57 protein-coding genes and 2 pseudogenes (2 of these 59 only partly in view) are annotated in these 55,995 nt (G+C 74.3%); 28 read left to right on the top strand and 31 right to left on the bottom strand.

All coding sequences use genetic code 11. The annotated features are described in order from the left end of the window. The 8 genes from ACU616_RS12970 to ACU616_RS12935 form a co-directional block, all read left to right on the top strand. Positions 1-276: the end of a hypothetical protein gene (locus ACU616_RS12970; protein WP_446758873.1), read on the top strand. Its footprint begins 645 nt before the window's first position; only the last 276 of its 921 coding nucleotides appear in the window; its start codon lies off the left edge, out of view; it ends in the stop codon at positions 274-276. Then, positions 273-1,298 carry a class I SAM-dependent methyltransferase gene (locus ACU616_RS12965; protein ID WP_446758872.1) on the top strand — a complete coding sequence of 342 codons (1,026 nt, stop codon included), beginning with the start codon at positions 273-275 and terminating at the stop codon, positions 1,296-1,298. The genes ACU616_RS12970 and ACU616_RS12965 overlap by 4 nt, the downstream gene beginning before the upstream one ends. Before the next feature lie 100 nt (positions 1,299-1,398). After that, a complete protein-coding gene (locus ACU616_RS12960; RefSeq protein ID WP_446758871.1) occupies positions 1,399-2,385 on the top strand; it encodes a Gfo/Idh/MocA family protein in 987 nt (328 codons plus the stop codon). After that, complete coding sequence (locus tag ACU616_RS12955) at positions 2,382-3,356, top strand: MBL fold metallo-hydrolase (protein WP_446758870.1); 975 nt, start codon at positions 2,382-2,384, stop codon at positions 3,354-3,356. The genes ACU616_RS12960 and ACU616_RS12955 overlap by 4 nt, the downstream gene beginning before the upstream one ends. Next, the gene (locus tag ACU616_RS12950) at positions 3,353-4,816 is read left to right on the top strand and encodes a YcaO-like family protein (protein ID WP_446758869.1); all 1,464 of its coding nucleotides are present in this window, start codon (positions 3,353-3,355) and stop codon (positions 4,814-4,816) included. Before ACU616_RS12955 ends, ACU616_RS12950 begins: the two co-directional genes overlap by 4 nt. Continuing rightward, complete coding sequence (locus tag ACU616_RS12945) at positions 4,813-5,679, top strand: sugar phosphate isomerase/epimerase family protein (protein WP_446758868.1); 867 nt, start codon at positions 4,813-4,815, stop codon at positions 5,677-5,679. The genes ACU616_RS12950 and ACU616_RS12945 overlap by 4 nt, the downstream gene beginning before the upstream one ends. Further along, positions 5,676-6,884, top strand: a complete 1,209-nt coding sequence (locus tag ACU616_RS12940; protein ID WP_446758867.1) for a glycosyltransferase family 4 protein — start codon at positions 5,676-5,678, stop codon at positions 6,882-6,884. Before ACU616_RS12945 ends, ACU616_RS12940 begins: the two co-directional genes overlap by 4 nt. Next, positions 6,884-7,606, top strand: a complete 723-nt coding sequence (locus tag ACU616_RS12935; RefSeq protein WP_446758866.1) for a PIG-L deacetylase family protein — start codon at positions 6,884-6,886, stop codon at positions 7,604-7,606. The genes ACU616_RS12940 and ACU616_RS12935 overlap by 1 nt, the downstream gene beginning before the upstream one ends. A 112-nt stretch (positions 7,607-7,718) precedes the next feature. On the opposite strand, the gene galE is transcribed toward ACU616_RS12935, so the two are convergent. Then, a complete protein-coding gene (galE, locus tag ACU616_RS12930) occupies positions 7,719-8,687 on the bottom strand; it encodes a UDP-glucose 4-epimerase GalE (protein ID WP_446758865.1) in 969 nt (322 codons plus the stop codon). Between the two features lie 92 nt (positions 8,688-8,779). Between galE and ACU616_RS12925 the strand changes: the two genes are divergently transcribed. After that, positions 8,780-9,025, top strand: coding sequence for a glutaredoxin family protein (locus ACU616_RS12925; RefSeq protein WP_446758864.1), 246 nt, complete (start codon positions 8,780-8,782; stop codon positions 9,023-9,025). Between the two features lie 3 nt (positions 9,026-9,028). Here ACU616_RS12925 and ACU616_RS12920 read toward each other — a convergent pair whose 3' ends face one another. Together ACU616_RS12920 and ACU616_RS12915 are read right to left on the bottom strand one after the other, a co-directional pair. Beyond that, a complete protein-coding gene (locus ACU616_RS12920; protein ID WP_446758863.1) occupies positions 9,029-9,670 on the bottom strand; it encodes a maleylpyruvate isomerase family mycothiol-dependent enzyme in 642 nt (213 codons plus the stop codon). Between the two features lie 62 nt (positions 9,671-9,732). Further along, on the bottom strand, positions 9,733-10,059 hold the full coding sequence (locus ACU616_RS12915) for a hypothetical protein (protein WP_446758862.1): 327 nt from the start codon (positions 10,057-10,059) through the stop codon (positions 9,733-9,735). A gap of 200 nt (positions 10,060-10,259) precedes the next feature. On the opposite strand from ACU616_RS12915, the gene ACU616_RS12910 reads away from it, so the two are divergent. Then, positions 10,260-11,648, top strand: coding sequence for a PRC-barrel domain-containing protein (locus ACU616_RS12910; RefSeq protein ID WP_446758861.1), 1,389 nt, complete (start codon positions 10,260-10,262; stop codon positions 11,646-11,648). A 66-nt stretch (positions 11,649-11,714) separates the two neighbouring features. On the opposite strand, the gene ACU616_RS12905 is transcribed toward ACU616_RS12910, so the two are convergent. Next, positions 11,715-12,773, bottom strand: coding sequence for an aldo/keto reductase (locus ACU616_RS12905; RefSeq protein WP_446758860.1), 1,059 nt, complete (start codon positions 12,771-12,773; stop codon positions 11,715-11,717). 195 nt (positions 12,774-12,968) lie between these two features. Between ACU616_RS12905 and ACU616_RS12900 the strand changes: the two genes are divergently transcribed. Beyond that, the gene (locus ACU616_RS12900) at positions 12,969-13,457 is read left to right on the top strand and encodes a hypothetical protein (RefSeq protein WP_446758859.1); all 489 of its coding nucleotides are present in this window, start codon (positions 12,969-12,971) and stop codon (positions 13,455-13,457) included. Positions 13,458-13,520: 63 nt separating this feature from the next. Here the strand turns inward: ACU616_RS12900 and ACU616_RS12895 are convergent, their stop codons facing one another. Then, positions 13,521-14,345, bottom strand: a complete 825-nt coding sequence (locus ACU616_RS12895) for an SRPBCC family protein (protein ID WP_446758858.1) — start codon at positions 14,343-14,345, stop codon at positions 13,521-13,523. Positions 14,346-14,496: 151 nt separating this feature from the next. Here ACU616_RS12895 and ACU616_RS12890 point away from each other — a divergent pair, with 151 nt between their 5' ends. Beyond that, entirely contained in the window at positions 14,497-15,963 is a 1,467-nt protein-coding gene (locus ACU616_RS12890) for a protein adenylyltransferase SelO (RefSeq protein WP_446758857.1), read from the top strand. Here ACU616_RS12890 and ACU616_RS12885 read toward each other — a convergent pair whose 3' ends face one another. Beyond that, entirely contained in the window at positions 15,964-16,128 is a 165-nt protein-coding gene (locus ACU616_RS12885; RefSeq protein WP_446758856.1) for a hypothetical protein, read from the bottom strand. A gap of 107 nt (positions 16,129-16,235) precedes the next feature. After that, positions 16,236-17,282 carry a nitronate monooxygenase gene (locus tag ACU616_RS12880; protein WP_446758855.1) on the bottom strand — a complete coding sequence of 349 codons (1,047 nt, stop codon included), beginning with the start codon at positions 17,280-17,282 and terminating at the stop codon, positions 16,236-16,238. Positions 17,283-17,513: 231 nt separating this feature from the next. Here ACU616_RS12880 and ACU616_RS12875 point away from each other — a divergent pair, with 231 nt between their 5' ends. The 3 genes from ACU616_RS12875 (at position 17,514) to ACU616_RS12865 (ending at position 18,980) form a co-directional block, all read left to right on the top strand. Further along, positions 17,514-18,014, top strand: coding sequence for an inorganic diphosphatase (locus ACU616_RS12875; RefSeq protein ID WP_446758854.1), 501 nt, complete (start codon positions 17,514-17,516; stop codon positions 18,012-18,014). Positions 18,015-18,024: 10 nt separating this feature from the next. Beyond that, positions 18,025-18,378, top strand: a complete 354-nt coding sequence (locus tag ACU616_RS12870) for a hypothetical protein (RefSeq protein WP_446758853.1) — start codon at positions 18,025-18,027, stop codon at positions 18,376-18,378. 158 nt (positions 18,379-18,536) lie between these two features. Further along, positions 18,537-18,980, top strand: a complete 444-nt coding sequence (locus tag ACU616_RS12865) for a hypothetical protein (protein ID WP_446758852.1) — start codon at positions 18,537-18,539, stop codon at positions 18,978-18,980. Between the two features lie 394 nt (positions 18,981-19,374). Here the strand turns inward: ACU616_RS12865 and ACU616_RS12860 are convergent, their stop codons facing one another. The 5 genes from ACU616_RS12860 to glnT are packed head-to-tail and all read right to left on the bottom strand — an operon-like array spanning position 19,375 to position 24,789. Beyond that, entirely contained in the window at positions 19,375-20,475 is a 1,101-nt protein-coding gene (locus ACU616_RS12860) for an FAD-dependent oxidoreductase (protein ID WP_446758851.1), read from the bottom strand. Beyond that, a complete protein-coding gene (locus ACU616_RS12855; protein ID WP_446758850.1) occupies positions 20,472-21,776 on the bottom strand; it encodes an FMN-binding glutamate synthase family protein in 1,305 nt (434 codons plus the stop codon). The genes ACU616_RS12860 and ACU616_RS12855 overlap by 4 nt, the downstream gene beginning before the upstream one ends. A 10-nt stretch (positions 21,777-21,786) precedes the next feature. Then, entirely contained in the window at positions 21,787-22,518 is a 732-nt protein-coding gene (locus ACU616_RS12850; protein ID WP_446758849.1) for a GltB/FmdC/FwdC-like GXGXG domain-containing protein, read from the bottom strand. Continuing rightward, positions 22,506-23,399: a hypothetical protein gene (locus ACU616_RS12845; RefSeq protein ID WP_446758848.1), complete on the bottom strand. Its 894-nt coding sequence runs from the start codon at positions 23,397-23,399 to the stop codon at positions 22,506-22,508. The genes ACU616_RS12850 and ACU616_RS12845 overlap by 13 nt, the downstream gene beginning before the upstream one ends. Before the next feature lie 31 nt (positions 23,400-23,430). Continuing rightward, complete coding sequence (gene glnT, locus ACU616_RS12840) at positions 23,431-24,789, bottom strand: type III glutamate--ammonia ligase (RefSeq protein ID WP_446758847.1); 1,359 nt, start codon at positions 24,787-24,789, stop codon at positions 23,431-23,433. A gap of 435 nt (positions 24,790-25,224) precedes the next feature. On the opposite strand from glnT, the gene ACU616_RS12835 reads away from it, so the two are divergent. Continuing rightward, entirely contained in the window at positions 25,225-25,839 is a 615-nt protein-coding gene (locus tag ACU616_RS12835) for a helix-turn-helix domain-containing protein (RefSeq protein WP_446758846.1), read from the top strand. Positions 25,840-25,907: 68 nt separating this feature from the next. On the opposite strand, the gene ACU616_RS12830 is transcribed toward ACU616_RS12835, so the two are convergent. The 4 genes from ACU616_RS12830 to ACU616_RS12815 form a co-directional block, all read right to left on the bottom strand. Then, positions 25,908-27,269 carry an ammonium transporter gene (locus ACU616_RS12830; RefSeq protein WP_446758845.1) on the bottom strand — a complete coding sequence of 454 codons (1,362 nt, stop codon included), beginning with the start codon at positions 27,267-27,269 and terminating at the stop codon, positions 25,908-25,910. Positions 27,270-27,670: 401 nt separating this feature from the next. After that, positions 27,671-28,444 (bottom strand): IS21-like element helper ATPase IstB, encoded by a 774-nt coding sequence (gene istB / locus ACU616_RS12825; RefSeq protein WP_446758844.1) that lies wholly within the window; start codon positions 28,442-28,444, stop codon positions 27,671-27,673. Continuing rightward, positions 28,441-29,682 carry an IS21 family transposase gene (gene istA, locus ACU616_RS12820; protein WP_446758843.1) on the bottom strand — a complete coding sequence of 414 codons (1,242 nt, stop codon included), beginning with the start codon at positions 29,680-29,682 and terminating at the stop codon, positions 28,441-28,443. Before istA ends, istB begins: the two co-directional genes overlap by 4 nt. A 575-nt stretch (positions 29,683-30,257) precedes the next feature. After that, on the bottom strand, positions 30,258-31,175 hold the full coding sequence (locus ACU616_RS12815; RefSeq protein ID WP_446758842.1) for an NADP-dependent oxidoreductase: 918 nt from the start codon (positions 31,173-31,175) through the stop codon (positions 30,258-30,260). A 453-nt stretch (positions 31,176-31,628) separates the two neighbouring features. Here ACU616_RS12815 and ACU616_RS12810 point away from each other — a divergent pair, with 453 nt between their 5' ends. The 3 genes from ACU616_RS12810 (at position 31,629) to ACU616_RS12800 (ending at position 33,612) form a co-directional block, all read left to right on the top strand. Then, on the top strand, positions 31,629-32,516 hold the full coding sequence (locus tag ACU616_RS12810; RefSeq protein ID WP_446758841.1) for an ANTAR domain-containing protein: 888 nt from the start codon (positions 31,629-31,631) through the stop codon (positions 32,514-32,516). 31 nt (positions 32,517-32,547) lie between these two features. Beyond that, positions 32,548-33,027: a helix-turn-helix domain-containing protein gene (locus ACU616_RS12805; protein WP_446758840.1), complete on the top strand. Its 480-nt coding sequence runs from the start codon at positions 32,548-32,550 to the stop codon at positions 33,025-33,027. A 144-nt stretch (positions 33,028-33,171) separates the two neighbouring features. Then, complete coding sequence (locus ACU616_RS12800) at positions 33,172-33,612, top strand: transposase (protein WP_446758839.1); 441 nt, start codon at positions 33,172-33,174, stop codon at positions 33,610-33,612. Between the two features lie 117 nt (positions 33,613-33,729). Here ACU616_RS12800 and ACU616_RS12795 read toward each other — a convergent pair whose 3' ends face one another. After that, the gene (locus ACU616_RS12795) at positions 33,730-34,701 is read right to left on the bottom strand and encodes a ferritin-like domain-containing protein (protein ID WP_446758838.1); all 972 of its coding nucleotides are present in this window, start codon (positions 34,699-34,701) and stop codon (positions 33,730-33,732) included. Positions 34,702-35,055: 354 nt separating this feature from the next. Between ACU616_RS12795 and ACU616_RS12790 the strand changes: the two genes are divergently transcribed. After that, positions 35,056-35,217, top strand: coding sequence for a VOC family protein (locus ACU616_RS12790; protein ID WP_446758837.1), 162 nt, complete (start codon positions 35,056-35,058; stop codon positions 35,215-35,217). Here the strand turns inward: ACU616_RS12790 and ACU616_RS12785 are convergent. After that, a pseudogene (locus ACU616_RS12785) lies at positions 35,205-36,089 on the bottom strand (IS3 family transposase); the annotation flags it as partial. The gene ACU616_RS12790 and the pseudogene ACU616_RS12785 overlap by 13 nt on opposite strands. A 254-nt stretch (positions 36,090-36,343) precedes the next feature. On the opposite strand from ACU616_RS12785, the gene ACU616_RS12780 reads away from it, so the two are divergent. Further along, entirely contained in the window at positions 36,344-37,396 is a 1,053-nt protein-coding gene (locus tag ACU616_RS12780) for an IS110 family transposase (RefSeq protein ID WP_446756511.1), read from the top strand. A 23-nt stretch (positions 37,397-37,419) separates the two neighbouring features. On the opposite strand, the pseudogene ACU616_RS12775 reads toward ACU616_RS12780, so the two are convergent. The 3 genes and pseudogenes from ACU616_RS12775 to ACU616_RS12765 form a co-directional block, all read right to left on the bottom strand. Continuing rightward, a pseudogene (locus ACU616_RS12775) lies at positions 37,420-37,703 on the bottom strand (transposase); the annotation flags it as partial. A 435-nt stretch (positions 37,704-38,138) separates the two neighbouring features. Then, the gene (locus ACU616_RS12770) at positions 38,139-38,759 is read right to left on the bottom strand and encodes a polysaccharide deacetylase family protein (protein ID WP_446758836.1); all 621 of its coding nucleotides are present in this window, start codon (positions 38,757-38,759) and stop codon (positions 38,139-38,141) included. A 626-nt stretch (positions 38,760-39,385) separates the two neighbouring features. Then, positions 39,386-40,195 carry an IS5 family transposase gene (locus ACU616_RS12765; protein ID WP_446758835.1) on the bottom strand — a complete coding sequence of 270 codons (810 nt, stop codon included), beginning with the start codon at positions 40,193-40,195 and terminating at the stop codon, positions 39,386-39,388. A 418-nt stretch (positions 40,196-40,613) separates the two neighbouring features. On the opposite strand from ACU616_RS12765, the gene ACU616_RS12760 reads away from it, so the two are divergent. Further along, positions 40,614-41,516 (top strand): tyrosine-type recombinase/integrase, encoded by a 903-nt coding sequence (locus ACU616_RS12760; RefSeq protein ID WP_446758834.1) that lies wholly within the window; start codon positions 40,614-40,616, stop codon positions 41,514-41,516. A gap of 19 nt (positions 41,517-41,535) precedes the next feature. Here the strand turns inward: ACU616_RS12760 and ychF are convergent, their stop codons facing one another. Beyond that, the gene (gene ychF, locus ACU616_RS12755; protein WP_446758833.1) at positions 41,536-42,609 is read right to left on the bottom strand and encodes a redox-regulated ATPase YchF; all 1,074 of its coding nucleotides are present in this window, start codon (positions 42,607-42,609) and stop codon (positions 41,536-41,538) included. Between the two features lie 62 nt (positions 42,610-42,671). On the opposite strand from ychF, the gene ACU616_RS12750 reads away from it, so the two are divergent. Beyond that, positions 42,672-43,037 carry a cupin domain-containing protein gene (locus ACU616_RS12750; protein WP_446758832.1) on the top strand — a complete coding sequence of 122 codons (366 nt, stop codon included), beginning with the start codon at positions 42,672-42,674 and terminating at the stop codon, positions 43,035-43,037. Positions 43,038-43,040: 3 nt separating this feature from the next. Here the strand turns inward: ACU616_RS12750 and ACU616_RS12745 are convergent, their stop codons facing one another. Beyond that, positions 43,041-44,213: a DUF222 domain-containing protein gene (locus ACU616_RS12745; protein WP_446758831.1), complete on the bottom strand. Its 1,173-nt coding sequence runs from the start codon at positions 44,211-44,213 to the stop codon at positions 43,041-43,043. Positions 44,214-44,262: 49 nt separating this feature from the next. Next, on the bottom strand, positions 44,263-45,468 hold the full coding sequence (locus ACU616_RS12740) for a hypothetical protein (RefSeq protein ID WP_446758830.1): 1,206 nt from the start codon (positions 45,466-45,468) through the stop codon (positions 44,263-44,265). 57 nt (positions 45,469-45,525) lie between these two features. Between ACU616_RS12740 and ACU616_RS12735 the strand changes: the two genes are divergently transcribed. After that, positions 45,526-46,488 carry a helix-turn-helix domain-containing protein gene (locus tag ACU616_RS12735; protein ID WP_446758829.1) on the top strand — a complete coding sequence of 321 codons (963 nt, stop codon included), beginning with the start codon at positions 45,526-45,528 and terminating at the stop codon, positions 46,486-46,488. Between the two features lie 81 nt (positions 46,489-46,569). Then, positions 46,570-47,601, top strand: a complete 1,032-nt coding sequence (locus tag ACU616_RS12730) for an SAM-dependent methyltransferase (protein WP_446758828.1) — start codon at positions 46,570-46,572, stop codon at positions 47,599-47,601. Between the two features lie 6 nt (positions 47,602-47,607). Here the strand turns inward: ACU616_RS12730 and ACU616_RS12725 are convergent, their stop codons facing one another. The 7 genes from ACU616_RS12725 to ACU616_RS12695 all read right to left on the bottom strand — a co-directional run bounded on the left by ACU616_RS12725 (position 47,608) and on the right by ACU616_RS12695 (position 53,530). After that, a complete protein-coding gene (locus ACU616_RS12725; protein ID WP_446758827.1) occupies positions 47,608-48,246 on the bottom strand; it encodes a response regulator in 639 nt (212 codons plus the stop codon). After that, positions 48,243-49,478 (bottom strand): sensor histidine kinase, encoded by a 1,236-nt coding sequence (locus tag ACU616_RS12720; RefSeq protein ID WP_446758826.1) that lies wholly within the window; start codon positions 49,476-49,478, stop codon positions 48,243-48,245. The genes ACU616_RS12725 and ACU616_RS12720 overlap by 4 nt, the downstream gene beginning before the upstream one ends. After that, positions 49,475-50,296: an ABC transporter permease gene (locus ACU616_RS12715; RefSeq protein ID WP_446758825.1), complete on the bottom strand. Its 822-nt coding sequence runs from the start codon at positions 50,294-50,296 to the stop codon at positions 49,475-49,477. Before ACU616_RS12715 ends, ACU616_RS12720 begins: the two co-directional genes overlap by 4 nt. Beyond that, positions 50,293-51,201, bottom strand: a complete 909-nt coding sequence (locus tag ACU616_RS12710; protein ID WP_446758824.1) for an ABC transporter ATP-binding protein — start codon at positions 51,199-51,201, stop codon at positions 50,293-50,295. Before ACU616_RS12710 ends, ACU616_RS12715 begins: the two co-directional genes overlap by 4 nt. A gap of 89 nt (positions 51,202-51,290) precedes the next feature. After that, positions 51,291-51,902 (bottom strand): hypothetical protein, encoded by a 612-nt coding sequence (locus ACU616_RS12705; protein WP_446758823.1) that lies wholly within the window; start codon positions 51,900-51,902, stop codon positions 51,291-51,293. A gap of 39 nt (positions 51,903-51,941) precedes the next feature. Further along, positions 51,942-52,187, bottom strand: a complete 246-nt coding sequence (locus tag ACU616_RS12700) for a hypothetical protein (protein ID WP_446758822.1) — start codon at positions 52,185-52,187, stop codon at positions 51,942-51,944. 68 nt (positions 52,188-52,255) lie between these two features. Then, positions 52,256-53,530 (bottom strand): S8 family serine peptidase, encoded by a 1,275-nt coding sequence (locus ACU616_RS12695; protein ID WP_446758821.1) that lies wholly within the window; start codon positions 53,528-53,530, stop codon positions 52,256-52,258. A 313-nt stretch (positions 53,531-53,843) separates the two neighbouring features. On the opposite strand from ACU616_RS12695, the gene ACU616_RS12690 reads away from it, so the two are divergent. From ACU616_RS12690 to ACU616_RS12680, 3 genes are all read left to right on the top strand, one after another. Beyond that, positions 53,844-55,331 carry an AlkA N-terminal domain-containing protein gene (locus ACU616_RS12690; protein WP_446758820.1) on the top strand — a complete coding sequence of 496 codons (1,488 nt, stop codon included), beginning with the start codon at positions 53,844-53,846 and terminating at the stop codon, positions 55,329-55,331. Then, a complete protein-coding gene (locus tag ACU616_RS12685; RefSeq protein WP_446758819.1) occupies positions 55,328-55,885 on the top strand; it encodes a methylated-DNA--[protein]-cysteine S-methyltransferase in 558 nt (185 codons plus the stop codon). Before ACU616_RS12690 ends, ACU616_RS12685 begins: the two co-directional genes overlap by 4 nt. Positions 55,886-55,984: 99 nt before the next feature. After that, positions 55,985-55,995, top strand: partial view of a DNA recombination protein RmuC gene (locus ACU616_RS12680; protein ID WP_446758818.1) — the beginning only. It continues 1,228 nt past the right edge of the window; 11 of the gene's 1,239 nt are visible here — the first part of the coding sequence; its start codon is at positions 55,985-55,987; the stop codon falls past the right edge of the window.

Raw genomic sequence — 55,995 nt, 5'->3', positions numbered from 1 at the left:
CGGGTGGTGGCCACGCTGGAGGAGCGCGAGCTGGCCGACCTGCCGGGACCGCTCGCCGGGCGGCTGCGCGCGGTGCTGGCGCTGCGGCCGGGCGCCGAGGTGCCGGAGGCGCGGGCCTTCCACGCCGCCGACGTCCTCGACCGGGTGCTGCAGGTGCACCACCACGCGCGGGCGGCGGCGTTCACCGCCGCCCAGGCGCTCGACGACCTCGAGCTGGTGCACGCCGGACCGGTGCAGGGCTACCACCTCGCCGTCCTGGGGGCGGCGGGTCTGTGACCGGCACGCTGCTCGACGCACCGGTCGTCGACGGGATCCCCTACGCCCGGGCCGGCCGCGACGACCTGCGCGACCGGGTCGGCGAGCTGGTCGCCGCCGGGGAGGTCGACCGGGCGCGGGTGCTCCTGCTGGCCGACGCCGACGACTGGTGGACCGAGCCGCCGCCCCCGCCCGAGCAGCTGGCCCGCGTCCCCGCCGCCCGCACGCTGCGCGAGGCGATGACCCTCCTCGGCATGGGCAGGGTGGCCGACTACTTCGCGCACCGCTGGTCGGACCCCACCCACCTGGCCGGCCTGGCGCTGCTGCAGCAGCACTGGCCCGGCAGCAGGCCGGTGGTCGACGTCGCCTGCGGGATCGGCGCGCACCTGCGCGAGCTGTCCCGCCGCGGGTGCGCCGACCTCCTCGGCGTGGACGTCGTGTGGGCCAAGCTGTGGCTGGCGCGGCGGTTCGTCTGCCCGGACGCCCGCTACGTGTGCGCCGACCTCACCGCCTCGCCGGACCTGCAGGTCGGCTCCCCCGCCTACGTCACGTGCCACGACGCCTTCTACTTCCTGCGCGACAAGCCGGCCGCCGCCGCGGCGATGCGCGCGCTGGCCGGGGACGGCGGCACCGTCGTCGTCGGGCACGCGCACGTCGCCGACCCGCACGGGCAGCCGCTGACGCCCGAGGGCTACGCGGAGGTCCTCGGCACCGCGCTGCTCTACGACGACGACGAGCTGACCCGCTCGCTGCTGGCGGGCCGCCCGCCCCGGCCGGCCGACCCGGCCGACCTGCACGCGAGCGAGGCGATCGCCCTGGTGGCCGGCGACCCGCTCGCCCCGGCGCCGGTCGACCTCGGCGAGCCGCTGCCGCCGCTGGCGCCCAACCCGCTCTACCGCGACGGCGTGCTGACCTGGCCGAGCGAGCGCTACGCCGCCGAGTACGGGCCGCGCTCCTCCCACCTGCCGCAGCGCTGGCCCGACCCGCTCCCCGCCGACGCCGCCCGTCGCCGGCTGCTCGTCGACCTCCCGGAGGCCTGGTGAGCACGCCCGTCCTCCGCGCGAGATCTGCACAGTGGTGGCCATCAGGGCCTGATGGCCACCACTGTGCAGATCTCGCGGACGGACGACGGGAGCGGGTCCGGTGAGCGTCGGGTGGGGCGTCGCCGGGTGCGGGTGGGTGGCCCGCGACCACGCGCTGCCCGCGCTGCTCGCCGTCCCCGGCGCCCGGGTGGTCGCGCTGCACGACCTCGACCCCGCCGCGACGGAGCGGATGCCGGTCGAGGGCGCGCGGCGGAGCACCGACCTGGCGGACTTCCTCGCCACCCCGGGCCTGGACGCGGTCTACGTCGCCGTGCCCAACGCCGGGCACCGGGCGCTGGTCGAGGCGGCCGCCGTGGCCGGCAAGGCCGTGCTGTGCGAGAAGCCGCTGGCCGCCGACGCCGGCGACGCGCAGGCGCTGGTCGACGCGTGCGCGCAGGCCGGCGTGCTGCTCGGCACCGCCTACGACCAGCGCTGGCACCCCGCCCACGTGCGACTGCGCGAGCTCGTGCCCGAGCTGGGCACGGTCACCGCGGTGCGGATCGTCTACTGCTGCTGGCTGCCCGGCGACTGGACGCCCGACGGCCGGCCGCACGACAACTGGCGGGTCGACCCCGCCCGCGCTGGCGGCGGCGCCGCCATTGACCTGGCCCCGCACGGGCTGGACCTGGCCGGCACGCTGCTCGGCGAGGACGTCACCACGCTCTCGGCGCTGCTGCAGACCCGGGTGCACGACTACGGCGTCGACGACGGCGCCCTGCTCACCGGCACGACCGACGGCGGGGTGCTGGTCGGCCTGCACGTCGCGTTCAACACCCCCGACGCGCTGCCCCGCCGCCGGCTGGAGGTGGTCGGCACCCGCGGGATGGCCGTCGCCGTCGACACCATGGGCCAGACGGCGGGGGGCTCCCTGACGCTGTACCGCCCCGACCCGGTGGACGTGCCGTTCGCCGGCACCTCGCCGTTCCAGGCGCAGTTCGCCGCCTTCACCGACGCGGTCGCGGGCCGCGCTCGGTGGCCGTACGCCCCGTCCCGCGACCTCGCCCTGCACCGCCTGCTCCTGACCGCTCTGGAGAGAGGGACCCCGTGAGCTCCCCCGACGTGCCCGGCGCCATCGACCGGGCCACCGACCCCGCCGCCGACCTCACTGCTGACGGCACTGGCGCCCGGCACGGCACCAGCCAGGTCGACACCAACCCCTACCGCGGCCTGCTGCCCGACCTGCCCGCCTACGCGTGCACCAACTGCGGGCACTGGCAGCGCTGGCCGGCGCCCGGGCCGGTGGTCTGCCCGGTCTGCGCCGACGTGCGCAACGCGCTGCCCGAGCACGGCTTCGAGTTCGTCACCGACAAGCAGGCCGACGAGCTGGTCACCGGGTCCTGGCGGCCGGCGCCGGTCGACGGCGTCACCGAGTTCGGCACCGAGCCGCGCTTCGGCCTCGACAGCCGCGGCTGGGTGATCGAGACCGACATCGGCCTGGTCGGCTTCGAGTGCGCCCCCTGGTACACCGCCGACATGCTCGCCGAGCTGCGCCGGATGGCGGCCGAGAAGGGCGGCTTCCCGGTGCTGGCGTCGTCGCACGTGCACGGGTACGGCGCGCTGTGGCAACTGCAGCAGGAGCTCGAGCCGCGGGTGGTGTGCGTCAACGTGCACGACCTGGTCTGGACCAAGGCCTTCCGGGTCACCTGGCCGGCCGACGACGTCCTGACCCTCGCCCCCGACCTCACCCTGCACCGCACCGGCGGCCACTTCCCCGGGCACTCGGTGCTGCACGACGCCCGCCGCGGCGTCCTCTTCTGCGGCGACTCGCTCAAGGTCGACCTCTCCCCCGACGGCGAGCCGGTCGCGCTGTCCGCGCACAAGGCGTTCCACGCGCAGATCCCGCTCTCGCACGGGGAGCTGCGGGAGATGCTCGCCGTCGTCGCGGAGCTGGACTTCGAGGTGGTCGCGACGCCGTTCGAGATGGTCCCCGGGGTCACCACCGACCACGTCGTCCACCTGGTGCAGCGGCTGCTGTCCGGGCCGCCGGACGCCGCGCCCGTCCCGCTGGAGGAGCTGTGACGACGACCGAGGTCGCGCCGTCGCAGCGCTACCGCGACAGCTTCCCCACGCCGGTCGAGGACTTCGCCATCGCCGGCATCGACGTCCTCGACGTGCCGCTGCACAGCGCCGTCCTGCCGCCCTCGGAGCTGCACCCGGGCGGCAGCGGGCTGGGCTACGGCGCCACCCGGGAGGAGGCCCGCACCGGCGCGATGGGCGAGATGGCCGAGATGGCGCTGTCGCTGCGCGCGCACCAGGGCGTCGTCCGCGAGCAGGGCTCCTACGCCGAGATGAGCCGTCGGCACGGCCGCGACCGCGTCGCCGACCCGCGCGAGCTGTGCCTGGAGGCGGGCAGCCCGTACGACGACGACCGGCCGCTGCAGTGGCTGCCGATGACCCGGCTGCGCGACGGCGAGCAGGTGCTGGTGCCGGCCGAGCTGGTGGCCTCGGCGCCCGACGACCTGCCCGGCGACCCGCCGCCCGGCGGCTGGCTCACCACGGTCATCACCAACGGCCAGGGCGCGGCGTTCGACGCCGACCGCGCGGTCACCCACGCGCTGCTGGAGGTGCTGCAGCGCGACGGCAACGCGACGGCGTTCCGGGCGATGGACCGCGGCGTCGTCGTCGACCTCGACGGCCTCGCCGACCCCGACGCGCTGGCACTGCTCGACCGGCTCGACGCCGCCGGCATCGACGTCGTGGTCAAGCTGGCCTCGACGGAGTTCGGCGTCGTCGACGTGTACGCGGTGGGCTGCTCGCGGGACGCCTCGGAGCCGGTGCCGGTGATGGCCACCGCCTGCGGCGAGGCGGCCCACCCCGACCGCGACACCGCCGTCCGCAAGGCGCTGCACGAGTTCGCGTCGGCCCGCGCGCGCAAGGCGTTCATGCACGGGCCCTACGACGTCGTCCTGCCGGCCACCCCGCCGGGCTACCTCGACCACTGGCGCACCGGGCACCCTCCGGAGCGGCTGGTCGAGGAGGACCGCGCGCTGCAGGCGATGCTGGCCTGGACGCGGATGGGCACCACCGCCCTGGTCGACCTGCTGCAGGACACGGTGCTGTCCCGCCGGTCGACCGTGGCGCTGGGCGACCTGCCCGTCTGGCGTGGGCACGACCTGCACGCGCAGGTCACCGGCGCGGTGCAGGCGGCCGGCCACGACGTGCTGGTGGAGCTGCAGCCCTCGGTCGGCGAGGCGGTGGCGGCCAAGGTGCTCGTGCCGGGGCTGGAGGTCGAGACGATGTCCTACGGACGGATCGGGGAGCGTGGCGTGCGACGGCTGAGAGAGCACGGTGACCGGCTGGTCGCCGTGGGGACCGACCCGGGCGGCTGGGCCCGGGTGCACCTGTCCGCCGACGCCGAGGAGCGCCTGGGCGGGCCGGCCTGGTTCGACCGGGCGGGCGCCGACCGGCGGGTGGGCGCGCTGTACGCGTTGTACCGCGAACCCGGCCGGCACGTGGTCGCGGAGGTGCTGGGCCGGTGACCGGGCTCGCGAGGTCGCCGCAGGAGCGGAGCACCCGGCTGCGCTACGCGTACAACACCAACGGCCTGGCCCACCACCGCCTCGACGACGCGCTGTCGATGCTGGCCGACTCCGGTTACGCGGGGGTCGCGCTCACGCTGGACGTGGTGCACCTCGACCCGTTCGCCCCCGACGCGTTCGCCCGGGCCGAGCGCGTCCGCACCCGGTGCGACGAGCTCGGGCTCGACGTCGTCGTGGAGACCGGCGCCCGGTTCCTGCTCGACCCGCGGGTCAAGCACGAGCCGACGTTCGTCACCGCGGACGCCGAGGGCCGGGCGCGGCGGCTGGCCTACCTGCGGCTGGCCTGCGACCTGGCCGAGGTGCTGCGCGCCGAGGCGGTGAGCTTCTGGCCCGGCGTCCCGGGTCGGGGGGTGGACCTCGAGCAGGCGTGGCGGTGGGCCACCGACGGCATGCGCGCGCTCGTCGACAGCCACGGCGGCCGGTCCTACGCGCTGGCGGTCGAGCCCGAGCCCGGCATGCTCGTGAACAACTGCGACGACTGGTTGCGCCTGCGCGACGCCGTCCCCGGCCTCACGCTGGCGCTCGACACGGGGCACTGCCTCGTCGACGACGCCTGGGCGCCGGAGAAGGCGGTCGAGGCGTTCGCCCCCGAACTCGGCACCGTCGCGGTGGAGGGCATGCGCCGCGGCGTGCACGACCACCTGCCGCTCGACGAGGGGGACCTGGACCTGCCGGCGGTCCTGCAGGCGCTCGTGGACGTCGACTACCGGAAGCTGGTCACCCTGGAGCTGTCCCGGGACAGCCACCGGGCGCACGAGATGGTGCCGCGGTCGATGGCGACGCTGGTGGCAGCCGGCGGATGAGGATCTGCTTCGTCAGCCGCCGCTACTGGCCGGCGGTCAGCGGGATGAGCGTCTACGCGGAGAACCTGCTGCGCGAGCTGGTGGCCCTCGGCCACGAGGTGGTGCTGGTGAGCCAGTACCGCGACGACGAGGCCGGCACCCGCGTCTACGGCGGCGGCCCGCCTCCGCCCGACCGGGTGCCCGCCGGCGTCGAGGTGCACGCGCTGCCCAGCCGCGGGGAGACCGTCGTCCCCGCCGACTGGGAGGGCGACATCGCCGGGATCGTGCGCACGGTGCTCGACCTGCACGCCGAGCGCCCCTTCGACGTGCTGCACGCGCAGTACGGCTACCCGCCGGGGCTGGCGGTGCTGGCCGCGGCGCGGCAGACCGGGCTGCCCGCCGTGGTGAGCATCCAGGGCGGCGACGGGCACTGGGTGGGCACCTGCTGCACCACCCACGCGCACGCGATGCGCACCGTCGTCGACGCCTCGGACGCCGTCCTCATCGGCAGCGCCAGCTTCCGCGACGAGGTGGTCGGCAACCTGGGCTCGGACCCGGCGCGGTTCACGATCGTCCCCGGCGCCACCGACACCCGCCGGTTCACCCCGGCCGAGCGGCCGCTCGGGTCGCTGCAGGACCCGCCGGTGCTGCTGTTCCACGGCCGGGTCGACCGCCGCAAGGGCGTGCTCGACCTGCTCGAGGCGCTGCCCCAGGGCGTCCGGCTGGTCGTCTCCGGCATCGGCCCCGACCTCGACGAGGCCCGCGCCCGCGCCGACGGGCGGACGGCGTTCCTCGGCTACGTGCCGCCCGACGAGGCGCCGGCGGTCTACCGCTCGGCCGACGTCTTCGTCAGCCCCACCTACAGCGAGGGCTTCTCCAACACGCTGCTGGAGGCCATGGCCAGCGGGCTGCCGACGGTGAGCACCGACAGCGTCGGCGTCGTCGACTGCCTGCGCGACGGCGAGAACGGCCTGCTGCACACCCCGGGTGACGTCGCCGGGCTGCGCGTGGCACTCGACCGGCTGCTGACCGACCGCGCGCTGCGGGAGCGGCTGGCGACGACGGCGCTGGAGGAGGTGCGCCGGCTCTACTCCTGGCCGGTGCTGGCCCGCTCGATCGACGCGGTGTACCGGGACGTGGCCGGGTCGACGCCGTCCGCGGACTGGACGATGCCGCCGGAGGTCGACCTCTCCTGCCGGTTCCGGTCGGCCGCGCACCTGCTCTGATGCAGGTCACCGCGGTCAGCCCGCACCTCGACGACGCCGCGTTCTCCGTCGGGGGCACGCTCGCCGCCCTGGCCGACGCCGGGCTCGAGGTCACCGTGGTCACCTGCTTCACGCGCAGCGTCCCCGGGCCGCGGGGCTTCGCGCTGGCCTGCCAGCTGGACAAGGGCCTGCCGGCCGACGTCGACTACATGGCCCTGCGCCGCGACGAGGACGCCGCCGCCATGGCGGTGCTCGGCGCGACACCGCTGCACCTGGACCTGCCGGAGGCGCCGCACCGCGGATACGAGAGCGCGGCGGAGCTGTTCGCCGGCGCGCACGAGGACGACGGCGCCTGGGCGGACGTCCGCGCGGCGCTGACCGGCCTGCCCGGGGACCTCTGGCTCGCCCCGCAGGCGCTCGGGGCGCACGTCGACCACCTGCAGGTCCTGCGGGCGGTGGCCGGCACCGGCCGGCCGGTGCTGTGGTGGCGGGACTCGCCGTACGTGCTGCGCGACCCGGCGGCCCGGCCGGGTCCGGACCTGCCCGGCGGCCTGGCACCGGTCGAGCTGCCGCAGGACCTGGGCCGGCGGGCCGACGCGTGCGCCTGCTACGGGACCCAGCTCGGCTTCCAGTTCGGCGGCGCCGAGGCCATGCGCGCCGCGCTGGCCGGCCTGCCGGAGGTGCTCCTCGCCGACGCCGCCGCCCGGGAGCTCGCCCAGGCCGTGGTGTCCCGGGCCCCGTAGTGCTCTGCCCACCCCGGTAGGCAGAGCACTACTGGCTCCGGGGCAGGTCCCCCGGCGCCCCTTCGTGCTCTGCCCACTCCCGTGGGCAGAGCACGAGGTCGCGCGGGAGGGGTCAGAGCGGCTGCAGAGCGCGCCAGGCCTCCCAGGCGCTGGTGATCATCTGCCGCAGGTCGCGGGTGGCCCAGAAGCCCAGGTCCCGGCCGATCCGGTCGACGGCGGCGACCACCCGCGCCGGGTCGCCCGGGCGCCGGCCGGTCACCTCCGGGGTGGTGTCCCCGCCGGTGACCTCGCCGACGACGCGCAGCACCTCCAGCACGCTGCTGCCCTCGCCGCGGCCCACGTTGTAGGTGCCGCCCGGCCGGCCCGCGGCGAGCGCGCGGGCGGCGGCCACGTGCGCGTCGGCGACATCGGAGACGTGCACGAAGTCCCGCACGCAGCTGCCGTCGGGCGTCGGGTGGTCGTCGCCGAACAGCAGCGGCGGCCGGCCGGCGTCGAGGGCCTCGAAGACCAGCGGCACCAGGTTCGCCGTCCCCCGGTCGCCGAGCTCGGGGGCGGCGGCGCCGGCGACGTTGAAGTAGCGCAGGCTGGTCGCGGTCAGGCCCCAGACGGCGCAGTCGCGGAGCACGTCCTCCCCGGCGAGCTTGGTGCGGCCGTACGGGGACAGCGGGCAGCAGGCGGTGTCCTCGGCAACCCGGTCGGCGTCGGGCATGCCGTACACCGCGGCGCTGGAGGAGAACACGAAGCGGGTGACGCCCTTGGCCCGGCAGCCCTCGAGCAGCGCGACGAGCCCCTCGACGTTCTCGGCCCAGTAGCGCAGCGGGTCGGCGACCGACTCGGCCACCTGCTTGCGGCCGGCGAGGTGGACGACGCCGGCGACGCCGTTCTCGCGCAGCACCCGGCGGACCATGCCGCGGTCGCGGACCGAGCCGACCTCGAGCCGCACCTGCGGGAGGCCGGCCAGCCGCCCGGCGTCGCCGGTGGACAGGTCGTCGAGGACGACGACGTCCTCCCCGGCCGCCACCATCGCGTGCACGACGTGCGCCCCGACGTACCCGGCTCCCCCGGTGACCAGCCAGCTCACCTGCCCAGCCTGCCTGCTCCCCGCGCGACCCGCTTGCCCACGACCGGCCGTCCTGGGACCGTGCCGACCGCAGGACCCGAGGGAGGACCGCCGTGACCGACCAGGCCGTCACCGTGTACTACAAGCCGGGCTGCCCCTACTCGGCGAAGCTGCGGGCGAAGATGGCGCTGACCCGCTTCCCCCACCGCTCGGTGCGCTTCGCCGACGACCCGGAGGCCGCCGCCGCCGTCCGCGCCCACCACCCGGAGGGCTGGGAGGTCTCCCCCACCGTCGTGGTCGGTGGGCGGTACCTGACCAACCCCTCGCTGCGCGAGGTGCAGGAGGCGGCGCGCGGCTGACGGTCAGCCCGGGGAGCCGGCGGCCAGCCGTCCGGCCGCCGGACCGGTCAGCCGCCCGGCGGGCTGCCGGCGGCCGCAGACCGCGACCAGCAGGTCCTGCGCCCGGCCCTCGACGACCTCTCCGTCGCCGTAGGACCAGTCGGCGTCGGTGGCCCGCAGCCGGACGCCGTCCAGGTCGACGCCGAACAGCCGCAGCTGCTTCGGGCGCAGGCCGGAGAGCACCAGGGCGCACCGCTCCGGAGCGGCGTACCGGTCGTCGAGACCGAGCGCGACCGAGACGTCGAGACCGTGGATGACGTCGTGCGACAGCGCACCGAGCGGGCCGCCGCCTGGCGGGGACCACGCGGTGTCCACGTTGTCGCGCAGCGCGGCGACCAGCCCCTCCGGGCTCGTGCCGGCGGCGTCACGACGGGCGGCGCGGTCGGCGAACCGGTCGAAGCTCCCCCGGGCTCGCACCAGCCCGAGCAGCACCCGGCCGGTCGAGTAGCGGAAGGGCATCGTCGTGTGCGCGAGCACCTCCCGCACCCGCCACCCCGCGCACAGGCTCGGCGCGTCCCACTGCCCGTCGCTCAGCGAGGAGTACATCGCCACCTGCGCGCGCCGCTCGGCCGCCGTCGCCTTGCGGATCCCGTCGTCCGTCGTCACGTCGTCCCTCCCCGTCCTGTCCCGTCGCAGGATGGACCAGGCGCGTGGCCGGGACTCATCGGTCAGGCCGGCGGGGTCCCCTCCTCCAGCGCGCGGAGCCGCCGCTCCAGGGACGCGAGCCGGTCCTCGACGGCGGGTACCGGGTGGACCTCGGCCGGGGCGGGAGCCGGGGGCACGGCCAGGCCGGCCAGGGCCTCCGACAGCCGCCCGACCAGGGAGGCCGCCTCCTCGGGTGTGAGGTGCACGCTGCCCACGCACCGGTCGTCCCGCCAGAGACTGAGGGCGAGCAGGCCGGTCTCGGCGTGCGGCGAGACGCGGACGGCCCGGGTGCGGCCGCGGGCGCTCTCCCAGGTCCACCGGCCCGCGGTCGGCAACGGGACGACGCTCATCGCCGCAGCGTGGTCTCCCCGCACCGGCACGTCAACGCGAGCAGCCGTCCCGCAGGCCCGGAGGACCGCGCCGGTGAGCTGCTGCTTTCCGCCGCCGGGGCCGGGACCGACGTCCGGTTGGGCGGAGGAGACCGGGGTACGGCGGCCTCGAGAGGGGCGGGCCACCAGGGCTCCGCCTGCGCGAACAGGGGAGAACGGCCATGGCACTGCCCGACCGGGACTCGGTCCGGAACTGGGTCGGCATGACGGTGGTCGGCCGCGACGACGCCGAGATCGGCGCGATCACGCACCTGCTGGCCGACGACGAGACCGGCTCGCCGGAGTGGCTCTACGCCACCGTGGACGGCGAGACGGTCGTCGTCCCGCTGCTCGACGCGAGCGAGGTCGACGGCCGGGTGCGCGTGGTGGTCGAGCGCACCGCCGTCGTCGCGGCCCCGCGGTTCGGCGAGAGCCGCGAGCTGACCACCGACCAGGAGGCCCAGCTCTACCTCCACTACGGCATCCAGTACTCGACGGAGGCCTCGGAGAGCGTGCTGCCGGCCGCCGAGGCCGAGCCGGAGGTCGCGCCGCGCGACCCGGAGGCGGTGCCGGACACGCCCCCGCCGCCGGTGGCGCAGCCCGGTGACTCCGACTTCGGACTGGCCGAGCAGCCGCCGACGAGCGCGGCCGCGCGGGCGGCGCAGGTCGGCGGCGCGGTGGCCGCGCTGCTGGGCGTCGGGGCGGTGGTCTTCTCCACGGTCCGCCGCGGCCGGCGACCGGCGCGGCGGGGATCGCGGCCGGCGCGGCGGGCGTCCCGCCGGGCGGGCCGGGGCGCCGCGCGCGCGGCGCAGCAGGCGCGGCGGACCCAGCGGAGGACGGCGCGCCGGGCGGTCGCCGTCCCGGCGGCCGGCCGGGCGCGCCTGCAGCACCTGTCGGCGTCGGTCGCGCCCCTCGCGAGCACGACGGCCGCGCGCGTGGCGACGGCGTCGCGGGCGGGCACGCAGCGGCTCTCGGCGTCGGTCGCGCCCCTCGCGGGCACGACGGCCGGCCGGCTGGGGACGGTGTCGCGGACCGGCGCGGAGCAGGTCGGCCGCGCAACGGTCATCGCCGCGCAGCGGGCCGCCGCCGCCGGTCCGGTCGTGCGAGCACGTGCCGCCGCGGCGGCCGCGGCAGCCGCTCCGCTGCTGACGTCGGCGTCGTCGACCGCCCGCGCCCGGGCGGCGGAGGCCGCCACCGCGGCCGGTCCGCTGCTGGCGACGACGGGGTCGGCCCTGCGACGCGGCGTGGACGCCGGCGCGCAGAGTGCCAACCGGGCGCTGGACGCGGGCTCCGTGCTCGCGGTCACCGCCGCGTCCAAGGCGGCCGAGGCCGCCGCGGAGCTCGGGCAGTCGGGTCTGCGGGCGGCGATGCAGGCCGAGCGCCGGGTCGAGGAGGTCCCCAAGGCGGTGGCCAGGAGCGCGCACCGGGTGGAGAAGCGCGCCAAGCGGGCGGCCCGGCTGACCTCGCTGGGGCTGGGCATGGGCACCGGCTACGTCCTCGGCGCGCAGGCCGGGCGGCCGCGGTACGAGCAGATCGTGCAGGCGGTCGGCCGGGCCACCGGTCGCGCGTAGCGGCACGACGCGCTGCGACACCACGGCGGAGCGGCCGGGTCCCGCCGGGACCCGGCCGCTCCGGCGTCAGGCGCCGGACAGGTCCCGGCTGCGCTGCTCGGTGCCGACGTCGCCGTAGGGGTAGTCGGCGGCACCGGGCTCGCTGACGGCGTCGAGGCGGGCGGTCTCGGCGTCGTCCAGGACGAGGTCGACGGCACCCAGGTTGCCCCGCAGCTGCTCCGTCGTCCGGGCGCCGAGGATCACCGAGGTCACCGCGGGCCGGGCGGCGAGCCAGGCGAGCGCGACCTGCGCCATCGACGCCCCGCGCGCCTCGGCGACGTCCTGCACGGCCTCCAGCACGTCCCACGTGCGCGCCCGCCCGCCGACCCGGTCGTAGGCCTCCATGCCGCGGCCGGGGTCCTCACCGAGCCGGGTGGCGCCCTCGGGCCGCTGGTCGCGGGTGTACTTGCCTGACAGCCAGCCGCCGGCCAGCGGTCCCCAGGGCAGCAGCCCCAGGCCGTTGTGCAGGCAGGCGGGGACGATCTCGAACTCGATCTGCCGCACCAGCAGGCTGTAGGAGGGCTGCAGCGTGACCGGCACGGCCAGGTGCTCGCGCTCGGCGAGGTCGACGGCCTTCTGCACCTGCCAGCCGAGGAAGTTCGACAGGCCCGGGTAGGCGATCTGCCCCGCGTGCACCGCGTCGTCGAGGAAGCGCAGCGTCTCCTCGAGCGGGGTGTGCGGGTCCCAGGCGTGCAGCTGGTAGAGGTCGACGTGCTCGACGCCGAGCCGGCGCAGCGAGTCCTCCAGCGCGCGGCGCAGGTGCCGGCGGGAGTTGCCGACGGCGTTGGGCTCGGCGCCCATCGGCATCCGGCCCTTGGTGGCGAGGACGACGCGGTCGCGGACGTCGGCCGGCCGGGAGGCGAGCCAGCGCCCGACCATCTCCTCCGCGACGCCGGCCGAGTAGACGTCGGCGGTGTCGACCAGCGTGCCGCCGGCCTCGACGAAGACGTCGAGCTGCTCGTGCGCGCCGGCCTCGTCGGTCTCGGCGCCGAAGGTCATGGTGCCCAGGCACAGGGACGAGACCGCGCAGCCGCTGCGGCCGAGCGTGCGGTGCTCCACGACGGTGCTCCTGTCCTCGACGGTCACGTGCGCCACGCTGGCGGGACGGCGGGCGACACGGCCGACGCTGCCCCAGCCGACGGCGGGCCGCCACCGCTGGGACGTCCTCGGGCCGGCGGGACGCCAGAGGCCGTGGGCCCTGTCCTCGGCCGCCCGGTCGGCGCAGGGTCGGGCGCCCGTGTGGTCGGACCCGACCCGCCCGAACCCCTCCAGGAGGCCACCATGACCCCACGACGCACCGCCCGAGTCGCGGTGGTGGGCACCGCCGTCGTCGCCTCGGCCCTGCTGGTGTCCGGAGCCGTGGCCGGCGCCGACCCGGGCGGCGGCGGGGACGGCGACGTCCGCGAGGTGGTCCTCGAGTTCCACGTCGTCACGAGCCCGTTCAGCTATACCGACCTCGGCGAGCCGGGCCCCTCCGCCGCGGACGTCATCGTGTTCTCCGACCGGCTGCAGCGGAACGGCGCCGACGTCGGCCACGAGGTCGGCAGCTGCGTGGTGGTCGACCCCTCCGGGCTCTCGAACTGCACCGCGGTGGCGACGCTGGACGGCGAGGGGACCGTCGCCTACGCGTTCGAGAACGCGCCGCCGCCGGAGAAGACCCTGGCGGTCACCGGTGGGTCCGGCGACTACCGGACGGCCCGGGGCGACGGCGTCTTCCTCGAGCACGGGGACGGGACCGCGACGCTGACCCTCTCCCTCGTGCTCGGCTGAGCTCCCGCTCCCCCGGACGCCGGTCGGTGGAGGAGACGTCGTCTCCCCCACCGACCGCGCGGGTCAGCGGCTGCCGCCGCCGATCATCGGGTCGTCGCCGTCGGGGCGCACCCCCCGCTCGACGCCCTCGGTGGAGCTCGTGGCGGTGTACCCCTCGGGGTCGGACTCCGGGACCAGCACGTCGTCGCGCACCACCGCGTCCGGCGGCGGCTGCTCCACGACCGTCACCTCCTGCGGCTGGACGACACCCTCCGGCTGCTCGACCGGCCGGGTCTCCTGCTCCCTGCTGCCCGACGTGGCCGCGGCCGCGGCCGCCGCGACACCGGCCACGGCCGCGACGCCGGCGGCGACCGCCTTGCCCGAGACGCCGGCCTTGCCCTTGTCGCCGTGCGAGCCGTAGGCGTCACCCGTGGTCGGCGTGCCGACGTCGAGGTGCTCGTTGACCGAGCCGCGCCACGCGCCGCTGGCGTACCCCTGGTCCTCGATGAGCCGCTTGAACCGCTCGAGGTCGGACTCGGCCTGCCGCCCGACGATGCCGAGCTTGTCGCCCACCTGCTCCACGAGGCCCTCGGGCTCGTACTCGAGCTCCAGGTAGACGATCGTCGAGTTCGGCCCGGCGGGCTGGAAGCGGACCGCACCGGCGTTGGTCGCGCCGCTCGTGGCGGCCCAGGCGACCTTCTGGTCGGGCACCTGCTCCAGGACGGCGGCGTCCCACTCCCGCTTGACGCCGCCGATCTCGGCGACCCAGTGCATGCGGTCGTCGCCGAGCTGGCGGACCTCCTTCACCCCGCCCATGAAGTGGGGAAAGTCCTCGAACTGGGTCCACTGGTTGTAGGCCGTGGTCACCGGGACGTCGACCTGGATCGACTTCTCGACCTTGGTGGTCACTGTTCCTCCTCCGTTGCGGGGTGGTGGTCCGTGCTGCGTCCGGCGTTACCCCAGGTCAGGCGGTGCAAGCACGCGGCCGCCGTCGGTCCCTGCCGGGCAGACGTCGAGACCACCGGGGCCGCGGCGGCCCGCCCGTCGTAGCCTGGGAAAGATGAGCGTCGCGCCGCCGTCGACCGTCCGTCTCGAGTCCCGCTTCGCTCGGGACCTGCCGGAGATGGCGGTCCCGTGGCAGGCGGCCGACGCGCCCGACCCGCGGCTGCTCGTGCTCAACGAGCCGCTGGCCGCCGAGCTCGGCCTCGACCCCGCGTGGCTCCGCAGCGCCGAGGGCGTCGGCCTGCTGACCGGCACGGTCGTGCCCGAGGGCGCCGCCCCGGTGGCGCAGGCCTACGCCGGGCACCAGTTCGGCGGCTTCGTGCCGCGGCTCGGCGACGGCCGCGCGCTGCTGCTGGGCGAGCTGACCGACACCGGGGGCCGGCTGCGCGACCTGCACCTGAAGGGGTCCGGGCGGACGCCGTTCGCCCGCGGCGGCGCCGACGGCCTGGCCGCGGTGGGCCCGATGCTGCGCGAGTACGTCGTCAGCGAGGCGATGCACGCCCTCGGCATCCCGACGACGCGGTCGCTGGCCGTCGTCGCGACGGGCCGGCCGATCCGCCGCGAGACGCTGCTGCCGGGCGCCGTCCTGGCGCGGGTGGCGAGCAGCCACCTGCGGGTGGGGAGCTTCCAGTACGCGCGGGCCACGGGCGACGTCGACCTGCTGCGCCGCCTGGCCGACGTCGCGATCGCCCGGCACCACCCGGCCGCGGCCGACGCCGACGAGCGGTACCTCGCGCTGTTCGAGGCGGTGGTCGCGGCGCAGGCGTCGCTGGTGGCGCGGTGGATGCTCGTCGGGTTCGTGCACGGGGTGATGAACACCGACAACACGACGATCTCCGGCGAGACGATCGACTACGGGCCCTGCGCGTTCCTCGACGCGTTCGACCCGGCGACGGTCTACAGCTCCATCGACCACGGCGGGCGCTACGCCTACGGCAACCAGCCGATCGTCATGGAGTGGAACCTCGCCCGGTTCGCCGAGACGCTGCTGCCGCTGCTCGCCGACGAGCAGGAGAAGGCGATCGAACTCGCGGTCGGGGCGCTGGGCGGGTTCCGCCCGGCGTACAACGCGGCCTGGTCGGCCGGCATGCGGCACAAGCTGGGCCTGCCGGAGGGGCTGGAGGAGTCGGTGGCGACGGGCCTGATGAACGACCTGCTGAAGCTGCTGGCCGCCGACCACGTGGACCTCACGTCGTTCCACCGGTCGCTGTCGGGTGCGGCGCGGGGGGCGGCCGAGCCGACGCGGGAGCTGTTCCTGGACCTCGCGGGCATCGACGGCTGGCTGGAGCGGTGGCGGGCGCTGGCGCCCGACGCCGACGCGATGGACCGGGTCAACCCCGTCTACGTCCCCCGCAACCACCTGGTCGAGGAGGCGCTGCAGGCCGCGACCGACGGCGACCTGGCACCGCTGGAGCGGCTGCTCGAGGCGGTGTCGCGGCCCTTCGACGAGCGGCCGGGCCTGGAGCGCCACGCCGCCCCGGCGCCGGAGACCTTCGGCTCCTACACGACCTTCTGCGGCACCTGATCAGCTGACGACGGCGGGCGGCAGGCCACCGATGTCCCCGCCGCGACGCCGTCCGCAGCGCCGACAGACCCGCGCCCGTTCCGGCCCCTGCGGCCGTTCCTCGACCGGGTGGGCCTCCACCCAGGCGTGCAGGCCGAGCCGGCACGTGAACGGCTTCCTGGCCATGATCGGACGCTAGGCGCCGGCCCGTGCGGCCGACAGTGCCGATGGCCTCGGGGGAGCGCCAGTTCCGGGTGGGGCGTGTCCAGCCGCGCCGTCCTCCGGGACCGCGGTCAGGGACCCGTCGGCCAGGTCGCCCGGCTGGCGAGTGCGGCCCGGGCGTCGTCGGCGAGCCGACGGACGAGCTCCCCGGCGGGCAGGGCCTCGACCAGCGGGTGCCCCTGTCCGGCCCACAGGTTGACGCCGTCGGGGTCCCCGGCCTTCCTCGCGGCGGCACGCAGCGGCGTCGTCAGGTGGTGCACCTGCGGATAGGCCGCCGGGGCACCGGCGGTGTGCTCGGCGAGGAAGCGGTTGACCAGCCCGCGGGCGCGCCGGCCGCTGAAGGCCCGGGTCAGCGCCGTCGCCTCGTACGTGGTGAGCGCCTGCCGGTGCGCCGGGCTGGTGCCCGCCTCGGGGCAGCACAGGAACGCCGTGCCCAGCTGGGCCGCCTCCGCGCCGGCCACGAGCACCGCGGCCACCGAGGGGCCGTCCACGAGCCCGCCGGCGGCGACCAGCGGGAGGTCCACGGCCCGGTCGACCAGGCGGAGCAGCGTGAGCAGCCCGTACTCCCCCACCCCGTCGGCGTCGCCGAAGTCGCCGCGGTGCCCGCCGGCCTCGACGCCCTGCACGGTCAGCGCGTCGGCACCCCCGTCGCGGGCGGCCACCGCCTCCTGCGGCGTGGTGACCGTGACCAGCACCGTGGCGCCGGCGTCGTGCAGCGCGGCGACCATGTCGGGCCGGGGCAGGCCGAAGGTGAACGAGACCACCGCCACCCGCTCCTCGACCAGCAGGTCGACCTTCGCCTCCCAGGCGTCGTCGTCGGCGCGGGGCTCCCCCAGCTCCACGCCCCACCGCTCGGCGTCGGCCCGCAGCTCGTGGGCGTACCGGCGGACGGCCTCGTCGTCCCCGGGCGGTCCCGGGACGAAGACGTTGACGCCGAACCGCTCGCCGGTCAGGGCCCGGACGGCGCGCACCTCCTCGGCCACCGCCGACGGGCTCTTGTAGCCGGCCCCGAGGAACCCGAGCCCGCCGGCCTCCGACACCGCCGCGGCCAGCTCCGGCGTCGAGGGACCGCCGGCCATCGGCGCCTGCACGATCGGCCGCCGCAGCTCCAGCACCATGCCTGCCTCCCCGGCTCACGGGCGAACGCCGTCCCCTGCATGGTGCCGCAGCACGGCGTCTGCGCCGTCCCCTCCCGTCCGGGAGGACGCCCCGGGGATTCGGCGGCGGCACGAGTTGACGCGCGGGGGGCACTGGGTCAGGGTCGCCTGGCGGTTCCGGACCCGGTTCCCGACGCCGTCGGCGCCCGACCCGTCCGGGCACCGGGTCCCACGGCCTGAGGAGGAGTGCCCGTGCTGGTCGACGTGGTCGTCGAGGTCCCCAAGGGCTCGCGGAACAGGTACGAGTACGACCACCGGCTCGGCCGGATCCGGCTGGACCGGATGCTGTTCACCGCCACCGGCTACCCCGGCGACTACGGGTTCGTCCCCGACACCCTCGCCGAGGACGGCGACCCGATCGACGCGCTGCTCCTGCTCGCCGAGCCGACCTTCCCGGGCTGCGTGGTGCGCGCGCGGGTCATCGCGGTGTTCTGGGTGGACGACACCCGGGGCCCCGACGCCAAGCTGCTGTGCGTACCGGCGACGGACCCTCGGCAGCTGCACCTGCAGGAGCTCGAGGACGTGCCCATGCACCAGATCGCCGAGATCTGGCACTTCTTCGAGATCTACGAGGCACTGGCGCCGGACAAGTCGGCCGAGACCCGCGGCTGGGAGCGCAAGGCCCAGGCGATCGCGGCCCTGGAGGACGCCCGGCGCCGGTGGGTCGAGCAGTCCGCCGCTTCCGCCGGCTGACCGTCGTCCGGTGGAGATGGAGCTCGAGCTGGTGCCGATCCCGGTCACCGACGTCGACCGCGCGAAGGCCTTCTCCGTCGACCGGCTGGGGTTCGTCGAGGACGTCGACGTCCGGCCCGCCGAGGGCGTGCGGGTGGTGCAGCTGACCCCGCCCGGCTCGGCGTGCTCGATCGGCCTGGGCACCGGCCTGCCGGCGTACGACGACGCGCCGCCGGGGTCGGTCGAGGCGCTGCACCCGGTCGTCGCCGACATCGAGCGGGCCCGCGCCGAGCTGGTGGGCGCGGCGTCGGCGTGGGCGAGCTGGCGGACGTCGGTGGCGGCGTCGAGTACGCCGGGTTCGCCGACCCCGACGGGAACACCCTGACCCTGCAGGAGAGGCCCTGGCGCACCGGGGACGCGTTCTGGAGGACGCTTCCGAGGTCCTTGCCGGCGCACGCGGGTTGGCGCGCCCGCCGCTGGGTAGCGCGGGCGCAGCGGTGCCCGAGGTGGTCGCCGGGACGTGTGGACGACTGGAGGAGAGCCATGGGCAAGGTGACGTTGGGGATCGGCCTGGGGGTCGGGTACGTGCTCGGTGCGCGCGCCGGGCGCGATCGCTACCAGCAGATCGTGCAGGCGGCGCAGAGCTTCCTGCGGCGACCGGAGGTCCAGCAGACCGTGGGGAAGGTCAGGGACGCCGCTCCCGCGCCTCTCCGGGACGGCATCGACCAGCTCACCGGGCAGGGCTCCGGTGGTCAGGGCTCCGGCGGCCGGGGATCGAGCGGTCAGGGCACCAGCGCGGGGACGGCCGGGGCGGGGACGACCGGCGTCGGGATCGGCGGCAGCCCGATCGGCGTCGGGACGGCCGACCCCCAGACGATCGCCGAGACGGTCGTCTCCGACACGCCGGCGTCGGAGGCGGGCAGCGCCGGGCGGGCGACCGGCTCCGTGCCTGACCCGCTGATCCCCCCGACCAGGTCGAACGGGTAGTCGCGGGGCGCACGGCCGACGGGCGTGCCGAGTGCCGGACGAGGACCTCGTCCGGCACTCGGCACGGCGAGGGAGGCTGCCGCCACCGCCTCCCGCGGCGTGACACCCGAGCTGACAGTAGCTTGCTGCGGTGGAGACCCGCGGCTGAGCTGCCCCTTCTTGGTTGACGGTCCACGGCGGAGGACTGGACGAGTCGGGAGTCTCGTTGACTGGGTGGTGACCGACGTCCACGCGCTCGCGCGTGTTTCAGCACCGCGGCGGCACCAGCGGGACCGCCCTCACAGCGGCACTGAGGCCGCTCGTCCGCTTCCCTCCGGTACCGCTCGCGGGCAGTTCTGCCGGATCCTCTGCGCGACGTCGCCGAACGTCCTACGGGTCGACGGGGAGCTCTACGTCAGACCAGAGAGCCCACCCGGCTCAGGGCGAACCTCGGTTCCGCCTCTGCCGCGCCGAGGGCGAGGTCGGCGGCCATCCTGCCGACCAGGGCCGCGAACTTGGCGCCGTGCCCGGAGCACGGAGAGGCGACCACGACGGGGCCGACCCGGTCGAGGACGAAGTCCTCGTCCGGGGTGACGGTGTAGAGGCAGCTGCCCTGGGCGACCGGTTCCGGGTCGAGGCCGGGCAGCCACTCCCGCACGAAGGCGGCCACCCGCTCGCGCGAGGCCGGGTCGATGACGCCGTCGCGGGTGGATGCCGTCGTCGGCCGGCCGCCGTCGTGCTGAGCGACCTTCACCGCCGGGCGCGGTCCGCCGTCGGCGCCGGAGGGCAGGCCGAACAGCTGCAGGTCGCCCTTGTGCACGAAGGTCGGCCAGGCAGCGGCGGGGTCGCGCTGCCGGAAGTGGAAGACCTGCTGCTGCGTCACGGCGAGCGGCGGCAGCGGGAGGCCGAGCCGCAGCTCGGGCAGCCACGGACCGGCCGCGACGACGACGCTGCCCGCCATCAGCTCCGGCCCGTCGGTGACCACCCGTGCGCCGTCCCCGTCCGGTTCGACGGCGAGCACGCGGGTGCGCTCGAGGACGGTGCCGCCGAGCTCGCGCAGCCGCTGCACCCAGGCGGCCACCGCGGCGTCGGCGTCGAGCACCGCACCTTCGGGGTGGAACAGCACCGGTCCCTCGAAACGCATCCCCGGCCACCGAGCCCCGGCCTCGGCCGCGCCGAGCAGCTCGTGCGGCACGCCCTCGGCGGCCATCAGCCGCGCCAGCCCTGCCGGGTCCCTGCGCGGTCCGGTGTCGAGCCCGCCGGTGGTGCGCAGCAGGGCAGTCCCCGTGTCGTCCTCGGCATCGGCCCAGGCGTCGTACGCGCGGCCGGTCAGCCGGACCCAGAACGGGTCGGCGTAGGCCCGGCGCACGATGCGGGAGGTGCCGTGCGAGCTGCCGTGCACGTGACCGGCGTCGAACGCCTCGACCAGCGCCACGGAGACCCCGCGCCGGGCCAGCTGCCACGCCGCCGCCGACCCCATGAGGCCGGCGCCGACGACGGCGACGTCGACCCTCACAGCCCGCCCTGCCCGGGGATCCATGACGTGCCCGCCAGCGGCACCCGAGCCATCGCGGCGGCCTCGATGGTGAGTGCCACCAGGTCCTCGGGCTCCAGGGAGTGCAGATGCGCCTTGCCGCAGGCACGGGCGATGACCTGGGCCTCCATCGTCATCACGCGGATGAGGTTGGCCAGCCGCCGGCCGCCGGCGACCGGGTCGAGGCGGGCTGCCAGCTCATCGTCCTGTGTGGTGATGCCCGCCGGGTCGCGGCCGGCCTGCCAGTCGTCGTAGAAGCCGGCCGCCGAGCCCAGCGCCCGGTACTCCTCGTCGAGGTGCGGGGCGTTGTCGCCCAGCGCGACCAGCGCCGCGGTCCCGATCGCGACGGCGTCGGCGCCCAACGCCATGCACTTGGCGACGTCGGCGCCGTTGCGGATCCCGCCCGACACGACCAGCTGCACCTGCCGGTGCAGCCCCTCCTCCTGCAGCGCCTGCACCGCCTGCGGCAGCGCCGCCAGCGTCGGGATGCCGACGTGCTCGATGAAGACGTCCTGCGTCGCGGCGGTGCCGCCCTGCATGCCGTCGAGCACGATGACGTCGGCACCGGCCTTGGCCGCGAGCTTCACGTCGTAGTAGGTGCGGCTGGCGCCGATCTTGACGTAGATCGGCTTCTCCCAGTCGGTGATCTCCCGGAGCTCGCCGATCTTGATCTCCAGGTCGTCGGGACCGGTCCAGTCGGGGTGGCGGCAGGCGCTGCGCTGGTCGACGCCCATGGGCAGGGTGCGCATCCCGGCCACCCGCTCGGTGATCTTCTGGCCGAGGAGCATCCCGCCGCCGCCGGGCTTGGCGCCCTGACCGAGGACGACCTCGATGGCGTCGGCTGCCCGCAGGTGGTCGGGGTTCATGCCGTAGCGGGAGGGCAGGTACTGGTAGACGAGGTGCTTGGACTGTCCGCGCTCCTCGGGCGTCATGCCGCCGTCGCCGGTGGTGGTGCTCGTGCCCACCTCGCTGGCCCCGCGGCCCAGGGCCTCCTTCGCGCGGCCTGACAGGGCGCCGAAGCTCATGCCGGCGATGGTGACCGGAGTGGACAGGTGCAGCGGGTAGGTGGCGTGGCGGTCGCCGAGGACCACGTCGGTGTCGCAGCGCTCGCGGTAACCCTCGAGCGGATATCGGGACATGCTCGCGCCGAGGAAGAGCAGGTCGTCGAAGTGCGGGACACGGCGCTTGGCGCCGCCGCCGCGGATGTCGTAGATGCCGGTCTCGGCAGCGCGCTGGATCTCGGCGATGGTGGCCCGGTCGAAGGTCGCGGACTCGCGGAGCATGGGGATCCCCTCAGTACGCCGAGGCGTTGTCGACGTGGAAGTTGTAGAGCCGGCGGGCCGAGCCGTAGCGGCGGAAGGCGGTCGGGTGGGCATCGATGCCGGCGGCGTCGAGCAGACCGGCGAGCTCGGCGAGGTGCTCGGGTCCCACCTCCTTCTCCACACAGTCCGCGCCGAGGCTCTGCACGGAACCGGCGACGTAGATCCGGGCCTCGTAGAGGGAATCGCCGAGGGCGTCGCCGGCGTCGCCGCACACGACCAGCCGCCCCGCCTGCCCCATGAAGGCACTCATGTGCCCCACGTCACCGCCGACGACGATGTCCACGCCCTTCATCGAGATGCCGCAGCGGGCCGACGCCGACCCCTCGATGACGAGCAGCCCGCCGTGCGCCGTCGCCCCGGCCGACTGGGAGGCGTTGCCGCGGACCCGCACCGTGCCGCTCATCATGTTCTCGGCGACCCCGACGCCGGCGTTGCCCTCGACGGTCACCGTCGCGAGCTGGTTCATGCCGGCGCAGTAGTAGCCGACGTGTCCCTCGATGCGGACGTCGACCTCCGCGTCGAGCCCGACGGCGATGCTGTGCCGCCCGGCGGGTGAGGTGACCCGCCACGCGGACGCCTTGTCCGCGACGTCCGGCGCGTGCAGGGCCGCGTTGAGCTCGCGCACGCCGGTGAGGGACAGGTCGACGACGGCGGGCTCGACCGCGGTGTCCACGGTGCTGTCGGACGTGCTCAGCGCTGCCATGCGTAGACCTCTTCCGGCTCGGGCTCGAAGATGCGGGCGGACTCGACGCCGGGCAGGCCGGCCAGGGCGCGGTACTCCGACGCCATGGCCACCCACTGCGGGGTCTCGGCGACGACGGCGGGCTTGCAGGCGATGGCGTCGCGGACGACGGCGAAGCTGTCGCGGGTGCTGACCAGCAGCGTGTAGAAGCCGTCGAAGCGCTCGCACAGCAGCTTCAGCGACTTCTCCACGTCATAGCCGGCGGCCAGCTGGGCGGCGATGAATCGGGCGCCGACCTCGGAGTCGTTGTCGCTGTCGAAGACGGCGCCCGCGGCCCGCAGCTCGCGGCGGATGGTGGCGTGGTTGGCAAAGGAGCCGTTGTGCACCAGGCACTGGTCGGTCCCGACGGAGAACGGGTGGCAGTGCGCGGGGGTGACCGCCGACTCGGTGGCCATCCGGGTGTGGGCCACGCCCTGCCAGCCCTGCGCGGCCGGCAGGCCGAACTCGGCGGCCAGGGACTGCGGGTGCCCGACACCCTTGAGGACGGCGACCTCCTCCCCCACGCCGATCACCACGGCACCGGGGACGGCGTCGCGGACGGCGGCGGCGAGGGCGCCGGGGTCGGTGGCGGCGTGGACGACCAGCGTCTGGCCGGCGTCCACGATCTCCGCCTCGGGCAGGAGGGCGCGGACGGCGCCGGCGACGTCGTCGGCCGTGCGGGCGCCGGCGAGCAGCGAGACCGACGCCTCGCCGGGCGGCGACCACCGCGGGTCGCCGTAGACGGCGACGCCGGCGGAGTCCGGACCGCGCTCGGTGACCTGGCAGAGCATGCCGGTCAGCAGCTCGCCGAGCCGGGGGTACAGGGAGGGCTCCCGCAGGTGGAGCCCGACGATCCCGCACATCGCAGGCGGTTCCTCTCGTCGGTCGGTCGGGTCAGAAGGCGGTCACGTAGCGGTCGACCTCCCAGGGGGTCACCTGCCCGTGCCACTCGAAGAACTCCTCGCGCTTGAGGCCGGCGAAGTACTCGCAGACCCCGGGTCCGGCCGCGTCCAGGGCCGCGGCGACCACCGGGTCGGCCTGCAGCGCCTCGACGGCGTGCAGCAGGGTCGGCGGCAACGGGCTGCTGGTGGTGGCGCCGGGGTCGCCGGGGTCCAGGCCGCGGCGCACCCCGTCGAGGCCCGCGGCCAGTGCTGCCGCGGCGGCGAGGTAGGGGTTGGCCGAGCCGTCGCCGCCGCGCAGTTCGACGCGGTTGCCATCGGGCACCCGCAGCAGGTGGGTGCGGTCGTTGCCGCCGTAGGACGCCTGGCGCGGGGACCAGGTGGCGCCGGACCGGGTGGAGCTCGCGCCGGTGCGCTTGTAGGCGTTGACCGTCGGGGCGAGCACCGCCTGCAGTCCGCAGGCGTGCTCGATCAGGCCGGCCACGAAGGAGTAGGCCAGGGGTGAGAGGCCCAGGCCGCGGGGGTCGGCGGCGTCCGGGAAGGCCGGCTGGCCGTCGCGCCACAGCGAGAGGTGCATGTGCAGCCCGCTGCCGGTCCGGTCGGTGAACGGCTTGCCCATGAACGTCGCGGTCATGCCGCGCTGCTCGGCGAGCACCGACAGCAGGTACCGGAGGGTGACCACCCGGTCGGCGGTGGTCAGGGCGTCGGCGTAGGCGAAGTTCTGCTCGAACTGGCCGTTGCCGTCCTCGTGGTCGTTGGCGTAGTTGCCCCACCCCAACGAGTTGATCGCCTTCGACACCTCGGTCAGGTGGTCGTACATGCGGGTCAGCCCGCGGGCGTCGTAGCACGGCCGAGCCGCAGTGTCCTTCGGGTCCGCCGGCCGCAGCGCACCGTCCGGGCCTCGCTCGACGAGGAAGTACTCGACCTCGGCGCCGACCTTGAGCTCGAGGCCCAGCTCTGCCGCGCGGGCCAGTTGCGCCTTGAGCAGCACCCGGGGCGCGTAGGGCCAGGGGTGGCCCTCGACGTGCGGATCGCAGTGCACGATCGCCAGGCCGGGCCGGATGAAGGGCACCGGCATGTAGGACGACGGATCGGGGATCGCCACGAGGTCGGGGTCCCTCGGCTCCTGCCCCATCGCGCCGACCGCATGGCCGGCGAAGCCCACACCCTCGGTCTCGAGCTCTTCGATCGCCTCGACCGGGACCAGCTTGGCGCAGGGCTTCCCGGTCAGATCGACGAACAGCGCCATGACGAACTCGATGCCGTCGGCGTGGGCGCGGCGGGCCAGCTCGCCTCCGGAGGGCAGCTCGACCGGCGCCGGCGGAGCCTCGGGGCGGGTGGCGGTGAGCGACACGGGTCCTCCCAGGACTGCGAGATGTTCACTGGTGTGAATCTCTGTCGCCTCTCAGTGAACCGTCTTGGTGTTACCGCGGGATGACCGTCCGGAGAGATCCCTGTTTCCTCCTGCCGCACGGGTCAGGCACCCGCAGAACACGACGGCGGCCCGCCCTCCCGGAGGAGGACGGGCCGCCGTCGAGCCGTCGAGGGCCGGGTTGGCGAAGACGTCCCCGATGTGGGCGCGGACCCCCTCCACCTCCATGCTGGGCAGGCCCGGCGAGCCTCCGGTGACGTGGCCGAGGGTGCCGGTGACGGGTATGGGTCCTCCTGCGAAGTCGTCCACTGGTGTGAAACGAAAGCTACGAGCGGTGGACCGCCCTTCGGGTTACTCGTCCGTTACGTTCTGGTCGCCGGGCGGTTCGGCCGAGCGCACGCGACCTACGCTCGCCGGGTGGAGGTCTCCCCCGGTCCCGGTGCGCACGACGACGCACCGAGTGGTCATCTCGAGGACGTCATCGCGCTGCGGGTGCGGGAGTTCCGGCTCGCGCAGGGCATCTCGTTGGCGGAGCTCGCCCGGCTGACCGGCATGAGCAAGGCCATGCTGTCGAAGATCGAGAACGCGCAGACCTCGTGCAGCCTGTCCAGCCTCGCCCGTCTCGCCGAGGCGCTCGAGGTGCCGGTCACCGCACTGTTCCGGGGCATCGACGCCGAGCGGGAGGCCGTCTTCACGCCCGCCGGGCACGGGTCGCAGATCGTCCGTCGCGGCAGCAACGTCGGGCACCTCTACCAGCTGCTGGGGTCGCTACGGGGAGAGCACAAGCGGCTGGAGCCGCTCCTGGTCACCCTCACCGAGGCCAGCGAGGTCTTCCCGCTCTTCCAGCACCCGGGGACGGAGTTCCTGCACGTGCTGGAGGGCGTCCTGGTCTACGGACACGGGGAGGCGCGGTACGAGATGCGGGCCGGCGACTCCCTCGTCTTCGACGGCGAGGGCCCGCACGGCCCGGTCGAGCTCGTCGACCTGCCTGTCCGCTTCCTCAGCGTGACGACCTACGGCCACCTGGCCTGACCCTCCATCCCGGACGTACCGGAGGCCGGCCCCGCGGTGCGGGACCGGCCTCCGTCGTCGGTGGGCCGTCAGCCCGGCGTGCCGCTCCCGGTCCGGGGAGCCGCCGCCGAGCCGGCGACCAGCCGTTCGGCCGAGGCGATGACGGCCTCGGGGGTCGGGCCACTGCCCGGGGTGTGCACGCCGCCCTCGAGGTCGTAGGCGACCTCGGCGTGCTCGGTGAGGTCGAGACCGGTCAGCTCGCCCTCCTTCGACACCCGCAGACCCACCGTGTACTTGACGACGAGGGCGATCAGCAGGCTGACGAGGAACGAGTAACCGACCACCGCCACGACGGCGACGGCCTGCGTGCCGAGGAGCCCGAACCCGCCGCCGTAGAAGAGGCCCGCCTTGCCGCTGGGCGCCTCGAGCGAACCGAACAGGCCGACCAGCAGGGTGCCCACGACGCCTCCGACGAGGTGGACGCCGACGACGTCCAGGGCGTCGTCGTAGCCGAAGCGGTACTTCAGCGAGATGGCCAGCGGACAGATCGCGCCGGCGATGGCGCCCACGGCCAGGGCGCCCAGAGGCGTGACGGCGCCGCAGGCCGGGGTGATGGCGACGAGTCCAGCGATGGCGCCGGACATGCCGCCGAGGGTGGTGGCGTGCCCGTCGCGCAACCGCTCGACCAGGAGCCAGGCGAGGATCGCCGCGCAGGTGGCGTTGAACGTCGTGAGCATGACGAGCGAGGCGCTGTTGCCCGCGGCCAGGGCGGATCCGCCGTTGAAGCCGAACCACCCGAACCAGAGGATGCCGGCGCCGAGGGCGACGAAGGGCAGGTTGTTCGGCCGTGCCTGCCGGGGCCAGCCGGTGCGCTTGCCGACCACCAGCACGAGAGCCAGGGCGGCGACGCCCGCGTTGATGTGGACGGCCGTGCCGCCGGCGAAGTCGACCGCACCCAGCGTGTTGGCGATCCAGCCGCCCTGGACGCTCCCGTCGGCGGAGTCGAAGGCGAACACCCAGTGGGCGACCGGGAAGTAGACCAGCGCCGCCCAGAGCCCGGTGAACAGCAGCCACGGGCCGAAGCGGACGCGGTCGGACACCGCGCCGGCGATGAGTGCGGTGGTGATGACGGCGAACAGGGCCTGGAACACCGCGACCAGGGCCGGCGGCAGGGCGGCCGCCTCGTCACCAGCGACGACCTCACCGAGGCCGAGGTACTCGGTGACGTTCCCCAGCAGACCCAGGCCGCCGTAGCTGTTCCCGAAGACCGCGGAGAAGCCGAAGAGGGTCCACAGGACGCCGACGACCGCGACGGCCCCGAAGACCATCATGATCATGTTGAGGATGGAGCGGGACCCGACCATGCCGCCGTAGAAGAGCGCGAGGCCTGGGACCATGAGTGCGACCGCCATGGTGGCCGCGAGGATGAATGCAGTGCTGCCGACGTCCACGGCACACCTTTCGTCTACTGACAGTGGTCGCTGTTCGGCAGCAGTAGACGGCTCGCGTGTTGCCCCCGCGGTCCCCGCAGGTGACTTCCGTGTGACATGAACAGCGCCTGATCGTCACGCGCCTCTCAAGGGGCGAGCGCGGCGAGGAGGGCTCGACCGGGACGTCGCGGACTACTGCAGAAGCGCAGCTGCGACGCGGCCACGGCCTACCGGGCCCGCTTTCCGCATGAGCGACGAGCGTTCCTTGTCACGCGTGAGGCCGGGCCCCAGCGCCGCCCGGAGGGTGCAACCGGCAACATCGAGGGCCTGGAGCGCGAGATCCTGTTGACCGGGTGTCGACCGTGTCAACGACGGTCGAAAGTTGACCCCCTAGCGACGGCCGAAAGTTGACCCCCTCGTGGTCATGCGTCTTCGGTGGCGGCCGCGGAGCGGCCGAGGTCTCGGTCTTTGAGCCGGTAGCTGTCGCCCTTGAGGGAGATGACCTCGGCGTGGTGAACCAGCCGGTCGATCATGGCGGCGGCGACGACCTCGTCGCCGAAGACCTCGCCCCAGCGGCCGAAGGGCTTGTTGCTGGTCACGAGCAGCGATGCCCGCTCGTAGCGGCTGGAGACGAGCTGAAAGAACAGGTTGGCGGCCTCGGGCTCGAAGGGCACGTAGCCGACTTCATCGACCACCAGCAGCGGGTAGCGGCCGAGTCGGCGTAGTTCGTCTTGCAGTCGGCCGGCGTGGTGGGCCTCGGCCAGCCGGGTGACCCACTCGGTGGCGGTGGCGAACAGGACCCGGTGGCCGGCCTGGCAGGCGCGGATGGCCAGGCCGGTGGCCAGGTGGGTCTTGCCGGTGCCGGGCGGGCCGAGCAGCAGCACGTTCTCCTTGGCGGTGACGAAGTCCAGAGTGCCCAGATGGGCGATGAGGTCGCGTTTGAGGCCGCGGGCGTGGTCGAAGTCGAACTCCTCCAGGCTCTTGCGGGCCGGGAACCGGGCGGCGCGAATCCGTCCCTCGCCGCCGTGGGACTCCCGGGCGGAGACCTCTCGCTGCAGGCAGGCGATGAGGAACTCCTCGTGCGACCAGCACTGCTCGCGGGCCCGTTCGGCCAGCCGCGGCACCGCCTCCCGCAGGGTGGGCGCCTTCAGCGCCCGGGTCAGGAACGCCACCTCCGCGTCGAGGTCCCGGCTCATGCCACGCCTCCGTCGGTGAGGCCGAGGGCGGTGTCGTAATCGCTCAGCGGCCGGATCTCGACTTCCTCGCTGGGTGGGGCCGGGCGGAGCAGCCCGACCCGGGCGGCGCGCAACGCCTTTGCCGCGGTGACGTGCTCGTCGGTCGACAGCGTCTGATGCTTGGCCCAGATCCGCTCGTGGTCGGCCACCACCCGGCCGTCGCAGAGCACCCGCACTCGCTGCAGGTCGGCGAGCACCTCGACCCGGCGGCCGATCACCGCGGGATGGGCCGAGTAGTCGTTGCCGTCCAGGCGCACGTAGTGGTCCCGAGCCAGGCGCGTGCTGGTGCGCCAGCTGGTGGCCGGAGCGACCGGCGGCAGCGGCAGCATCCGCTCCAGATCGGCGGCGATCCGCTCGGTCGGCGCGCACCCCAGCGCCCGCCGGGGACGGGTGTTCACCAGCCCCAGCCAAGCGGCCAGTTGGGCGTTGAAGTCGGCCGGGCCGGTGAACGTCCTGCCCGGCAGAAACGATCGCTCCAGGTAGTCGTGCAGCCGCTCCACCAGGCCCTTGGCTTCTGGATCGGCCGGCCGGCAGATCAGCACCTTCGTGGCCAGGGTGCCGCGGAAACCCTGGCAGTCGGCGGTGAGCTCGCTGCGGCCGCCGCGCCAGCGGCCGACCGCGCCCTCGCCGTCCCAGACCAGCACCCGCGGCACCGCCCCGAGGGCATCGATCAACTGCCACCAGCCGGTGAACAGGTCCTCCGCCGCGCGGGAGGGGATGAGCACCCCGGCCGCCCAGCGGGAGTATCCGCAGACCATCGTCAGCACCGGCAGCTGCTTGGCGGTGCGGCTCTGACCATGGCCGACCGGCAGCGTGATCGGCGGAAACCACAGGTCGAACTGGGCGATCTCGCCGGCCACGTACGCGGTCCGGGAGGCCGGGTCCGGCGGCAGATAGACCGGTCGCAGCTCGGCCACCCGCTTCTTGAGCACGGTCATCGACCGGGTCCAGCCGATCCGTTCGGCGATCACCGTGGCCGGCATCGTGGGGAACGCCTGCAGCAGTTCTCGGATCCGCGGCTCGACCTCGTCGACGATCGACGCCCGTTCGACTCGCTCGTACCTCGGTGGCCCATCGGCCCGCAGTGCCGACCGCACGGTGTTCCGCGAGACGCCCAGCACCCGCGCGATCTGCTTGATCGGGATGCCCTCGGCCCGATGCAGCCGGCGGATCTCCGCCCAATCCTCCACGGACAACACCTCGTCCCTCCCCGGCTCGGCTTGAGTCAGGGTCTCGGGAGGGGGTCAGTTTTCGAGCGTCGCGAGGGGGTCAGTTTTCAGGCGTCGTCGACAGACCGGAGGGCCTCCGCAGGTCGCTGACCTGCGGAAGCAGCCCGTCCTACACGTTGAAGCGGAACGAATCCCGGGTCGTCGGACAACGTTGGCAAGCGACGAACATCGCCTTTGAGCTGGGCATATGCAGTTGAGCAGGATCGGTAGCGATGGGCCCTGATTGACTGTGTTGCGGACTGTGTGCGGACTGTCCGTGCCTGGCTCACCCCTTACACACCCACATGTGCTCGGCGCCGGCAGCTCTGGTGTCCGGTCGTGTCCTCCACGGGGTCCTCGCTACCGGCGAAGCCTGGGGGGATGGCCAGTTTGTTGCTGAGGTGCGATCGGTGCACCTGGCGAGCTCGACGTCGCCTGACTCGTCGACAAGCACGTGTGCGAGGAGGCCGCAATACCGCGGCGAACCAATCGGTCCCTCACCGCCCTGGCCACGCGGCTGACGCTGATCCACGAGGAGGGCAGGACCGGTTCCTGTCCCCGAGTCCTCATGAACGAACGCTGATGATCGTCTTCCCCTTGCGTCGCGCGGTCGGGTTGAAGGCGGCGACGGCATCGTCGAGGGTCGCGACGTTGCCGATGTTCGTCCGTAGTCGTCCGTCCCGCAGCCGCTGCACGACCTCACCTAATTGGGCTCGATCGGACTCGACGACGAAATCGACCGCCAGTCCGTCGGCGGGCCGCGCGTCGATCGGTCCGACGACGGACACCAGCGTTCCCCCGGCTCGAACCAGACCCGCGGACCGCTGCTGGATGTCGCCGCCTATGACATCGAAGACCAGATCGACTCCGTGGACGTCTTCCAGCGCGTCGTTGTCGAGGTCGACGAACTCCTGCGCGCCGAAGTCGAGCGCCTTCTGACGGTCGGCGGCGCGCCCGGTGCCGATGACGTACGCCCCGAACTCACGCGCGAGCTGCGTCACCATCGCCCCGACGGCGCCGGCCGCGCCGTGCACGAGCACGCTCTGCCCCGCCCGGAGACGGCCGTGCTCGAAGAGTCCCTGCCACGCGGTCAGCCCCGAGATCGGCAGGCTCGCGGCCGCCGTGAAGTCGACGTCGCCCGGCAGCGGCGCGAGGTTGCGCGCCTCGACGGCCACGTACTCCGCAAGGGTGCCGTCGCGATGCCAGTCCGTGAGGCCGAACACCCGCTGTCCCACCGACAGCCCCGTCGTGCCGTAGCCGAGAGCGGTGACCACTCCGGCCAGCTCGTGCCCAGGGATTGACGGTGTTCGGTCACGGTCGCGGCGATCCGTCCAGGTCGAGGGCCACGCCAACTCGGTCGGGACGAATCCCGACGCGTGGACCTCGACGACGACGCCGTTGATCGCTGCCGGCGGCTCTGGCCGCTCTACCAGCGTCATCCCGGCAGTGCCCGCCGCCTGGTCCGTCACGACGATCGCCTTCATCAGGCACCTCCCTGCATCCAGTCCTCTCGGCTGCACTTTGAGGCCTGCCCAGCCTTCGCGAGCGTCGTCAGCGAGGCGAGGCGTGCATCACACTCTGCCTCGGAGTTTCGTACGGTCAATCGCTGTCACGAGGCAACTACTGGCCCGACCAGGCCTCAGCGGGGGCTAGCAGTCGGTTGATACTGGATTGTGAACGACTACGTCCTCACCGCGGAGAACCTCATAACGGATCGACCCTGAAGCCGCCCTTGCGGCGAGCCGGCCGGCTGTCCCAGAGCGGCCCACTCAGGGACACCTCAGAGCCCGGAAGGCCGCCCACGGGAGTAGCGTCAGCCATGACGCCGGATCGCTCGACGTCGGCACGTCACACAGCCGGCGTCTCATGCACGGCCCCCAGATCGAGGGCCGCGGCCGAGGTCACCACCTTCGGTATGAACAGACCGGGGGCCCGCCGTGGCCAGTGACCAGACCTCCTCACCCACTCCCGCCGTGCAGGCGCTCGAGCGCCTCGGGTCGCAGTCCCTGCGCACGGTGTCGATGGAGGAGTTGCTGCAGCTGATCGCCGACTCGACCAAGACGGTGATGCCCGGCAACCCGGAGTCCTCGGTGTCGCTGCTCGTCGAGAGACAGCCGACGACGGTGGCCTCGACCGGGCAGCTGGCCATCGACCTCGACGAGACCCAGTACGAGCGCGACCACGGCCCGTGCCTGCACGCCGCCCGCACCGGCGAGCTGACCGAAGTCGCCGACACCCGCACCGACGGGCGCTGGCCGGACTACATGCCCCGGGCCGTCGAGCACGGCGCCCTCAGCTCTCTGTCCGTGCCGCTGGCCATCGACGTCGACGACGTCACCGGCGCGCTGAACATCTACGCCCGCCGGCCGAACGCCTTCGACGAGGACAGCCGGACCGCGGCCACACGGTTCGCCCCCTACGCCGCGGTCGCCGCCGGCAACCTGCACACCTACCACGCCGCCCGGAACGAGATCACCAACCTGCAGGCTGCGCTGGAGAACCGGGGGATCATCGACCAGGCCAAAGGCATCCTGATGGACCGCCACAAGCTCACCGCCAACCAGGCGTTCCAAGTCCTGGCGCAGATGTCGATGAAGACTAACCGCAAGCTGCGGACGGTCGCCGACGAACTGGTGCACACCGGCGAGCTGCCCCCGGGGATTGGTTGTCCGGGACGCGCTGACGTCGTCTACCACTCACCGAGTCGCCGGAGCTGGAGGCCTGCGGAGACTCACGAGCAGCCGCAGCGGATTCCGCGGGGTCCGTTGCGGTCAGGCCCCGCCGCTCTAATGATCATTAATGGCGGGAGTTCCGTAGTCTGCTGACAGCCGGCGCGGCGCGCGCTATGCCGTACCCATGAGGTACGCCCAGGGTGGCGGGCTCACTGCCGAGGAGTGCGCCCGGCGGGAGAAGGTGCGGCTGGAGGCCGCAGAGTGGATCGAGGAGGGCGCCACCGACGCCGAGGTGGCGGCCCGGTTCCGGGTGACCCGGATGTCGGCCAACCGCTGGCGCCGCGCGCTGGCCGCCGGCGGCCGCCCGGCCCTGGCCTCGAAAGGCCCAGGCGGGGCCCGCTGCCGGCTCACCCCGGCGCAACTGGAGGAGCTGCAGGTGCTGCTGGAGGCCGGGCCGGCCGCCTGGGGCTGGGCCGATCAGTGCTGGACGCTGGCGCGCATCGCCGCGGTCGTGCACACCCGGTTCGGCGTGGAGTACACCCTGCCCGGTCTCGACCTGCTGCTGCACCGCCTCGGCTGGAGCGTGCAGGGCCCGCGCGGCGCGCGGCGGAGCGGGATGAGGAGCAGATCGCCGCCTGGCGGGAGGAGAGCTGGCCGCAAATAAAGGGACGGCGGCGGACCTGGGCGCCTGGTTGGTCTTCGAAGACGAATCGGGCCAGGGGCTCAGGCCGCCCAAGGGCCGCACCTGGGGCCGGCGGGGGCGCACCCCGGTGGTGCGGGTGACCGCGGCGATCAGCCCCGAGTGTCGGTGGCCGCGCTGCTGGCCACCCGGCCCGGGCACCGGCCACGGCTGATCTACCGCACCCACCGCGGCCGGCGCGGCAGCGGGCGCAAGGGGTTCACCGAGGCCGACTACGCCCGCCTGCTCGACGCCGCCCATCAGCAGCTGGGCGGGCCGATCGTGCTGGTCTGGGACAACCTGAGCACCCACGCCAGCAAGGCCATGGCCGAACTGATCGCCGCCCGGCCGTGGCTGACGGTCTACCGGCTGCCGCCCTACGCCCACGAGCTCAACCCCGTCGAGCTGGTGTGGTCGCATCTAAAGCGCTCGCTGGCCAACCTGACCAAGCACACCATCGCCGAGCTGACGGCGCTGGTGAAGACGCGGCTGAGACGGATGCAGTACCGCTCCGCGCTGCTGGCCGCCTTCCTCGCCAGCACCGATCTCGAGTTCGGACCCTTCCTATAACACCCGCCCCTATAGGTCGTTAATCTCCGGGCACGGCCCTACGGAACGGGCCCGCGGACGCATGGAGGGTCCACACCCCGATGAGCGGGGCGTGGACCCTCCGTCTGTTCTGCGGGATCAGGCGTCGACGCCCACGGCCTCCTTGGCGAGCGAGGCGAGCTGGGTCTGCGCGGCGCTGACCACGTTCGCCCGGCTCTTGTGGGTCTCCTCGTAGCGGATGATCACGCGGATGTCGTGCGGCTCCTTGAGGTCCTTGATGGCCTTCACGGCGTCGCTGACCGAGAGCTGGTCGAAGTTCTTGATCGGCAGCTCGTCGGCGGAGACGTCACCGAGCTCCTCGCGGGCGGTCCGGGCGGCCTTGGCGGCGTCCTTGTTGCCCTCGCGTCGGGCGATCTGCTCGGCGCGACGCAGCGAGGCGCTGCGGCCGGCGGTCAGGGTCTCGCGGACGGCGTCGGTGAGCTGCTGCGTCCGGTCGGTGACGGCGGAGACCCGGTCGGAGGTCTTCTCACCGGCGTGCTTGACGGTCTCGACGGCGTTGTTGACCCGGTTCGTCCAGAATCGGGCCGGGGCGTTGACCGCGCGGGCCACGCCGCCGGCGACCTTCTGGACGGGGGTGGCGACGAGCGCGGCGGGGCCACCGAGGGCCTCCTCGGCGAGCACGATGGTCAGCCACTCGACGGTGGCCTGGTGGGCGCCGATGAGCTTCTCGGCCAGCCGGCGTACCTGGGTCGCCTCGGCCTGCTCGGCGAGGACCTTGACGTAGGTGGCGCGGTCGAGCAGCTGGTGCTCGAGGGACAGGTCGCTGAGCAGCGCCTCCTCGACGGGGGCCGCCTGCTCGAGGGTGGCCTTCAGGCCGGCGCTGAGCCGGCCGAGGGCCGGGGTGACGACGTCGGGGACACCGCCGAGGGAGCGGAGCGCCTCAGTGATCTCGATGGTGCGGGCAGCTGCGTTGTCGGCGTTCTGCGTGAGCTCGCGGCGGACGGCGTCGGTTCGGGCCTGCGAGATGCGGGTGCGCGCGACCTGCTCCTCGGTCTTGGTGAGGAGCACGAGGGCGCGAAGCTGGTTGACGATCTTGCTGTTGTCGGCCATGTCTGCACTGTGCCCCCAGAACCCCGGTGCTAACTGTTGCAAGCGCATTGCTAGCAGTGAGTCCTGTCACGCCCGCCCGGCTGACGTAGCCCCAGTTCCTCCGCCGCTCCCGCAAACTGACCGTCGCCCTGATCGGATGCAGCCAGCCCGGTCCCCAACCGACGTGGCGCCTTGCAAGGGATCCCTGACCGGCAGACTGCTGTGATCGGTCGATCACTCGAGTACCGCCAGGCACTCCCCGCAGTGACGTCCGGAGCCGTCCCCGGAGCGACCCCGCGAGGGACAGTCGGTCAGAACCGACCGGCTACGTCGGCGGGCCCACCGTGACCCCTTGCGGTCGACGAAGATGATCACATGTCGATCCTCGGCTTCACCTTCCTCGGCGTGCGGACCGAGCACTTCGCCGACGTGCGCGCGTTCTACCGCGACGTGCTGGGCATGCCGATGGTCAAAGACGAGCCGCACGCAGTGGGGACTGCTGCACGGATCGGTGACAGGTCGGGTCAGGCAGCTTGAGCTGCCGGTGTGCGGTTGATGGTCTCGTACTCGATCGGCGTCAGTCGACCGAGGGCGTCTTGGCGGCGTCGGCGGTGGTAGGTCCGTTCGATCCAGGTGAGGATCGCGATGCGCAGCTCCTGGCGGGTGGCCCAGGCGCGGCGGTCGAGCACGTTCTTCTGCAGCAGCGCGAAGAAGCTCTCCATGGCGGCGTTGTCTCCGGCTGCGCCGACCCGGCCCATCGAGCCGGACAGCTGGTAGCGGTTCAGGGCGTGGACGAGCTTCCGGCTGCGACATTGCGATCCGCGGTCCGAATGCACGATGCAGCCGGCCACCTCGGCCCCGTCGGCTGCCCGCCGGGCGACGGCGGACTCGATCGCGGTGACGGCTAGCTGGGACGTCATCCGTGAGTTGATGGAGTAGCCGACGATGCGGTTGGAGTGCACGTCCTTGACCGCGCACAGGTAGAGCTTGCCCTCAGCTGTGCGGTGCTCGGTGATGTCGGTCAGCCACAGCCGGTTGGGTGCTGCGGCGGTGAAGACGCGGTTGACCTGGTCGTCGTGCACTGGTGGGCCGGGACGACCGCCCTTGCCCCGGCGGGGCTTGCCGAACGCGCTCCACCAGGAGTTGGCCGAGCAGATCGCCCAGGCGGTCCGGGCGGTCATCGGTTGTCCGTTCGCGGTGGCCTCGTCGACGAGCAGCCGGTAGCCGAACTCCGGGTCGTCGCGGTGGGCGTCGAACAGCGCGTTGGCCCGGTAGGCCCGAGCGAGGTCGCTGGCGGTGACCGGGGCGGCCAGCCACCGGTAGTAGGGCTGGCGGGCGAGCTTGAGGACCCGGCACGTCACCGCGACGGGGATCCCGTCGCCGGCGAGCTCACGGACGAGCGGGTAGATCTGTAAGTCTTGGTGGCGGCGGCCCGGTGAGGACTGCCAGGGTCGGTGCCGGTGATCGCGAGTGGCTCACGGTATATCTGGCCGCCGGTTCGGCGTGCCTTCAAAATGGCGTGTCCTCGGTTCACCGGCGCCGGCCCGAGCATCGTGTGGCTTGATTAGGAGCCTGGCCGCCGCTGGCATGCCTCATTACAGATTTGCCCCTTCGGTGCTGCCTTCCGGGTCGAGCTGTTCATTCCATCGACGAGAGAGGCAGCATGTCCGGAGAAGACCTCGACGCGGTCATCGGCGTCGACACCCACCGCGACACCCACACGGCCGCGCTCGTGGACATGGTCGGCCGTCAGCTGGCCGTGCTGGTCATCAGCGCGGACGCGGCCGGCTACGCCCGCCTGCTCGCCTGGGCGGCCGAGCAGGCGCCCGGCGGTCGGGTGCTCTGGGCGATCGAGGGAACCCGCAGCCACGGAGCCGGGCTCTGCCGCGCGCTGGCGGCCGTGGACGCGCAGCTCACCGAGGTCGATCGGCCGACGCGGCGCGCCCGGCGCGCCGGCAAGAGCGATCCCATCGACGCGCTGCTGGCGGCCCGTGCGGCGTTGGCAGCCGGCTTCGTCCGGCAGCCCCGGATCGATGGGGATCGGGAGGCCGCCCGACTTCTGCTGGTCGAGCGCGACCGGTTGGTGCGGCACCGCACCGCGGTGCTCAATCAGATGCGGGATCTGGTGCTGACCGCGCCCGAGGAGCTGCGTCAGCGCCTGCGCGATCGCAGCATCGCCGGCCTGATCGCCGCCTGCTCCGCGCTCCGCCCGCGCGGCTCCGATGAGGTCGAGACGCGGGTGCGCCTGCAGTCACTTCGGCGGCTGGCCCGCCGCGCTCGAGCCCTCACCGAGGACGCGAAGACCGTGGAGGCCGACCTGAAGACCCTCACGGCCACAAACGTTCCACAGCTTCTGGCTGAGCCTGGTATCGGCCCGATCGTGGCGGCGCAGCTGTGGGTGAGTTGGTCTCACTCCGGGCGGATTCGCTCCAAGGCCGCATTCGCTGCTCTGGCCGGTACCAGCCCGTTGCCGGCCAGCAGCGGGCAGGTCACGCGCTTTCGACTCAACCGTGGCGGCGACAGGCACCTCAACCGCGCCCTTCACCAGGTGATGATCACTCGACTCTCCTGCCATTCACCAACCCGCGAATACGTCCTTCGCCGCGCCACCGACGGAAAGACGCAGCGCGAGGCCCAGCGCTGCATCAAGCGCTATCTGGCCCGACGGATCTGGCGACTGCTCGACCATGGATCAGCAGTCGTCGCCGCTACTTGACAGGCATAGGAGCGTCATTTTCCCGGCAGGTTCCCCTGCGACAGATAGGCCGCCGCCCGGCGCAGAACCTCGTTCTCCTGCTCCAGCAGCCGGATCCGCTTACGAGCCTCCCGCAGATCCGCGTTCTCCACGGCCGCCGTGCCGGGCTTGACCCGTCTTCGACGTCGGCGGTCTTCATCCAGTTCGTCAGGCACGACTCGCTGATGCCGAAGTCGGCCGCGATCTGCTTCGGGTGCTGGCCCGGCTCGCGGTTGCGGGCGACGTTGACGACGTCGTCGCGGAACTCCTTGGGATAGGGCTTCGGCACGGTGAACATCCTTCCAGCGGCACCTCTGGGCACCACAGATCAGATGTCACCTACTCGTGCAGCAGTCCCGAGCGATCGATTCCAGTCGGTGCCCGGCGCGCAGTCGGACTGGTCCCTCACCCCCGGACCATGACCAGCCACTCACGACACACAGGCTGGAACTTGAACAGTCACAGTCCACACCGAGTTGAAGGGCGCGGTGGGCGTCGATGGTCAGAGCCTCTGCGAGTCGACAGCGACTTCGGGCGCGAGCCCTCGGCGCAGGGCTTACGGCAGGCAGCACTCGACACGTCGCTGGCACAGATTCTTGACCTGCAGCGTTGCCTCCGCCAGGCGTCCGCAGACGGCGAATCCTGGTGAGAACCTCCGTCTCTCGAAACTTCCATTCGTACACTTTTGAGACAATTGGCGACAGCGTGCGCCGAGCAACCGCGATTAGCGGACGCAGTAACCCATGCCGGCGAGGCCGTTGAGGATCATGGGCAGTGCTGCGGGGGTGTTTGCTCCGGTGCCGTCGTGCAGCAGGATGATGCTGTCCGGCCGCACCGCCTGCAGCACGCGGTCTCGGACGGTGGTCGCGGGTGGATCGGCCCAGTCGCGCGGGTCCACCGTCCACAGCACCATCGAGGTCAGACCGACGCGCTCAGCGGCCGCCTCCACCGCAGAGTTCCTCGCCCCGTACGGCGGGCGCCACTGCGTCGGAGTCGTTCGGGTCACCTCTTTGATCACGTCATTGGTGCGCTGCAGCTCGGATTCGACCTGGGCTGAGTTTAGTCTGGTGAGGTCTGGGTGATCCCAGGAGTGGTTGCCGATGGTGTGGCCCTCCTGGCTTTCGCGCTGCACGAGGGCGGGGTTGGCAGCGGTCATCTGACCGACCACGAAGAAGGTTGCGGTCACCCCGTGTGCCGCGAGAGTGTCGAGGATGTCCGGCGTAGCGGTGCGGTGGGGACCGTCGTCGAAGGTGAGGCGGACATAGCCGGCCGCACACGGCTCCAGTGCCGCCTGAGCGGGAATGGCGGGCAGCACCAGCCCACAGGCTGCAGCGACGACGATCACCGTCCGAAACCGCATGGGGAACGGTTGCACATTCCACACAGTCGCGCAGGGCAAGGATCACCGCGGCGACCCGCCGCAGGTGGCAGGTGGTCGGGCTCGCAGTGACCTTGGACCGGCCTGCTGCGCGACGACCGCAGCCGACCGTCGGGGACTGCTATCTGATGCACCGACAGAACGTCGCCCGGGAGATCCCGAGCGTCTGACAGATCTCCGCGACCGTGTTGCGCTCGTCCTGAGCGGGCGTCCGCAGCTGTTCAACCTGCTTTCATCCGGTCGTCCTCCGCTGAGCAGCGTTGCCTGACGTCCCGGCTGCCTCTCCGCCGTCCTGCGGTGGGCCGCCTATGACAACCGCAATCCGGGCTCGGCCCGGCAGCGACATGGGTCACGGGCCCCTGGCCGCTCCCTGACAGCCGGCACGCTGCTGCCGGGCGGGGAGCGGCAGCTCATGTCAACGCCTTCCAGGCCGGCCTACGCACGAAACCCCAGGTCACCGATGCTGGAGGAAAACTGGGGAGGCGGGTGGACACTCCGGTGCATCTGGGTGCAGCCGCGATCACGCCGACTTTCGGCGTCCACAGCGGTGATGGTCCGCTCACAAGTCCTGCCCCAGCTCCACTGAGGTGTTCTCAACGGTTTGGTCGCTCGGCGTTGGTCAGGATGAGTGCGGCGGCGACGACCGCACCGATCCGCTGCGGGCACAGCCGAATCCGGCGCAGTGCTTTCCACCGGTTCTTGAGCAGTGCGATGCCGCGCTCACCCTCGGCGCGCAGCCGGGTCAGCAGTCGGTTGCGGGTCGCGGTGCTGGGTGCCAGGTGGGCACCCTTGGCCGGCGTATGGATGCCGACGCCCGCGCCGTCATAGCCCTTGTCGGCCAGGGCGGGCAGGCCCAGCAGCGCGGCCGCGGCGTGCAGCGCACCGAGGAACCCGGTGGCCCGGGCGGCGGCGAGGTCGTGCATCGAGCCCGGCTCGACGGGGGAGACGGCCACCGGGAAACCGTCCGGGTCGCAGACGACCTGCACGTTGCCGCCGTGAGCGCGGTGCTTGCCGGAGTACCACAGGTCGTGACCGGACTCGGGGTTGGTGGTCCGGCAGCGGTCGGTGCGGATGAGCGTGCCGTCGAGGACGACGTGGCTCCAGCCGGCGGCACTTCCGGCCTCGAGCACTCGGTGCAGGTCGGGGGCTTGGTCGGCGAGCACGTCGATGCCCTCGTGCAGGTAGCGGTAGCCGGTGGCGACCGAGACGCCGGTGTCGCGGGCCAGGGTGGGCATGTCGGCGTCCTGGCGGAACCAGCGCAGCACCAAGATGGCCTGGTCGCGGGCGGAGGCGGCGCGGGCGCCTATGCCGGTGCCGCGGCGGCGGCGTTCGGCGATCAGCAGGTCGGTGAGCAGGACGGCGGTGGCCTCGGGCACGTCGAGCGTGGCAGAGTAAGTGATCACGTGGGGTCCGTGCGGATGAGGGTCGTTCTTGGTCGACGCCATCCTCTGCCGGACCCCACGCCCCTGTGCAGCGACGTCGTCGTCCAGCCACTGACCTGCTCATTCAGCGTTCAGCAAAGCTCTTCCGCGCAAATCGGTTGAGAAGACCTCACTGACAGACCCGTGAGCTACACCGTCATTCCCGGCGAGCGCTGACTCAATCGACGACGAGAGGCAGGACCATGGCCAGCATCTCGAGGTTGCCCAACGGCAAGTACCGGCCGCGATACCGGGACGAACACGGTAAGGAGCACGCCCGCCACTTCGACCGCAAGGTCGACGCCCAGCGCTGGCTCGACGAAGTCACCGCGGCCGTGGTCACCGGCACCTATGTCGACCCGGGCGCGGGCCGGCAGACCTTCACCGAGTACTACGCCGAGTGGTCGGCCCGCCAGGTGTGGGCGCCCGGTACCGAGACGGCGATGAGCCTGGCCGCCCGGTCCACGACCTTTGCCGATGTCCGGATGCGGTCGCTGCGCCGCTCGCACCTCGAGCACTGGGCCAAGAGCATGGTCTCTCGCGGCCTGGCGCCGGGCACCGTGCACACCCGGACCAACAACGTCCGGGCCGTCCTGCGCGGCGCCGTCGCCGACCGGGTCATCCCGCGCGACCCGAGCGAAGGTATCGCCCTCCCCCGCCGGCGCCGCCCGGCCGCCGCCATGACGCTGCCGACACCCGCCCAGGTCGGGGCGATCCTCGAGGCCGCCGACGGTCCTTCCGCGCCTTCGTCGGGCTGTGCGGCTTCGCCGGCCTGCGACTCGGCGAGGCGGCCGCCGTCCGCGTCGGCGACGTCGACTTCCTCCGCCGCACCCTTACCGGCGCGCGCCAAGTGCAGCGCGCCCCCGGCGGCGCGATCGAGCTGCGCGCACCGAAGTACGGCAGCGAGCGGCAGGTGTACCTGGCGCCGTCACTGGTCGACCTGCTCGCCCGGCACGTCGCCGCCCACTGTCCGCAGGGCAGCTGGCTCTTCACCGGGGACGCCGGCCAGCCGCCACACCAGAACACCGTCGGCCACCGCTGGCGGACGACGCTCGCCGCGGCCGATCTCAGCGGCGTGAAGCTGCACGACCTCCGGCACTTCTACGCCTCCGGGCTCATTGCCTCCGGCTGCGACGTCGTCACCGTCCAGCGGGCCCTCGGGCACGCCAGCGCCACCACGACGCTGAACACCTACAGCCATCTCTGGCCCACCGCGGAGGACCGCACCCGGCGGGCCGCCGAGGAGCTCTTCGCGGACAGTTGCGGACTGGGTGCGGACTCAGCCGCCCCAACAAGCCGCTGACCTGCATAAATGCCACCGGCTACACGTTGAAGCGAAACTCCACGACGTCGCCGTCCTGCATGACGTAGTCCTTGCCCTCGATGCGCACCCAGCCACGGGACTTCGCCTCGGCCATCGAACCGGCCTCCACGAGGTGGTCGTAGGAGACGACCTCGGCCTTGATGAAGCCGCGCTGGAAGTCGGTGTGGATGACGCCCGCGGCCTGCGGGGCGGTGGCGCCGACCGGGATGGTCCAGGCGCGCGCCTCCTTGGGGCCCGCCGTCAGGTAGGTCTGCAGCCCCAGCGTCCGGAAGCCGACCTTCGCCAGCTGGTCGAGGCCCGGCTCGCTCTGCCCGATCGACTCCAGCAGCTCCGCGGCCTCCTCGGCCGGCAGCTCGGCGAGCTCGGCCTCGGTCTTCGCGTCGAGCAGGATCGCCTCCGCCGGCGCCACGAGCTCCCGCAGCTCGGCGATCAGCGACTCGTTGGCCAGCTCGTCGGCGTCGACGTTGAAGACGTAGAGGAACGGCTTGGTCGTCAGCAGGGTCAGCTCGCGCAGCGGCGCGGGGTCCACCCCGGCGGCGAACAGCGTCTGACCTGTGTTCAGGACCTCTGCGGCGGACTGCGCGGCAGCCAGCAGCGCCGCGCGCTCCTTGTCCTTGCGCGACTCCTTCTCCAGCCGCGGGATCGCCTTCTCCAGCGTCTGCAGGTCGGCGAGGACCAGCTCGGTGTTGATCGTCTCGATGTCGTCGCGCGGCGAGACCTTGCCCTCCACGTGCACGACGTCGGGGTCGGAGAACACCCGGATCACCTGGCAGATCGCGTCGCTCTCGCGGATGTTGGCCAGGAACTTGTTGCCCAGCCCCTGCCCCTCGCTGGCCCCGCGCACGATGCCGGCGATGTCGACGAACGAGACCGTCGCCGGCACCACCTTCTGCGACGCGAACAGCTCGGCGAGCTTCCCCAGCCGCTCGTCCGGGACCCCGACGACGCCGACGTTCGGCTCGATCGTGGCGAAGGGGTAGTTGGCCGCCAGGACGTCGTTCTTGGTCAGCGCGTTGAACAGCGTCGACTTGCCGACGTTGGGCAGCCCGACGATCCCGATGGTGAGACTCACGGGAGACCAGCGTACGGGCCGCCGCCACGGTGCTCGGACGGCGAGGATGGCCGGATGGCCGCATGCCGCAGCCCGTCGACCTCGCCGCCGTCCTCGCCTCGATCGACCAGCCGTGGTCCCCGCGCACCGTCGCCGTCCTCAACGACTACGACGTCCGCGTCGTGCACACCCGCGGCGAGTTCACCCGCCACAGCCACCCCGAGACCGACGAGGTGTTCCTCGTCCTCGCCGGCTCGCTCACCCTCCGGATGGACGACGGCGACGTCACCCTCGGCCCGGGACAGCTGTACGTGGTCCCGAGGGGCACCCCGCACCAGCCGTACTCGCCCGAGGGCGCGCAGGTGCTGCTCGTCGAGCCGAGCGCCACGGTGAACACCGGCGACAACCCCGGCGAGCTCACCGCCGAGCGCCACGTCTTCGAGCAGTAGGGGTCAGGCCGCTGGGGCCAGCGGCGTCGGCACGAGGATCTCGGTGCCGTCGGGGCGCCAGGTGCGCCATCGACCGTCCGGTTGTCGTTCGACCCGGAACCCGTGGTGGACCTTGCCGTGGTGCCGTTCGCACAGCAGCGCCGAGTTCTCCAGTGACGTCTCGCCGCCGTCGGTCCAGTGGATCAGATGGTGGACGTCGCACCACCACGTCGGAGCACCGCAGCCGGCGAACACGCACGCCCGGTCCCGGAGCTCGACGGCACGGCGGAGGTACCGGCCGGCCAACCGCTGCTCGCGGCCGAGGTCGAGCGGTGCGCCGTCGGGACCGAAGACCACCCGGGACACCGCGCCGTCGCAGGCCAGCCAGCGGGCGCGGGCGGCGGAGATCGTGGCGCCGAAGCCCATCCGCCCGGCGCTGGGGGCACCAGCCGGATCCACCAGGTCCTCGAGGTCGATCACGACGGCGACCTGCGGCTTGTGCCCGCGCAGGGTCGGCAGCGATCCCGCGGCCAGGACGTTGTCGGCGAGTTGCACGAAGGCGTCTCCGAGACGCAGCGCTCGGGTGCGCTCGTCCCCGGCCGGGCGGTCGGCCTGCACGTGCGCCTCCAGCGCGGCCTGGACCCTCTCCCCGCCGACGGCGTCGAGGTGGAACCGGCCGGAGAGGGAGCCGTCCGCGTGCTGGGACAGGGTCAGCGACCGGCCCTCGGTGGGATCGGGTTCGGGCCCGTCGGGGTCGAGGTCGGCCAGGTAGTGCTGCACGACCCTCACCAGGTCGGCGTATCTCCCTTCGACCGCCACACCGGTGAAGACCGCGTCGATCACGGCCAGGTCCACCCCCTGCGCAGCGGCCGCCGCCAACCGCTCCGGCGTGACCGCCCGCGCCGCGACCGCCACCTGCTCCGCCGACACCAGCCCGGCGTCGTGGGCCTCGGCCAGCGCCGGCAGGTGCTCCAGCGTGCGGCCGTTGCGCACTAGCGCGGCGGCCTCGGCCGCCGACAGCCGGCAGTGCCCACTCAGCCACGAGGGCATCGACCGCAACCCGTCGCGCTCGGGCGCCTGGGACAGCTCTGCGGCGTGCACCCGTCGGGCGAGTAGGGCGTCGAGCCGGTTGCGCTCGGCGACCAGCGCGGCGACGTCGTCGAGCACGTCCCCGCCCAGCGAGCTCTTCGAACACATGTACGAAGACTATCGGCGATCACCCTGCCGCGCGACTTGAATCCGCAGGTCAGTGACTTGTCCACAGATCCCGCCACCCCCTTGCGGCGGCCGCCTCAGCCGCCTCCCGCAGTCCAGGCACGAGCACCAGGGACACGGCCAGCGACGCGGCCGCGAACACCGCGACCGCGGTCCCGGGCGTCGTGGCGTCCCCGAGCACGCCGGCCAGCACCGCGAGGACCCCCTGCCCGGTCATCCGGGCCGCCGACTCGAACCCGAGCACCTGCCCGCGCAGCCCGGCCGGCGTCAGCGCGACCAGCCACTCCTGCTGCGCCAGCGAGGCGGCGTACCCCGCCGACGCGACCGCCACCACGACGGCGGCCACCGGCACCGAGGGCCCGAGCGCGAACGCCAGGAACGGCGCGGCCAGCAGCACCCGCAGCGCGGTGTTCGACCGCCGCCGGGCCGCCGGCGTGAGGAACCGCCCGACCACCAGGTCGCCGGTCGTCATCCCGACCGCGCCGGCCGCCAGCAGCCAGCCGCCCCGTTCCCCGGCGTACGGCACGAACAGCGCCTCGCACCCGACCACCAGCCCGTTCGGTACGCACAGCGCGACCAGCAGCGTCCGGGTCTCCCGCCGCGACAGCAGCAGCCGGTTGCCGCGCAGCGTCCCGGCGAGCCCGGCCCGTCCGCGGCGGCGCGGCGGCCGCTCGGCCAATCCGGCCCGCAGTACCACCACGGCGAGGGCGGACACGGCCGCGGCCAGCAGGAACACCTGCGTCGTCGTCAGCACGGTGAGCAGCAGCCCGCCGGCGGCGAACCCGACCACCTGGCACGCGCCGACGGCGACGTCCATCGTGGAGCGGGCCAGCGGGAAGGCCTCGGCGGCCACCAGCTCCGACAGCAGCCCCCACCGCGCACCCGACCCGACCGAGACGACGAACGCGGTGCCGACGACGAGCAGCAGCCGCACCGCGGTCGGCAGGCCGGGCAGCGCCTGCAGGGCCAGTGCCAGCGTCGACGCCGTCCCGACGAGCACCAGGGTGCGCCGCGGCGGGCTCGCGTCCGCGGCCGACATGAGCGTCGTCGCCCCGAGGGCCTGGGCGGTGGAGGGGCCGAACGCCGCCACCGCCGTCAGCAGCGCCGAGCCGGTCTGCCGGTGCACGAGCGTGGCCAGCGCCAGGGACGACGTCGTCGAGGCCACCGTGGTGAGCGCGCTGCCGGTCCACAGCGCGCGGAAGGCGGGGAGCGCGAACAGCGCCCGGTAGGTGAGCACGCCAGGACCGTCCGCCACCCGGAGCCGGTGACCCACCGTTTCGCCTAGGCTCGAAAGGTGGGTGAGCTGATCGTCGACGCCGACGTCATGGCCCGCGCCCGCTTCGGGACCAGCCAGCTCACCGAGACGCTGGCCGGCCTGCGGCTGCTCACCGCGCCGCAGGTCCCGCCGTGGCACCGCCCCTGGCGGGACACCCACGTCGCGGCGCTGCGGGAACGCCTCGGCGCCGACCCCGTCGGCGCCGCCCTGCTGCGCGCCGCCTTCGGTCCGACCTGGACCGCGGACTTCCTCACCGTCCCGCCCGCGGCTCCCGACCTCGCGCTCGACGAGGAGCTCGCGCACCTGGAGTCCCTGGACGACGACGCCGTCCGCGCCGACCTGGAGGTGGCCACCGGGCCGGTTGCGCCCGAGCTGTCCGCCACCGGCCTGGCCCGCACCGCCGCCGACCTGCTGCGCTGGACCTGGGAGCAGACGATCCGCGACGAGTGGCCGCGCCGGCTGCGGGTGCTGCGCGCCGACGTCGTCGCGCGGACCGCCCGGCTGGCCCGCGAGGGCTGGTCGGGCGCACTCGACGGCATCGCACCCGGGGTCCGCTGGCTCGCGCACGGCCGGCTACAGGTCAACGCGCACCCGTACCCGCCGCGCGACGTCCGGGGCCGCGACCTGCTGTTCATCGCCGCGCACAGCCGCGGCAGCTGGGTGAGCTGGCGGCTGCCGGACACCTACGCCCTCGTCTACCCGGTCACCGGCGCACTCGCGTCGGGTCCCGCGCCCCTGCCCGAGCCGCTGGTCCGCCTGCTCGGCCGGAGCCGCGCCCGCGTCCTCGCCGCGCTCGACGCCCCGCGCAGCACCAGCGCGCTCGTCGCCGGCACCGGCCTGCCGCTGGGCAGCGTCGGCGGCCACCTGCGGGTGCTGCTCGACGCCGGCCTGCTGGAGCGGCGCCGGTCGGGACGCGAGGTGCTCTACTGGCGCAGCGACGCCGGCCAGGCCCTCCTCGACGCCGGGGACCGGCCCGCCTGAGCGGGCGCTCCGCGACCCCTGGTGGCCCGCTCCGGCGGCCGACACAGTGGCCGCCGGAGCACCCCGACGTCGGGAGGTCCCGTGTCCCGGTTGATCAACCCCCGAGCGCTCGTGCAGCTGCTGCGCGCGGGCGACCTGCGCGCCCGGTGGCGGGCCACGCAGGACGGGCAGGCCGCCCTCCGCCTGCAGGTCGTCGCCGCTGCCCTCGGCACCGGCGTGCTCGACGCCCTCGCCCGGGCGCCGGCGGGCACCGCCGAGCTGGCCCGTCGCACCGGTGCCACCGACACCGACCTGCTCGAGGCCTTCCTGCGGGTGACGGCGGCCGTCGGGCTCGTCGCCGGGGACGGCGACCGGTGGCGGCTGGACCGTGCCGGCCGCGCCGTCGTCGGCGACGACCTCGTGCGGGCCTCCTACGAGGGCTTCGGCGGGTTCCACACCGACCTCTACCGCGGGCTGCGCCCGGTGCTCGCCGGCGAGTGGCGGCGGCGCGACCTCGCCGAGCAGGGCGAGGTCATCGCCCGGATGGCCGCCGGGTTCGACGCCTTCGTGCACGACCTGCTCGTGCGGACGGTCACCCGCCGCCCTCCGCGCCGGGTGCTCGACGTCGGGTGCGGCGCCGGGCTGCAGCTCGCCGGGGTGCTCGAGGCGGCGCCCGGCGCCACCGGCGTCGGGGTGGACGTCGACGCCGGCGCCGCCGCCCTGGCCAGGCGGACCCTGCGGGAGCGCGGGCTGGCCGGCCGGGCGAGCGTCGAGGAGGTCGACGTCCGGACCGCGCTCGGCGGGGAGCCGGGAGGTGCCCTCGCCGAGCCGTTCGACCTCGCCCTGCTCGCCAACGTCGTCTACTACCTGCCGCCTCCCGAGCGGGTGCCCCTGCTGCGCGCGGTGGCCGGCCTGCTCACCCCCGGCGGCACCCTGCTCGTGGTCACCACCGCCGCCGTGCCGCAGCTGTTCAGCCGCCACCTGGACCTGCTGCTCCGCGCGCAGGAGGGCGACCTGCAGCTCCCCGACGCCGGCTCGCTGGTCCGCCAGCTGACCGAGGCCGGGCTCCACCCGGAGCAGCCGCGCACGCTCGTCCCGGGAGCGCCCCTCATCGCGGTGGCCGCGACCCGGTGAGGGACGTCAGCGGGCGCCGGGGCCGGGGAGCAGGCCGCGCTCGACGGCGACCATCACCGCGCGGGTCCGGTCGTCGACGCCGAGCTTGGCGAACACCCGCAGCAGGTGGGTCTTCACCGTGGCCTCGCCGATGAACAGCTCCCGGCCGATCTCGGCGTTGGTCAGCCCACGCGCCACCCCGGCCAGCACCTCCAGCTCCCGAGTGGTCGGCTCCTCGACCGCCGGCGCCCGCATCCGCGACACCAGCCGCGCGGCCACCGGCGGCGCGAGCACCGTCTCCCCGCGGGCGGCGGCGCGGACGGCGTCGGCGAGCTGCGGCAGCGGGGCGTCCTTGAGCAGGTAGCCGGTGGCCCCCGCCGCGACCGCCCGCACGATGTCGGCGTCGGTGTCGTAGGTGGTCAGCACCAGCACCCGGACGCCGGGGTGCGACCCCGCGAGCCGCTCGATCGCGGTGACGCCGTCCATCCGCGGCATCCGCAGGTCCATGAGGACGACGTCCGGCTCCAGCGACGCCACGAGGGCCAGCGCCTCCAGCCCGTCGGCGGCCTCCCCGACGACGTCGAGGTCGGGCTGGGCCGCCAGCCAGCCCACCAGCCCGCCGCGCACCACGGGGTGGTCGTCGACCACCAGCACGCGCGTGCTCACGAGCCCGGCACCCGCACCGTCACGCGCGTTCCCGAGCCCGGCGCCGAGGCGACGTCGACCTCGCCACCCACCTGGGCCACCCGCCCACGCAGCCCCGCCAGGCCCGAGACGGGGACCGCGGCCGGGTCGAACCCGACGCCGTCGTCCTCCACGTGCACCGACACCTGCGAGCCCACCCGCGACAGCCGCAGCACCACCGCCGTGGCGCCCGCGTGCCGGCGGACGTTGGTCAGCGCCTCCTGCGCCCCGCGCAGCAGGACCACCTCCTCGTCGCGCCGCAGGCCCGGGGCGGCGTCGAGCGCTCCGGTGTCCACCCGCACCTCCAGCCCCGTCTCGCGGGCGAACCGCCCGGCCAGCTGCCGCAGCGCCTCCACCAGTGTCGACCCGTCGAGGGCCACCGGCCGGAACGCCGCCACCACGGCCCGCGCCTCGGCGAGGTTGTCGCGGGCCACCTCCTCGATCACCGCCAGCTTCTCCCGCGCGGCAGCGGGGTCGGGGACGAGCAGCGCCGACGCCGTCTGCGCCAGCACCACGATCGACGTGTAGCCCTGCGCCAGCGTGTCGTGCACCTCCCCCGCCAGCCGCTCGCGCTCGGCCAGCACCCCGCGCTCCCGCTCGGCCGCGGCCAGCTCCGACCGGGTCGCCTCCAGCTGGGCGATCAGCGATGCCCGCTGGGCGCTCTCCCGCAGCACCCGGCTGATCCAGACGCCGAGCGCCAGGCTGAAGGTGATGCCGATGCCCGTCTCGAGCAGCACGTCGCCGGGTTCGCGGGACGAGGCGGCGCCCAGCACCGGGCCCGCGGCGCTGGCCAGGCCGAGCAGCAGCGTCCAGGAGATGCCGGTGAGCGTTCCCTGCACGACGAACCACACGTGCGGGTAGGCGAGGAAGAGCAGGAACAGCAGGCCCGGCGCCAGCCAGCCGAGCAGCGCGAACGCGGTGACCAGCACCAGCAGGTAGGGCACGGCCCGCCGTGGGGCGCCCGCCCGGATGGCCGGGACACCGAGGACGGCGTAGGCGAGCGCGAGTCCGGCCAGGACGAGCAGCGCCGGCAGCCGCCGGTCGTCGTCCACCTGGTCCCCGACCACCGCGGAGACCACCGCGAGACCCCACACGGCGGCGGAGACCACGTGCATCCCGACGACGGTCGTCCGCCACCCGCGCTCGGGCAGCGGCTCGCCGCCGTCGTCCGCGGGCGGGACGACGGCGGCGAGCAGCCGGTGCCGGAAGCTCATGCCGCCCGGCGCCAGCGGAACGCCCGGGCGCACACCACGACTCCGATGACCACCCATGCGGCGAGCACGAGGGCAGTGGTCCCGTGCTCCCAGGAGCCGGCCGGTTCCACCGCGGCCGCGGCGTCGGGCAGGAAGACCGAGCGCATCCCCTGCACCAGCCACTTGAGCGGGAAGACGGCGGCCACCTCCTGCATCCACGGCGGCAGCTCGGAGAAGACGAAGAAGACGCCGGAGAAGAACTGCAGCACGATCGCGAACGCGGCGATCCCGTTGCCCACCGAGCGGCTGCTGCCGACCGAGGCGACCGCGATGCCCAGCACCGTGCCGGCCAGCGCGCCGCCGAGCACCACCCAGGCGAAGGTCAGCCAGCGGCCGGCGTCGGTGGGCAGGGACACGTCGTAGGCCAGCGCGGCCACGGTGAGCAGCACCGCGAGCTGCAGCACCGTCGTCACCAGGACCTGGCCGGCCTTGCCGAGGAAGTAGCCCACCGGCGGGGTGCCGAGGGTCTGCAGGCGGGCCAGGTCACCCCGGTCGCGCTCCTCGGCGATCGCCGTCCCGACCGCCTGGAAGCTGGTCAGCATGATGCCGGTGGCGGCGATCCCGGCGAGGAAGTACTGCGCGAACGGCACCCCGCCCGGCCGGTCCTCGCCGGCGAACACCGACGCGAAGACCACCAGCATCACGATCGGGTAGGCGAAGGAGAACACCACCTGCGCCGGGCCGCGGACGTACAGCCGCAGCTCCAGCGCGGTGCGGGCCAGGCCGATGGCGGCGGCCGACGGCGGTGCGGGGCGGCCAGCGGCCGGGACGGCGGTCATCGGGAGGCCTCCTCGGGAGCGGCGCCGACCAGCCGGAGGTAGACGTCCTCCAGGCCGGGGCGGGTGACGGTCAGGCCGGGCACCTCGCCGGCCGGGTGCGCGGCGAGCAGGTCGCGCAGCACGGCGGCCGGCTCGGCGGTGACCACCTGGCGCGGGGCGCCGTCCTCGGTCCAGCGGACGGTGGCCGCCCGGCGCAGCTCGGCCCCGAGCTCGTCCGGCGGCGCGACGTCGACCAGCCGCCCCTCGGCCAGGACGCCGACCCGGTCGGCCAGCGCCGCGGCCTCGTCGAGGTAGTGGGTGGTCAGGACGACGGTGGTACCGCCGGCCCGCAGCCCGCGGACCAGCCCCCAGAACTGCCGGCGGGCGACCGGGTCCATGCCGGTGGTCGGTTCGTCGAGGAACAGCAGCTCCGGCCGGCCCTGGACGCCGAGGGCCACCTCCAGCCGGCGGCGCTGCCCACCCGACAGCCGCGCCACCCGCGTGCCGGCGGCCCCGGCGAGCCCGACCGCGGTCAGCAGCTCGCCGGTCGGCCGCGCGAGCGCGTGGTAGTGCGCGAAGTGGTCGAGGGTCTCCCGGACGGTGAGCGCGGTGCCGGCCCCGGTGCTCTGGCCGACCACGCCGACGCGGTCGCGCCAGGCCCGCCCGGCCCGGCCGGGGTCCTCCCCGAGGACGGCGACCTCGCCGCCGTCGCGCCGGCGGACACCCTCCAGGACCTCCACCGTGGTCGTCTTGCCCGCGCCGTTGGGCCCGAGCAGGGCGAAGACCTCACCTCGCCGGACGTCGAGGTCGATGCCGTCGACGACGGTCCGGGCCCCGTACCGCTTGACCAGCCCGCGCACGCGGACCGCCGTCTCCTCGTCCCGCGCCCGGGCCACGGGGGCCGGCGCCGTCTGGGTCGCTGTCACGGGACGAGCCTGGCGCGGCGCGGCGGCGCGCGGTACGGCCGTTCCGTGGGTCCGCCGTCCACCGGTCGGTGGACGGGGTCGGCGGAGCCTCAGCCGGCGGCGCCGAGGACCGGGCGGCCGGCCAGCGCGCCGACCACCTCGACCGCGGCGTCCCACCAGCGCGCGTAGTGGTCGGGGTCGGCGTTGCGCTGGGTGCGGTGCGCGGCGAGGGTCGGCGGCAGCGACCGCCAGTCGGGCACCTCCTGCAGCGCCAGGAAGAAGTTCGTCGCGCTGGTGGTGGGGTCCATCCGGTCGGCGTAGGAGCCCCAGGCGCCGTTGGCCCGCTGCTGGAACAACCCCCGCGAGTCCGGCCCGGCGGCGTCGCCGCGGTCGAGGACCCGCAGCGAGGACTCCCCCATCGCGGTCATCACGCCGATCACCTGGGCGCAGGTGTCCAGGCCCAGCGCCTCCGCGGCGTTGACGATCGCCGCGGCGTTGGCCAGCTGCTCGGCGCCGTACCCGGCGACCGGCCCCTCCGGCACGGTGGCCGGGTCGATCCGCACCCCCGGCTCCGCCGCGGCGCACTCCGCCGACCGCGGCGCCTCGGCGCCCTGGCGCACGACCAGCAGCGCGCCGAGCGCGGCCAGGACGACGAGGGCCGCGACCAGTGCCGTCCGCCCCCGGCCAGGGGCAGCGAGCCGCTGCCCGCCGGTCGTCGCCACCCCAGGTCAACGGACGACGGCCCGGCGGCGTCCCCCGGACTACTGGACCGGCGCGTCCGGCGAGGGCAGCTGCACGCGGCGCTGCTCGTCGACCGAGGAGACGCCGTCGACCGCCAGCAGGGCCGGGCGGGCCGCGGCGGGCGCCCGACCGGTGATGACGCCCACCGTGCCGAGGACCCGCTCGACCTGCATGCCGGTGTCGCGCAGCGCCTGCGCGACCGTCTCGACCTCGGCCAGGTGCCGGTCGTCGACGGTCACGCTGAACGGCGTCAGCGAGGAACCCACGGCCGGAGGCTAGTCCCTCCGGTGCCGTCCCGGGGCTCCGCGGCCGGGCGCGGGGGCCCGGGCCGGCCTCAGCCCGCCCCGCCGGCGCCCTCCTGGGGGGCCAGCACCAGCCCGCTGCCGACGTCGACCGACGGCTCGGTCAGCCGGCGGCTGGCCTGGGTCAGCGTGGCCCACAGCTCGTACCCGCGCCGTCCGGTGGCCTCGGCCCAGAGCGCGGCCAGCCCGGCGACGTGCGGCGTGGCCATGCTCGTGCCGCTGATCGTGTTGTAGCGGGTGGGCATCGGCCAGGTCGACAGCACGTCGACGCCGGGACCGGCCACGTCCACCTCCCCGCCCGCCGCCGGGAGGCTGCGGGCGGAGAACCAGGCGGTCACCAGCCGCTGGTCCAGGGCGCCCACGGCGAGGATCTCCACGCTGTTGGCCGGCGCTCCGACGAAGCCGAAGTCCCCGTTCTCCCGGTCGGCGTTGTTGCCGGCCGCGGCGATGATCAACGAGCCCTGCTGCAGCGCCCGCCGCCCGGCGGCGGAGTAGGGCGGGTGGGCCTCGGCCACGTCGGCGCCCAGCGACATCGACAGCACGGCGCAGCCGTTGGCGACCGCCCAGTCGATGCCGGCCAGGATGCCGCCGTCCTCCCCGCTGCCCTCGTCGCTGAGCACCTTGCCGATGAAGACCTCCGCCTCCGACGCGATGCCGTAGCGCGGCCCGGCCGGGGGCACGCGGGGCCCGCACGCGGTGCCGGTGCAGTGGGTGCCGTGCCCGTGGCCGTCCTGCGCGCTGGTCACCCCCTCGACGAAGGACTCCGAGGTGACCGCGCGGCCGGCGAAGTCGGGGTGTGCGAGGTCCAGGCCCGTGTCGAGCACGGCGACCCGGACCCCCCGGCCGGTGAAGGGCGACGTCATGGCCTGCACCGCCTGGATCCCCCAGGTGGCGGCCGCGGTGTCCTCCAACGGCGGCGGCGCCGGGGTCTGCTCACCGCCGCCTCCCCCGGCGCCGACCAGACGGCCGGCGAGGTCGGTGACGCCGTCCCGGTAGCCCTCGACGTAGGACCCGACGTCCGCGGGCAGCACGTGGTGGACCAGTTCCGGGGAGACCGACAGCACCGGCCGCCGGTCCGCGGACGCCGCCTGCAGCGCGGTCACCTGGTCGGGAGCGGCGGAGACGACGGCGATGCCCAGCCGGGCGAAGACCGTGGCGCCGGCCCCGCGGAGGGCCTGCGCCGAGACCTGCCCGGAGGTGAAGTCGCGCGAGTCGGCGACGTCGGAGATCCCCGCCGCCGACCAGTCCACCGGCTCGTCGTCCCGGGTGTCGGCGAAGACGACCACCTGCCGCCCGGTGGTCTGCACACCCGGGCGCCTGCTCCGGCCGGTACCAGCTCCTGGATCGATCACTGTTCCCCCTCCTCGACGGGCGGGGGCGTGCGAGCGGGTGGTGACCCGCGGTCCCCCGGGCCGCCGGGGCGGGCGCCCGGCGGTGCAGGCAGTCTGCGGTGCGGGGGTGACAGCCCGCGACCCCAGCGGGTCGCACGGCGGCGTCCGGAAACCGCCAGTCAGGGGCCGCGCGCGCTGTCATGCTCGGTCACGTGGCCGAGCATGCGAGGACGCGCGAAGACACGGCACCGCCGCGCACGATCCCGACGAGCGCCAGCGAGGAGGGATCGTGACCGCCTCCCTCGACGCCGAGCGCTGCTACCGCGCCGTCGCCAGCCGGGACGCCCGCTTCGACGGCTGGTTCGTCACCGCCGTCCGCACCACGGGCATCTACTGCCGGCCCTCGTGCCCGGCCCGCACCCCCGCCGCCGGCAACGTCTGCTTCTTCGGCACCGCCGCCGGCGCCCAGGCCGCGGGCTTCCGGGCCTGCCGCCGCTGCCGCCCCGACGCCGTCCCCGGATCGCCGGAGTGGGACGTGCGCGCCGACGTCGTCGCCCGCGCCATGCGGCTGATCGCCGACGGCGAGGTCGAGCGCACCGGCGTCCCCGGCCTGGCCGCGCGGCTGGGCTACTCCGAGCGGCAGGTGCACCGGCTGCTGGTCGGCGAGCTCGGCGTCGGCCCGCTCGCCGTCGCCCGGGCCCAGCGCGCCCAGACCGCGCGGGTGCTCGTTGAGACCACCGACCTGCCGATGGCCGACGTCGCCTTCGCCGCCGGGTTCGCCAGCGTGCGGCAGTTCAACGACACCGTGCGCGAGGTGTTCGCCTGCACGCCGTCGGAGCTGCGCCGCCGCCGGCCGGGCGGCGACGGCGGGACGCCGGGCTGGCTGACCCTGCGGCTGGCCGCCCGCGCCCCGTTCGACGCGGCCGAGGTGCTGCACTTCCTCGGCGCGCACGCCGTCCCCGGCCTGGAGGAGTGGGACGGGACGACGTTCTCCCGCGTCCTCGACCTGCCCGCCGGCCCCGGCGTCGTCCGCCTCTCCCCCGCGCCCGACGGCGGCCCGTCCGTGACCGCCCGGCTGCTGCTCACCGACCTGCGCGACCTGCGCGCCGCCGTCCCCCGCTGCCGGCGGCTGCTCGACCTCGACGCCGACCCGCTCGCCGTCGACGAGGTGCTCGGGTCCGATCCGGCGCTGGCCTCGCTGGTCGCCGGGGCGCCCGGCCGCCGGGTGCCCGCCTCGCCCGACGCCCCGGAGGCCGCCGCGCGGGCGGTGCTCGGGCAGCAGGTGTCGGTGGCCGGCGCCCGCACGCTCACCGCCCGCGTCGTCGCGCTGGCCGGGACGCCGCTGCCCGAGCCGGTCGGCACGCTCACCTCCGCCTTCCCCCGGCCCGAGGCGCTGGCCGCCGCGGACCTCTCCACCGTCGGCCTCACCGGCGCCCGCCGCCGCACGCTCACCGGGCTGGCCGCCGCGCTCGCCGAGGGCCGGGTCGCGCTCGACCCGGGCTGCGACCGCGAGGAGGCCGCGTGCGGCCTGCTCGCCCTGCCGGGCATCGGCCCGTGGACGGCGTCGCTCGTGGCCATGCGCGGCCTGGGCGACCCCGACGTGTGGCTGCCCGGCGACCTCGCGCTGCGCCGCGCCCTCGCCGCGCTGGGCAGCTCCGACGCCGACGCCGCCACCCGCTGGCGGCCGTGGCGCTCGTACGCCGCCGTGCACCTCTGGGCGCTCGCCGCGCCCACACTGTTCACCCGCTCCCCCGCCGCCGATCGGAGTGCGTCATGACCCCACCCGCCGCCCGCTTCGCCACCGTCGGGACACCGCCGGGTCCCTTCACCGTCGTCGTCACCGACCGGCCCGGCGGCGGCGACGTCGTCCTCGCCGCCGGCTGGACCGGTGACGTCGCCGACCTGCTGCCCGTCGTACACCGCTCGCTGCGGCCCACCTGGGTCGAGCAGGCCGAGCACCTGCCGGTCCTCGACGCCGTCGAGGCGTTCGTCGCCGGCGACGTCACCGCCATCGACGACGTCCCGGTGCGGCAGCGCTCCGGGCCGTTCCTCGAGGACGCCTGGGAGGTGCTGCGGACCGTGCCGGCCGGCGCGCCGGACACCTACGCCGCGTTCGCCGCCCGCTGCGGGCGGCCCTCCGCGGTGCGCGCCGCCGCCAACGCCTGCGCCCGCAACGCCGCGGCGCTGTTCGTCCCCTGCCACCGGGTGCTCGGCTCCGACGGCGGTCTCGGTGGCTTCCGCTGGGGCACGCCGGTCAAGCGCTGGCTGCTCGACCACGAGGCGGCACACGCCTCCACTCCCGTCGAGGCCCCCGTCCCCGTCGAGGCATAGCGAGAGGACCCCGTCCTCCCCACACTCGCGAGCTCGCGGCGGGCCCTGGACGGGGCCGCCTCCCGGGGTGTGTCGGTCCGCTGAGGCACCCTGCTGTCCGTGGACGCCGC

The organism is Geodermatophilus sp. URMC 62 (assembly GCF_052931475.1).
This window is presented reverse-complemented; position numbering and strand designations above follow the sequence as displayed.

What these genes read in the sequence shown, in the direction of transcription:
- ACU616_RS12790 (WP_446758837.1), top strand. Translation starts at nt 35,056, where the DNA reads ATGTCGATCCTCGGCTTCACCTTCCTCGGCGTGCGGACCGAGCACTTC.
- ACU616_RS12845 (WP_446758848.1), bottom strand. Translation starts at nt 23,399, where the DNA reads ATGTGCGGGATCGTCGGGCTCCACCTGCGGGAGCCCTCCCTGTACCCC.
- ACU616_RS12915 (WP_446758862.1), bottom strand. Translation starts at nt 10,059, where the DNA reads ATGAGCGTCGTCCCGTTGCCGACCGCGGGCCGGTGGACCTGGGAGAGC.
- ACU616_RS12745 (WP_446758831.1), bottom strand. Translation starts at nt 44,213, where the DNA reads ATGTGTTCGAAGAGCTCGCTGGGCGGGGACGTGCTCGACGACGTCGCC.
- ACU616_RS12940 (WP_446758867.1), top strand. Translation starts at nt 5,676, where the DNA reads ATGAGGATCTGCTTCGTCAGCCGCCGCTACTGGCCGGCGGTCAGCGGG.
- ACU616_RS12855 (WP_446758850.1), bottom strand. Translation starts at nt 21,776, where the DNA reads ATGCTCCGCGAGTCCGCGACCTTCGACCGGGCCACCATCGCCGAGATC.
- ACU616_RS12715 (WP_446758825.1), bottom strand. Translation starts at nt 50,296, where the DNA reads ATGACCGCCGTCCCGGCCGCTGGCCGCCCCGCACCGCCGTCGGCCGCC.
- ACU616_RS12850 (WP_446758849.1), bottom strand. Translation starts at nt 22,518, where the DNA reads ATGGCAGCGCTGAGCACGTCCGACAGCACCGTGGACACCGCGGTCGAG.
- ACU616_RS12910 (WP_446758861.1), top strand. Translation starts at nt 10,260, where the DNA reads ATGGCACTGCCCGACCGGGACTCGGTCCGGAACTGGGTCGGCATGACG.
- ACU616_RS12885 (WP_446758856.1), bottom strand. Translation starts at nt 16,128, where the DNA reads ATGGCCAGGAAGCCGTTCACGTGCCGGCTCGGCCTGCACGCCTGGGTG.
- ACU616_RS12900 (WP_446758859.1), top strand. Translation starts at nt 12,969, where the DNA reads ATGACCCCACGACGCACCGCCCGAGTCGCGGTGGTGGGCACCGCCGTC.
- ACU616_RS12720 (WP_446758826.1), bottom strand. Translation starts at nt 49,478, where the DNA reads ATGAGCTTCCGGCACCGGCTGCTCGCCGCCGTCGTCCCGCCCGCGGAC.
- istB (WP_446758844.1), bottom strand. Translation starts at nt 28,444, where the DNA reads ATGAGCCGGGACCTCGACGCGGAGGTGGCGTTCCTGACCCGGGCGCTG.
- ACU616_RS12780 (WP_446756511.1), top strand. Translation starts at nt 36,344, where the DNA reads ATGTCCGGAGAAGACCTCGACGCGGTCATCGGCGTCGACACCCACCGC.
- ACU616_RS12795 (WP_446758838.1), bottom strand. Translation starts at nt 34,701, where the DNA reads ATGGCCGACAACAGCAAGATCGTCAACCAGCTTCGCGCCCTCGTGCTC.
- ACU616_RS12805 (WP_446758840.1), top strand. Translation starts at nt 32,548, where the DNA reads ATGAGGTACGCCCAGGGTGGCGGGCTCACTGCCGAGGAGTGCGCCCGG.
- ACU616_RS12890 (WP_446758857.1), top strand. Translation starts at nt 14,497, where the DNA reads ATGAGCGTCGCGCCGCCGTCGACCGTCCGTCTCGAGTCCCGCTTCGCT.
- ACU616_RS12935 (WP_446758866.1), top strand. Translation starts at nt 6,884, where the DNA reads ATGCAGGTCACCGCGGTCAGCCCGCACCTCGACGACGCCGCGTTCTCC.
- ACU616_RS12880 (WP_446758855.1), bottom strand. Translation starts at nt 17,282, where the DNA reads ATGGTGCTGGAGCTGCGGCGGCCGATCGTGCAGGCGCCGATGGCCGGC.
- ACU616_RS12815 (WP_446758842.1), bottom strand. Translation starts at nt 31,175, where the DNA reads ATGAAGGCGATCGTCGTGACGGACCAGGCGGCGGGCACTGCCGGGATG.
- ACU616_RS12865 (WP_446758852.1), top strand. Translation starts at nt 18,537, where the DNA reads ATGGGCAAGGTGACGTTGGGGATCGGCCTGGGGGTCGGGTACGTGCTC.
- ACU616_RS12750 (WP_446758832.1), top strand. Translation starts at nt 42,672, where the DNA reads ATGCCGCAGCCCGTCGACCTCGCCGCCGTCCTCGCCTCGATCGACCAG.
- ACU616_RS12685 (WP_446758819.1), top strand. Translation starts at nt 55,328, where the DNA reads ATGACCCCACCCGCCGCCCGCTTCGCCACCGTCGGGACACCGCCGGGT.